We start from the raw sequence: 42474 nt of genomic DNA on the forward strand, positions 1-42474 counted from the left end.
GTCACACCCGTTCCCATACCGAACACGGAAGTTAAGCTCTTCAGCGCCGATGGTAATTGGGGGCTTCCCCCTGTGAGAGTAGGACGTTGCCAGGCTGTTACAAACTTTTTTGTGGATTACTAAATGATTATTCCACAGTAGCTCAGTGGTAGAGCTATCGGCTGTTAACCGATCGGTCGCAGGTTCGAGTCCTGCCTGTGGAGCCATGCTTCCATAGCTCAGCAGGTAGAGTGCTTCCATGGTAAGGAAGAGGTCACCGGTTCGAGCCCGGTTGGAAGCTCCATTACTGGCCCGTTGGTCAAGCGGTTAAGACACCGCCCTTTCACGGCGGTAACACGGGTTCGAATCCCGTACGGGTCACCAATTATTCGGAGGATTAGCTCAGCTGGGAGAGCACCTGCCTTACAAGCAGGGGGTCGGCGGTTCGATCCCGTCATCCTCCACCATTTTATATAGTGCCGGTTTAGCTCAATTGGTAGAGCAAGGAGCATTGCTTCTTCGATTGTGCTACGACTTGTCTCGACGCAGATGACTACGGAGCAAATGCTTGTAGAGGAAGAGACAACGGTATTGAATTAACTTCATTTTACTTCGCCGGTTTAGCTCAATTGGTAGAGCAACTGACTTGTAATCAGTAGGTTGGGGGTTCAAGTCCTCTAGCCGGCACCATTTTTTGCTTAACAAGGTTTCATTTGTTAAAAAATAAAATAAATCTTTCAAGTAAGAAACCTTTTTTTATGTGGAGGGGTAGCGAAGTGGCTAAACGCGGCGGACTGTAAATCCGCTCCCTCAGGGTTCGGCGGTTCGAATCCGTCCCCCTCCACCATTGATGCGGGTGTAGTTTAATGGTAAAACAAGAGCCTTCCAAGCTCTGGTCGTGAGTTCGATTCTCATCACCCGCTCCACTTACATACGGGGCCTTAGCTCAGCTGGGAGAGCGCCTGCTTTGCACGCAGGAGGTCAGCGGTTCGATCCCGCTAGGCTCCACCATACATAGTGATCGTAAGCTTAAGTCTATTAGTGACTTAAGCTTTTTTGTTTGTATCGATAAATGTCTATTCTCGGAGTTGTCTAATAATTATTCACAAAAGGCTTAGAAAGCGGTTACTTTTTAGCATAACCATACAAAACTTTGTCCAGTTGAACCATCTGAAAAAATAGGGATAAAATAAAGAAGAAGATTGGATGAAAGGGGTACCAAAATGAAAAAAGATGTAACATTAATCGGAGTACCAATGGACTTAGGACAAACACGACGTGGAGTAGATATGGGGCCAAGCGCCATTCGATATGCAGGTATAACAGAACGGCTTGAAAACTTAAATTATAACGTAGTTGATCATGGTGATATTGAAATTGGCCGTCCAGAAAAAATCGGTCAAACGAATGAAGAAAATTTAAAAAATCTAAAAGAAGTCGCCGAAGCAAGCGAAAAATTAGCGGTAACAGTTTCAGAAGTGATTAAAGAAAACCGCTTTCCTTTAATTTTAGGTGGCGACCATAGTATCGCTATTGGAACGTTAGCCGGGGTAGCGAAGCATTATGAAAATTTAGGGGTCATCTGGTATGACGCTCATGGTGATTTAAATACAGCTGAAACCTCTCCAAGCGGTAATATTCATGGGATGCCGTTAGCTGCAAGTCTTGGAATTGGACATGAGGCATTAACTCAAATCGGCGGATATGGGCCGAAAGTAAAGCCAGAAAATATCGTTATTATTGGAGCTCGTTCATTAGATGAAGGTGAACGTGTCCTCATTAAAGAAAAAGGAATAAAAGTTTTTACGATGCATGAAATTGACCGCATGGGAATGACAAAGGTAATGGAAGAGACGATAGAGTATCTTTCCAAAAAAACAGATGGCGTTCACCTTAGCCTTGATCTTGACGGTTTAGACCCTCATGATGCACCGGGCGTTGGCACACCGGTTCTTGGCGGCATTAGCTATAGAGAAAGCCATTTAGCAATGGAAATGTTAGCTGAAGCGAATCTGATCACAAGTGCAGAATTTGTTGAAATTAATCCGATTCTTGATGAACGGAATAAAACAGCAACCACTGCTGTTGCGCTGATTGGGTCTTTGTTTGGAGAGAAATTACTTTAGGAAATGTTCAAAAAGCCCGGGAAACATTGCCTGCGAATTTTTTCGGCGCGTTTAATGATAAAACAGTTACTCAGCCTTATGAGTAACTGTTTTTTAATTTTAATCGATCAAATTCATTTAGCAGTTCATCAATGTGCTGGCTTAATTCTAGCAACTCTTCTGAAATTAACGGCAAATATTGGGACATTTCATTCATTTTTTGCCTTGACATTTCAATTTCATTTAACAATCGATTCCGGTTCATAAACCTACACGCTCCTGGTATAGTATAATTTGATCTAAGTATTCCCGGCATTTTGTTCTATGAAACTTTTATTTGCAAAAATTGTATGAAATTTTTATTTGATGAACAAAAAATGGTAAAATAAAAATTGTTTTTCAGAATGAAACTTTTATGGAACAAAGACGTAATAAAAATGAACCGCAAGATGGTGGTGAACATATGGAAACATTTATTAAAAGTCTTGTATCCCGTGTAAAAGAAGGGGATCATGAGGCTTTTGAAGGGCTTGTCGAGCTGTTTAAAGATAAAATCTATCGGCTTTGTTACCGAATGGTTGGAAATCGCCATGAAGCGGAGGACTTAGCTCAAGAGACGTTCGTTCGAGCCTATACAAAAATCAATCAATACAACGGTGAATATAAATTCTCCACATGGCTATACAGAATTGCGACCAATCTCTGTATTGACCGTTTACGAAAAAAGAAACCCGATTTTTCCCTTGATGCAGAGGTGCCTGGAGCGGACGGGGCAACACTTTATTCTCAGGTGGCAACGGCTGAACCATTGCCGGAAGAGGCAGTGGTGGAAAAGGAAAAGCATGACCAATTGCAGCAGGAAATTATAAAGCTCCCGGAAAAATATAGAACCGCCATTCTTTTGAAATATGTCGAGGATTTGTCGCTCGAAGAAATCGGAAAGATTATGGATCTTCCTGTCCCTACGGTAAAGACCCGGATACACCGAGGCAGGGAAGCGCTGAAAAAGGTATTTAGAATGGTTACAAAATCGAGGTGAAGACGTGTGTCATGTGAAAAAGAAATCTATATGTCATTAATCGATAAAGTGTTGGATCACGAGGCATCCGAAGAAGAACAATATGAACTCAGGCAACATATGAGCCATTGTGATTTTTGCAGGGAACATTTTACGGCCATGACTGAATTGCTCGATGAATTAAGGGAGGCACGGCATGTAACGGCACCGGAAGGATTTACTGAATCTGTAATGAGCCGTTTGCCGCTAAGTGCAACAAAAATCAAAAGAAGACGATGGTTTCAGAAACATCCGGTCTTAACAGCAGCTTCCCTCTTTTTCGTTCTAATGTCTGCCTCTGTTTTGGCGACCTGGAATGAAGGGAACGAATTATCGGTCGAAACAAATTCAAAACATGTAAAAGTGATCCCTTCCTCACACTTAGTGGTTGTTCCAAAAGGCGAGACGGTAAAAGGAGATTTAATTGTTGAAAATGGGGATGTCCGCATTGAAGGAAAAGTGGAAGGCGATGTGGTCGTAATAAAAGGAGAGCGTTACATGGCTTCCGCCGGAGAAGTGACCGGAGATAGCAAAGAAATTCATCAAGTCGTCGATTGGGCCTGGTATAAACTAAAACACCTTTTTATAAGTGAAGATCGGTAAATGCGCCATACCTGATGCGGGATGGCCTTTTTTTGTGTCCAACATTAAATATGCTATAATAAAGCAGTTGCATTTTTATTTCACGTTGAAGTGTAAATGGGCTGCTAGAAGATCACCCGACGTCGCGGCCACTTTTACGCCATAAGTATAAGAAATGTACGGCTTTCGCTAGTAAGGATTTGGCGGGAAGCCAGAATCTAATAATTTCACCCATCGTTTCAAGAATGGGAGGGACGATATGCTATCAATTGGAGATTTTGAATTATTTAATTATATAGGCCCGGTTATTGATATTTTACTTGTGACCTATGTGATTTATAAAATTATCATGTTGATCCGTGGCACGAAAGCAGTTCAATTATTAAAAGGGATTACCGTCATTATTCTTGTATATTTAGTGAGTCAATATTTCGGTCTTAGAACGATCAGCTGGCTCATGGAAAAAGTCATCAACTGGGCGCCGTTAGCGATCATTGTTGTTTTCCAACCGGAAGTAAGACGGGCTTTAGAACAGCTTGGACGGGGCAAATTTTTCTCCAGAACCGGACAGATGGAGGAAAAAGTAGAACAATCCATTACGGCGATTGTGAAGTCGACAAGCTATATGGCGAAACGGCGAATCGGAGCAATCATGTCTATCGAACGGGAAACGGGATTGACGGACTATGTTGAAACCGGAATTCCGATTAACGCCGTTTTAACATCGGAACTACTAAATAATATTTTTGTCCCGAACACGCCGCTTCATGACGGCGCCGTCATTATAAAAAATGACCAGATTCTTGCGGCCAGCTGCTATTTGCCGCTTTCAGAAAGCCCATTTATTTCGAAAGAGCTTGGAACGAGGCATCGGGCCGCCATTGGCATAAGCGAAGTGACCGATTCGATTACTGTCATCGTCTCAGAGGAAACGGGCGGGATATCAGTGACGAAAAACGGAGAGATCTACCGTAACTTAGACGAGGAGTCTTTACGAAACTTATTATCAGCGGAGTTGTTACACGCCAATCGATCAACTTCCTCATCACGCTGGAATTGGAGGGGGAAGAAAAATGGAAAAGCTTCTAAACAATAACTGGTTTGTGAAGATTGTTGCCTTTTTAATTGCTTTACTTATGTATACGATGGTCTCATTCCAATCCCATCAGGAAGAAAACCGATCTCCCTGGTATAAATCATCAGCTGTTCATGAAAAGGTAACAGGGGTTGAAATTAACCCTTACTTTGATCAGAAAAAATATATTTTAACCGATTTACCGCGCTCGGTCGATATCGAGTTAAGCGGGCCATCCAGTTTAATGACAAAGGTGACAAAGATCAATCGCTCATTTGAAGTATATATTGATTTGCGCAAATTAGGTCCGGGCGTGCACAAAGTACCGGTAAAGGTTCGGAATCTGCCTGATGGCCTGTCGGCGAAAGTTAGCCCAAAACAAGTAACAATCACCCTTCATAATAAAGAAACAAAAAGCATGCCAATTAATGTTGACCTGAAAAATTTGAAAAAACTCGGAGAAGGCTATGCAACGGGTGATGTAGAATTCTCGCCAAAGGTGGTTCAAGTCACAGGAATTAAGGAATACGTCGATGATATTTCCTTTATAACGGGCTATGTGGATGTTAGTTCGGCGAAAGATACAATTGAAAAGCAAGTTCCGCTTAGAGCTTACAATTCGCAAGGGGAGTTTTTGGATGTAAATATAGAACCAGGTACTGTTCATGTGAAAGTCCCGATTCACAGGCCTGAAAAAACAGTACCGGTTTCTATTGACGAGACCGGAGAACTTCCTGAAGGGCTTTCCCTTGTCGATATTACGACAAAACCGAAAGAAGTAAAATTGGCAGGGCCGTCAAGCGTACTCGATTCCATTGGCACGTTAAAAGGACTAGCGGTTGACTTAAGCAAAGTAACCAAAGATACAACGCTTTTTATGGATGTTCCGATTCCAGACGGCGTGAAAGAGGTTTCACCAAAAAAAATCGAAATTCATATTGATGTTAAAGAAAATAAAACGGATAAAACAAAAACCATTCATGACATTCCAATCGACATGAATGGTTTGGCAAAAGGTCAGGAGGCAACCATTCTTGATCCGAATAATGCCACAGTAGATATTACGGTCACGGGCAATAAACAAACCGTTGATCAATTAAAGAAATCGGATTTTGGCGCTTTTGTTAATTTAAGCGGACTTGACGCTGGCAAACATAATGTAACCATTCAGCTCGAGAGTCCCGGGGATGTCACGGTCGATCCCGTTGAAACAAAAGCAACAGTCAATATTGAAGAAAAAGCAACAGAAAGCAGTGCGGAAAAAAGCAGTGCAGATGATACGAAGGAGAGAGACTAATGGGAAAATACTTTGGAACCGACGGTGTAAGAGGCATAGCAAATTCCGAACTCACACCCGAGCTAGCATTTAAACTTGGCCGTTTTGGCGGCTACGTTTTAACAAAAGAAACAAAGAAGCCAAAAGTCTTGATTGGCAGGGACACCCGCATTTCCGGCCATATGCTCGAAGGTGCACTGATTGCCGGTTTATTATCCATTGGTGCAGAAGTAATGCGGCTTGGCGTTATCTCAACTCCTGGTGTCGCTTTTTTGACAAAGGCTGTCGGAGCACAGGCAGGGGTAATGATTTCAGCATCTCATAATCCGGTAGCTGATAACGGTATTAAGTTTTTTGGGCATGATGGATTCAAGCTGCTTGATGAGCAAGAAGCAGAAATCGAAGCATTAATAGACAAAGAAACGGATGACCTGCCTCGTCCAATTGGCGCAGAACTTGGTTTTGTCAGCGACTATTTCGAGGGTGGCCAAAAGTACATTCAATATTTAAAGCAAACGGTTCATGGCGATTTTTCGGGCCTTCATATTGCGCTTGATTGTGCAAATGGCGCTACATCTTCACTTGCTCCGCATTTGTTTGCCGATTTAGAAGCCGATCTTTCAACGATGGGGTCAAACCCTAATGGATTAAACATTAATGAAGGGGTAGGATCAACCCATCCTGAAAAGCTTGCAGCATTCGTCCTTGAAAAGGAAGCTGACTTAGGTCTTGCCTTTGATGGTGACGGAGACCGTTTAATTGCCATTGACGAAAAAGGGAACATTGTTGATGGGGATCAAATTATGTTTATCTGCGCAAAATATTTAAAAGAACAGGGCAGATTACATGAAAATACAGTTGTTTCTACGGTGATGAGCAATTTAGGATTTTATAAGGGGTTAGAGGAAAACGGCATTTCCTCTTTACAAACTGCCGTAGGAGACCGCTATGTGATGGAAGAGATGCGAAAAGGAAATTATTCATTAGGCGGCGAGCAATCAGGGCATCTTATTTTTCTTGATTATGCAACGACCGGTGATGGAATGCTTTCAGCCATCCAGCTTGCAAGCATCGTCAAGCAATCGAAGAAGCCATTATCCGAACTTGCTGCAGAAATGAAGAAGTTCCCTCAGCTTTTAGTCAATGTAAAAGTTGAAGATAAATCGAAGCTTGAAGGAAATGAAACCATCAAAGCCGAAATTGAAAAGGTAGAAAATGAAATGCAAGGAAACGGCCGGGTTCTTGTTCGGCCATCAGGCACTGAACCGCTTGTCCGCGTAATGGTTGAAGCGCCGACAAGAGAGCTTTGCCAAAAGTACACCGATCAAATTGCAGAAGTGGTCAAAGCGGAATTAGTATAACTCAAGTGGAATTATGCATAAACGGCTCACAACTGATGTCGTTTATGCATATTTTTTAATAATTGACGATTTGCGAAATTCAGTGTATGATAAAATTCTTGATTTTACTCAAAAATAGAAAGGAGCATAGAGGTTTAACTTACTTTTGACAAGCGCCAGAACTATTTCGAAAGATGAAAGGAAATAGTTGACGAGGAAGAGGTTTATCGAATGTTCGGCGGATGCCTCTCGGTTTGGGTCCAATCGTAAGCTTTTGCGGAAAGCAGGCAAGGCGACTTCCTGTACAAAGGCAAGAGCAGTGACCACACAAATAAAAAAACATAGGTGGGGCAGAGAGCCCCGCTCCTGCCCCCTTTTATGGGAGGATCTTTATTATGTGTGGAATTGTCGGTTATATTGGAAATGAAGATGTAAAGGAAATTTTGCTTCATGGTTTAGAGAAGCTGGAGTATCGCGGCTACGATTCAGCAGGGATCGCTGTTTTAAACGAGAATGGTGTGCATGTTTTTAAAGAAAAAGGGAGAATTGCAGCCCTTCGTGAAAGCGTAGATGCATCCGTGTGTGCGAAAATGGGGATCGGGCATACACGCTGGGCGACGCACGGTGTGCCAAGCAAAGAAAATGCGCACCCGCATCAAAGCGCTTCCGGCCGGTTTACGCTTGTCCATAATGGTGTAATCGAAAACTATGAACAAGTACGAAAACAGTATATTCCTGACGTAACACTTAAAAGTGATACCGATACAGAAGTAGTCGTTCAAATCGTAGAACGCTTTGTCGAAGGCGGAATGGAAGTGGAAGAAGCTTTCCGGCAAACACTTTCTGTTTTAAAAGGTTCATATGCTATAGCATTAATTGATAACCAAAATTCAACAACCATCTATGTTGGGAAAAATAAAAGCCCGCTTCTAGTCGGACTTGGTGAAGGGTTTAACGTCGTTGCCAGTGACGCGATGGCCATGATTCAGTTAACCGACCAATACGTTGAGTTAATGGATAAAGAAGTGGTCATTGTCACTTCAAGCACTTATACGATCAAAAAGCTTGATGGAACAACGGTTTCTCGCGCTCCTTATCAAGCACAGATCGATGCAAGCGACATTGAAAAAGGTACTTATCCGCATTTTATGTTAAAAGAAATTGATGAACAACCGTTTGTCATTCGCAATATTATTAACAAATACAAAAACGAAAATGACGAGCTCGAGCTTGAAGGCAGCATCCGAGAAGCGATGCAGGAGACCGACCGCATTTATATCGTTGCCTGCGGCACTAGCTACCATGCCGGCCTGGTTGGGAAGCAGTTGATCGAAGGAATGGCAAAGATTCCAGTCGAAGTCCATATTGCCAGTGAATTTGGCTATAATATGCCGCTTCTATCAGAAAAACCATTGTTTATCTTTATCTCACAAAGCGGGGAAACTGCCGATAGCCGCGCCGTTCTCGTAAAGGTGAAAGAACTAGGGCATAAGGCGCTTACGATCACGAATGTTGCCGGCTCTACGCTTTCCAGGGAAGCGGATTATACATTATTATTGCATGCAGGGCCAGAGATCGCGGTTGCTTCGACAAAAGCGTATACGGCACAAATCGCCGTTCTTGCCTTGCTGGCTGTCGATACGGCAAAAGCGAAAGGAATCAAGCTTGACTTTAATCCGATTCAAGAGCTGGCTATTGTTGCAAACGCGATGGAAGTGCTTTGCGAGCAAAAAGAACAAATGGAGAAGATTGCACGCGAGTATTTGGCGGTTACCCGCAACTGCTTCTTCATTGGCCGCGCCACCGACTATTTTGTCTGCATGGAAGGTGCATTGAAGCTGAAAGAGATTTCTTACATCCAGGCTGAAGGCTTTGCAGGCGGAGAATTGAAGCACGGAACGATTGCTTTAATTGAGGAAGGCACGCCGATTATCGCACTTGCGACACAAGAACATGTAAATTTAAGCATTCGCGGAAATGTGAAAGAAGTCGTCGCACGCGGCGCCTACCCATGCATCATCAGCATGGACGGATTGCAGGAAGAAGGAGACCGCGTTGTCCTGCCGAAAGTGCACGAATTCCTCACACCGCTCGTATCCGTCATTCCGCTGCAGCTTATCGCCTACTACGCAGCGCTGCACCGCGACTGCGACGTCGACAAGCCACGCAACCTCGCCAAAAGCGTGACAGTCGAATAAGAGTGGGAAGTTGGAAAAAAATAATTGTAAAAACCAATTAAAGTTTACCTAAGAGCCGAGCGAAACGCAGGTATCCACTCCTGTTTTTCCTCGGCTTTTTTCTCTGCTGCCAAAGGGCTGCATGCCCCTAAACCCTTTGATCAATCAAGCTTCCGCCAGTTTTCTCCTGTTTTTATACAAACTTTAATAGCTTCGGAATTGAGGCGAAAAGGACGTAGAAAAGCCGGGTAGTCTTGTGGCTATGGGATTGGAGAAGGAAAGAGGGGAGCGGCATGAGCAGGCTTTTTTGCCGTTTACAGTAAAGAAGAAACAAAAGGGCCTCTTCGCTCTTAGGGCGGGAGGCCATCTGCTTTTATTTGCGATCCAGACTGGAGGTGTCTCTGGCCTTCTCTTGCCTGGGGAAGAAGGTATAAGACAGAGAGATGACACCATCAATAATCAGAATCAGTGACCAAATTCTGCTGATGTTATTGACAGTCGTACTATTGGATGGGAAAATTGGTTGCTTTTCTGAGAACCAACGGCTCAGCACATCCGTCAGGTCCTGTGGACTGCTGATTTGGTCGGAGAGGCCGAACAGAAGAACAAAGACGATATGGGCAATCACATAGACAAGCAAATGTTTAAAGAATTGCTTTCTTTCGTGCTGTGCATGTGCTTTTCCATACAGCTTCTTGACGCCTTCCACATCAGGAACAGGCTGTCCTTTCCAGCTCGCCACTTTTCTCTGGATAAACGAATCGAGCCGTTTGAAATCGCTCTTTCCATATGTGAGTGCATACACAATAAACACAACAATCACAGTTTGGTAACTGGAGAACTTTCCTGTTTTCATATAGTCATAGAGGCCCATGATTGCAATCCATAAATCATTTACAATGAACAGGATGAAAAATGCAATGCTTAAACGCTTTAAGCCGAACCAGTAACGCAGCAGCAAAAAGGTTAAAATGGAAACCCAAAAGATGGATTCGGCAATAATAAGAAATAACCACTTATTTTCTAAGATAAAATCCATTTTTATCATCCCCCTTAATCGCCGGGCAGCATATCCAGCCACTTTAAACCAGCTTCCAAATGAAGAAGCTTTTCCTCAATTTAAATAAAGCATTCCTTTTATTCTCTTTTGTTGGTCGATGTTGAAACGCAGCCCCTGAAGCTGCAAAATTGTCCGAATAATAGATTACTTTTGTCATTTTACTATTTTTTCCATAGCGGAGTACTTGAGCTTTTTGGAGAGCACCTTAAATAAAAGTGTTGAGGCTAACCATCTTCTTTATTTTATTAGAAACCATCAGACAGGGCTGAAGTTATAATTATTATACCATTTAATTTCCAAAAAATATAGGGAATATTGGAAAGGGGGCCCATTTTACCGAGAAAAGCTGATGAATATTCAGACGAAAATCAAAATGGATATAAACCACAAACTTTACTAAACTACTTTAAAATTATAGAAGTTCTGGGATTTATCAATCACATCCTACGATTGTTCTCGAACTTAATATATAAAGAGACCTTTAATTGAAAAAGGATAATGTTTAAAAATAAAGGAATTGTTCTAGCAATCGAAAATAAGTCTATAGCTAAAAATATATACGGGATTGCAAAATAACAGGAACATAGGAGGAATGGGAAATGAAAATCAATAGAATAGACATGTGGGTCTCATCGTAAAGGATCTTCCTGCCGCTAAAGCCTTTTTTCTTGACCTTGGACTTGAAGTGTTAGGGGAAGCAGAAGTGAAAGGAGAGTGGGTGGAACGGATACTCGGACTGAATGATGTTAGAGGGACGGTTGTAATGTTCGGGATGCCAGACGGCCAGGCAACTTTGGAGCTGGTCAAATTCCATACGCATGAAGAAGACATTCAGCAATCTTTTGCAAATACCTTGAGTATCCAGCATATTGCCTTTGCTGTTGAAGATATTGAAGCCATTGTTGCCAAATTGAAAAAGAAAGGCGCAGAACTTTTTGGTGAGATACAAAACTACGAAAATACTTATAAATTATGCTACGTTCGTGGTCCAGAAGGAATTATTTTAGAGCTGGCGGAGAAAATCAAATAACGATTGAAGCGAACTTTGTAAACAAACGGGACGCTATGATGGAGCAAGACAAGCAGGAAATGATCCAACTTTTAAAAAAGCTGAAACTTTGCTCTGTTTGATAAGAATCCATTTTGATCAATCTTTTTTCAAAATGGATTCTTTTTGTTCTGTAGAAGCATACAAGCTATATGAGTGGACCTATACATGAATCTATAAAAAATACCCATTACTATATTTAAATTAAGAATAATGTACGTAGGCTTCTCTTTATTCAACTAACGGCGGCAGATAAGCTCAAGAAGGTATGTTTTAGTAAATAAATGGTTTATAATCAGGTTATCTAAGTTATGAATAAGGATGATTTTTATGATGACCGTAAAGGACTTATTTCAATTGTCCGTTACAAAGAACTTTTCGGTTGTTGCAGGCGAAAATGGACTAAATAAAATCATTTCAAGTGTTGGAATTTTAGACTTTGAATATAGTAACGGTATTGAGCCAGTGAGAGAAACTGCTTTTAGTCCTCATAGTCTTGTACTCAGCAGCTTATTATTTGCTTTCCAAAAACCGGAACTTTTAATCGAGACAATAAGAGAGCTCATTAAGTTAAAGGTGAGTGCCTTAGCCTATAAGCCGGTTATTTTTCGAGAATTGCCGGACGAGGTTCTGCATTTCGCAAATGAGCAAGATTTTCCGATATTACGTTTCGGTGGAGACGAATATTTTGAGGAAATTATTTTTGAAGTGATGAATTCAATTAAAAGCAGGGAAAATGACCTCTTTTTGCAAAATATGATGCGATGCTTGATCGAAGACGAAGTATCAGAGCTACAACTACAGTCCTTTTTACAACAGATGAATAAACCATTTGAGAAATACGTGTTTGCCGCCAATATTCGAATGATGCAATCAGAGAACCCTCAATGGATAGACCCCTTTCTTCAATTCCAGTCATTTTTGAAGTCAGGCATCGTCTGCACTTATAAAAACAGTATTCTGATCATATTGACTGACAAATCTGAGCGGCTCCAATTTGCCAAACTACTAAACGAATGGATGAACCTATATGGAATTCCAACCGATGAACTGACAATTGGCTATGGTCAAGTCCACCAGACACATACGGAACTTCATCTAGCTGTCAGAGAAGCGTATTATGCCCGGATAATGGCCAACATTGAAACAAAGCCTGTTTGTCACTACGCGGATCTGGCATCAGAACGTCTGCTTATAGAGCTCTACCGAAAGGATGCACAATTCGCGAGCAGGTATGTGAAAGAATACTTGGGACCTCTTCTAACTGAAAAAATAGATAAGGATTTGCTACAAACCGCAGTTACATTTGTGTTAAAGAAAGGCAATGTGAAGGAAGTAGCGGACGCACATTATTGTCATCCCAATACTATCCGCTATCGCATGGCGAAAATACGTCAATTAATAGAGCCTTTTGGTAACGAGTTTGTTTTTTATGAGAATCTATCCACGGCGGTAAAATTGTACTTACTTTATAAATTGATCGAGCAAACCTCTTTGGAATGAATACAAAAATAAGCTGAAAATTTTAGAATCACTATCAAATTATTGTTTTTTCTCTTGTGGTATTCTTGGTTTTAGTCAAGGAGGGAAAGAGATGAAACAATATATAGGTGATGGAATGTTGTTGGTGACAGCGATTATTTGGGGAAGCGGATTTGTTGTAACTGATATTGCATTGCAATATTTAACCCCCTATCAGGTAATGGCGGGAAGGTTTGTACTGGCTACACTTTTACTTACAATGCTATTTGGATTCAAACTCAAAACCCTTACCAAATCCGTTGTGTGGAAAGGAGCCATACTTGGCACGTTTTTATTTCTGGGTTTCGTTTTACAAACGGTTGGCTTGCAATATACCACACCTTCTAAGAATGCATTTTTAACTGCCGTCAATGTGGTGATTGTACCGATTATTGCTTACCTGCTGTATAAGCGAAGAATTGATCGATTTGAAATGGCCGGTTCCGTCATTGCCCTGGCAGGAATTGGCTTGTTATCCATTGAGAGTTCCATGACTGTAAACATAGGTGATCTATTATCGCTTGCGTGTGCAGTAGCTTTTGCCTTCGATATTTTTTATACAAATCGTTTTGCAAAAAAGGAAGACCCTATATCACTGACTATCGTACAATTCATAACGGCTTCTCTTTTAAGTGTAGTGGCTGTCCTGATTAAAGGAGATATACCAACATCATTGGCAAGTGAAGGAGTTTATTCGATTTTGTATTTAGCCGTCTTTTCAACGACGATTGCCTATCTTTTTCAAAATAAAGCTCATCAATATACTACAGCTACAAAAGCAGCCATTATTTTATCTACGGAATCTTTTTTCGGGATGCTGTTATCTGTTTTATTTTTACACGAAGTATTGACCGGACGTATGGTTACGGGGGCGGTATTCATTATGATCGCTATCTTGATTGCTGAACTGAAGCCATCCTTCAAGAAAAACCAACCTGTTAAAAATGTACGTGAGAGCAGTTAATTATAGCAATCGGCTCGTAAGTAACCCTTCATTTTGATCCTTACCTGTGCACATAGTGAAGGGTTACTCAAACAAACAGGTGCATTAGTTTAAGAAAAAAGTAATAATAAAAGATAAGGGATGACACGAATTACACATTTTGTATTCTCACAATTTGGCATTTGATTGAACTGCTTTAAGCAATCGAAATAATTGTGTTGTAGTAGACCTTAAATTGTTATATGTTACCATTGGATCCATCGCTTCTTCCAGTGCCATGGGACGATTGGCAATCGAAAAAAAGGAAGTAATGCCGAGTTCATTTAGTCTATCAGCTTCTTCAGTTATACAGCCCGCCAGTCCAATGACTGGAATTTTATGCTTATGGGCAAGTTTGGCTACGCCAAGAGGGGCTTTTCCCATGGATGTTTGGCCGTCCAGCTTTCCTTCCCCCGTAATTACTAAATCGGCCCCGTGCATCCTTCTTTCCATCCCGATTATTTCTAATACTAATTCAATCCCTGACTGGAGCCTGGCATCTAACAATCCAGCAAACGCAGCTCCAAGCCCGCCGGCAGCTCCTGCACCATCGATGTTATGAATATCTTTCCCCAGCTCCTTGCGAACAATCCGGGAAAAGGTTTCAAGCCCTTTATCTAGCTCTTTTATCATCTCTGGGGTCGCTCCTTTTTGCGGGGCGAAAATATAAGCCGCGCCGTTTGGGCCATAAAGGGGGTTGTTAACATCACAAGCTACTTTAAATGTGCAAGCTTCCAACTCAGGGATTACGTGGCTTGTATCAATTTTTCGAATATTTCGCAGACCTTGTCCTCCCGGGGAGACTTCTTCATTGAGCTGAGTTAAGAAGCTAAAGCCCAGCGCTTGTAGCATCCCCACACCTGCATCATTTGTCGCGCTACCGCCGAGTCCGATGACAAATTCCCGGCAACCTTTATTTATCGCATCCCTAATCAGTTCACCTACACCATATGTAGTTGTAATCAATGGATTGCGCTTGTTCAAAGGAACAAGAGGTAAACCACATGCAGCTGCTGCTTCAATAACCGCCGTTTTTTTATCTCCTAGAATACCGTATACAGCATCCACTTTTTCATTTAATGGTCCAGTTACTTCTTTATGGATAAACTGCCCTTCAGTCGCCTGGACGAGCGCTTCCACAGTACCTTCCCCGCCATCCGCTAAAGGGAGAGCCACAATCTCGGCTTCATGATCAACATCCCTTATTCCTGAAGAAATAGCTTCACTAGCATCTATAGAAGAAATACTTCCTTTAAATGAATCTATTGCTATTAAAACCTTCATAAGTATCCCTCCTTTAATCCCCACATTTCTGCACTCCATTAACAAATATTTAAGATTCCACAGGGCTTTTTAATTTCCACCCGTCGATTTCAAAGCCGCCCATTTTTTCTAAAACGTATTGTGTCAATTGTGTAAAGCTGTCCATCATCTCTATTTTTTCATCTGCTCCTAATAGCCTAATAAACATGTTGCTAAATGCGGCGTCCGGGAAACTTCCTTTAAGATATTTTTTCTTAAACATCGGATCCGTTAAATAGGAATAGATTTGATGATGGGGAATGCGCTCTAATCCTAAATAAGAGCAATATTGATCAAATAGATGGGCAAGGGAATTATAGTATACGAAATGAAAATCCGCCCTTTGTTGGTCATAACAATCTTTTAGATTATCCCAATTGTCCCAGATTCCATATTTTATCACTTCTAGAGCCGATCGATTAAGGGTGCCATATTGTTTGTCCATCCATTCTTGCGCTTCTATTTTAAGCTGCTTGACAACATCAGACTTATCAAATACTACTTTCCCACTAATAAACTGAACCATAGACATCGTCCTGCGGTTGGTATAATCATCCTGAAAATAGTTTCGGATTTGCCGTGGCGGATTTGCAAAATATTCAATAAGGAGACCATCAATGATCTTATTTCCTCTTTCTCTCCAGTCTACATCGTCTGATAAAATGATATGTACGTCTAAGTCTGATTGTTTAGAGGGATTGCCTGTCACGTAACTTCCGCATACGAGCGCAGCCGTTACATCGCTTCTATTTCGCCACTCATTGATAAATTTAAGAAGAACCATTTCCCATTTTTCCAACTTAAACACCTTCCTGCATCCGATTAGTTATAAAAAGAATATCATATAAACGGATCCATATTCCGAATTTTTGCAAAAAGTGCTCCTGGTTATTTAACGGCTGGTAGTTGCCGAATAACGGTGTATGTTAAAATAAGCTCATTAAACATCCAGAAAAATAAATGAATAGGAGGGAATGATTTGTTCACGATGTCTACTTTGAGTACATTTGTGCTTATCGTATTAGGGCTATTTTTAATCCCGGGCCCGGCTGTGCTTCTAACCGTCACTCGTACTGTTCAGAGCGGGCGCAAAGCGGGCGTCATGGCAAGCCTTGGAATCGCGACCGGAGATTTCATTCATACCTTATTTGCAGCAGTGGGGCTTTCTGCCATTTTGATGACTTCCGCGCTCGCTTTCAATGTTGTCAAGTTTGCAGGGGCAGCCTACTTGCTTTATTTAGGAATTCGCGCTCTTTTGGAAAAGCCGAAAACCCCCGAGCTGCCAGAGGTTGCTTCGGTGACAAATGTAAGCTCTTATGGCCAGGCGATTTTAGTTGAAGTTTTAAACCCGAAAACTGCTCTTTTCTTTCTATCGTTTTTGCCGCAGTTCGTACATCCGGAAGAAGGGTCATCCTTTTTTCAATTTCTGGTCCTTGGCTTAATTTTTGCGGTGCTTGGCGCGTTCTACACAACGATGATTGCAATGAGCGTACGCTTGCTCGGGCGGCTTATCAAGCGGATTTCCTGGCTTGGCAAGTGGGGCGGCAAGATTGTAGGGGCGATCTATATTGGATTAGGATTGAAAGTGGCCATTCAGAGCCGATGAAGGGTTTGTACAAAAGTAACGAGCGATGAAAAGGGGATTAACTTTAAAGAAAATTTGCAAAAGATTATAAAACCCTGCTATTAATTAACAGGGTTTTGCCGCTTAGTTAATAAATCTTCAATGGCTTCATCCAGGAGCTTTGATATTGGTACTTTAGTTTGTTCTGATAGTTCCTTTAAAGCCATATATAATTCCGTTTTTATTGCATTTGAAAGAGGGGTTCTTGTTTTCAATCCTCTTGATGGCTTCATTGTAATCACCTCGTTTTAATTATATCTTTAATACAAACTACTTGCAACTACAAGTAGTTTAGGCGTAATTAAAAATAGGGAGGTGAATTTTTTGATACTTGCCAAAAAGGTTAGATTGAAGCCAACTTTCGAACAAGAAAAACAGTTATGGAAATCAGTTGGAACAGCCAGATGGGTATATAACTGGGCTCTTTTTAAACAAGAAGAAAATTATAAGCATGGCGGTACATTTATTTCTGACGGAGATTTAAGAAAAGAGTTGACACGATTAAAGAAACAGCAAGATTTTTCTTGGCTGAACGATGTTTCCAATAATGTTGCAAAGCAAGCGGTTAAAGATGCTTGTAATGCGTATAAGAAGTTCTTTAAGGGATTGGCTGATCAACCACGCTTTAAAAACAAAAAGAAATCAAAACCATCTTTTTACAATGATAACGTAAAGCTTAAAGTAAAGAAAGATTCAGTTTTGATTGAAAAAGTGGGTTGGATTCAAACATCTGAACAAGTACCTATAGGCGTAAAATACAAAAATCCTCGAATCAGTTTTGACGGGAAGTATTGGTACTTATCAGTAGGGATTGAACAAAAAAATCCAAAACAAGAACTAACAAACAAAACTATAGGAATAGATGTTGGAGTAAAAGAACTAGCGATATGTTCAAATGGAAGAAGATTTAAAAACATTAACAAAACAAAAACAGTCAAAAAGGCAGAGAAACACCTTCGTCGGTTGCAGCCTAGGGTTTCTCGTAAATATGAAATGAATAAGGAAGGAAACCGTTTCGTCAAAACAAGCAACATTATAAAACTCGAAAAGAAAATTCGTTTAGTGCAACGAAAGCTTACAAACATCCGTAATAATCACATTCACCAGGTGACATGCGCTATCGTGAAAACCAAACCAGGCGCACTAGTCGTGGAAACATTGAATGTGAAAGGGTTGATGAAAAATAAGCATTTAGCAAAAGCGATCGGGAAACAAAAGTTATATGACTTCAAAGTTAAACTACAGTACAAGTGCGAGAAGTATGGAATAACGTTTGTCGAAGTGGATAAATGGTATCCATCATCAAAAATGTGTTCTAGTTGTGGGTCGATTAAGAAAGACTTAAAACTTTCTGATCGAGTTTACACGTGCACTTGTGGTTTAGAAATGGATCGGGATATAAATGCTGCCATCAATCTTGCAAACTATGGAAAATTAGTAGTCTAGTCATCTGCAAGACACTACTAATATGTACGATTCGTTGTATCCGAATTTACGCCCTCGGAGTATCATACCAAATGAGAGTAGCTTCGGCAAAATCAGACACGATGAACAGGGAAGCAAACAAAGCTTTATAGAGTTTTATAAGGTTTTGGCAACGGAAAGTGGCTATGAAGACAATGGTAGATTTTTTTACTCGAAAGAAAATAGAATCGGGCATTTCTTTAAACGAAATTCAATTACAAGCAGTGAGACATACGGAAGGGCCGCTGCTTTTACTGGCGTCGCCAGGATCGGGAAAAACGACGACCATCATGATGAGGATCGGTTATTTGATCGAAGAAACGGGCATCGATCCTGCAAAAATCAAGGCGGTGACTTTTAGCCGGGCATCAGCCAATGATATGAAGGAACGCTTCAAACGTTTATTTCCGGACCTTCCTCCGGTTGATTTTTCAACGATTCATAGTTTTGCATTTGAAGTTGTACGGGATTTTTTTCGGAAGAGGGGAACGCCTTATCAGATTATTGAGGGGAACATCGGCTTCGAAGGGAAAGAAGCATTTGATCCGAATCATCCGCCGCTCCATAAAAAGATCATCTTGAGAAATATGTTCCAATCGATGGTCGGGGAAAACATAACCGAAGATCAAATGGAGGAGCTCTTAACCTATATTAGTTTTATTAAAAACAAGATGATCCCGAAAGGCGAATGGCCATCAGTTAAAGTGAATGTTCCGAAAGCCGAGCAGATCTTAAGAGAGTATGAGGCATTCAAGAAATCCGGTACGAACAAGTTGCTGCTTGATTATGATGATATGCTGGAGGTTGCTGAACAGGCATTAAAACAGGACAAGGAGCTTCTTCGAAAGTATCAGGACCGTTACGATTATGTGCTCACGGACGAAAGCCAGGATACGTCATTGGTGCAACATGCCATCATCGAAAAGCTTGTTCAAAACCACGGGAATCTTTGCGTAGTCGGAGACGATGACCAATCCATTTATAGCTGGCGGGGAGCGGAGCCGACCTATTTATTAAACTTTAAAAACGTATACCCAAAAGCGGACATATTGTTCATGGAGCAAAACTATCGGTCGTCAAGGGATATCGTGGATGTCGCCAATCAATTCATCAAACGAAATAAAAATCGGTACGACAAGAACATGTTTACAAAAAATTCCCCGTATCAGCCGATCGAAACTAAAAGATTTGCCGAGTATAACGATCAGACAACATATCTTGTCCAAGAAATAAAAAAGGTCGAAAATCTCTCTGAAGTGGCCGTTTTGTATCGGAATAACTCCTCTTCCATTGCTTTAATTAATGCGTTTGATCGTGCAGGAATTCCGTTCTATATAAAGGATAGTGACAATCGCTTCTTTTCGCACTGGGTCGTTGAAGATGTTTTGAACTTCATGCGAATGAGTTATACAGATAGGCGGCCAGGTATTCTGGAGAAAATCCATTTGAAGTTCAATGGGTACATTAGTAAAAAACAGATGGCGCAAGTAATGGGAATAAATAATAACGAATCTGTTTTCGATAATTTGCTTAACTATGTCCAGTTGCAAGACTATCAAGTAAAGCAGTTGAAAGAGAGCAAGGAAACGTTTCGGAAAATGAGAGGGAAAGAGCCGCAAGATGCAATCCGCATTATTCGAAAGCGGTTAGGCTATGAAAAGGCGCTTCAGAAAATGTGTGACCGCCTCGGGTTCCGCAAAGAATACGTATTTGGCATCTTGAACACATTAGAAGAGATTGCGGTCGGACTAAAGACGATGGAGGAGTTTGCAGGGCGGCTTAAACATCTCGAGTCCGTTTTAAAGACATCTAAATTCAAAAAAGGGCAAAATGCCGTGACGCTCTCTACTTTTCATAGTGCAAAGGGGCTGGAGTTTGAACGGGTATATATGATTGATCTAATCGATGGCGTTATTCCTTCAGCTGATGACTGCCTCTCCGCGGATGACAATGCCCTTGAAGAAGCCGCCCGCTTATTTTACGTGGGAATGACACGGGCGAAAAGGCATCTGGAACTTCTCCATTATAAGAAAAAAGATGGCGAGAGAGTTAAGCCATCTCCGTTTGTTTCACATGTTCAACGGATAATGAATCCGAAGGCGGACAGCAATGATCGAAACAGGAAAGTAGTGAAAGCGGGAAGCACATTCATTCCGTACAACCCGAATGCGCTCAAGGATCCGGGGCAATTGGCGGCTGGAAAGATCATTCAACACCGGGTCTTTGGGCATGGAGAAATTATACGATTGGATGAGGAATTTATTGAAATACATTTTCAGAAAGAAGTTAAAAAGCTCGCAATAAAAACGTGCATTGAAATGGGACTGCTAGAGCTAAGTGAAAGTAGGGAAAAAGATGAATTGGATCGAACAGATTAAAAATTATTCAGCCTTTAATGAACAAGAACAAAAAGATAAAGAAATTATGCTGAAATGTCTGGACCAGTTTGATGATGTTCTCACGAGAAATAACGACATCGTGCATATCACAAGTTCGGCGTTTGTCGTCAATAAAAATAGAGATAAAGTGTTGATGGTTCATCACAATATTTATAACTCGTGGTCCTGGACAGGCGGTCATGCAGACGGGGATGGAGATTTATTGCATGTCGCCATAAAAGAAGTAAAAGAAGAGACAGGAGTAGAAACAATTCGTCCAGTGACTGATGACATCTTTTCTTTAGATATTTTGCCTGTCGTAGGGCATGAAAAAAGAGGGAAGTATGTAGCGCCACATTTGCATCTTTCCGTTGCCTACTTACTAGAGGGCGACGAGAATGAACAGCTTGCCATCAAGCCCGATGAGAACAGCGGCGTCCAATGGATTCCGTTTGAAGAAATCGACGCGTATTCAAATGAACCTCATATGAAGGCGGTTTATAAAAAAATCATAGCTAAAATTAATGCGTTATCGATATAGTCTGCCTGTGAATATTCGATAAGGAGTGCCGCCACATGAGGATCGAGCTGGCATGTGGCGGTACTCCTTTTCAGAGTTTACAATATCTCTTCAAGTTCGTAGATCATGCTTTGAACTCCCGGACTTAAATTTTCGAGATTAACTACATCTTCAGCGGCTGCCCGGCCTTCAGATGACTGGAATGCTTTTTTGCAATCATTATTAGAGCCATTACGCGATAACTTAAATTCCTCTCACGCTTTGTATGGGGCGGTCTCTTTAAAAAATCGCCCGGGTAAGCTTTTCTAATCATTGGCTTTGCCCCTTATTTTGCAATAAAAAATAAGGAGCTGGCTGAAATGGGACACTACGGATTGCTTTTCGGTCTCATGCAAAGTCCTTGATCGCTCCATTGAGAAATTGGCATTTTTTAGTTGATCGGCTGATAAATTGATAAAAGTAGCTGATAAGTAAGCGAAAGCGGCTGATAAATTGTCAAAAGTGGCTGATATCGACATAAAGCGGCTGATATCTGGTAAATGGCTATCAGTGCTTTTTATAATGACGAGTTTGTTTCTTAATTGTTCGCTGCATAACGATCATTCATTAACTATGTATAAAATAGTTTTTATTTTCCGTATTGACAATTATTCAAACGTATTATAATATTCTGAATAAATATCGTAAAGGCGATGATGAGGGAAAGTAGGATCGGGTATTTTTTTAAAGAGAGCTTCGGGAGCTGAAAAGAAGCAAAAAATCCGGATTTGAACAATGGCCTCTGAGCTTCGTGCTGAACGTGCCTGAAGCAAGGCATAAGTAGGTTCCGACGAGATTTGGTACTCGTTAACCATACCATCGTATAAGAGCCAGGTATACCATGGCTATACAGCGCTTTGCTCCGTACGAATTAAGGCTGCTTATGTGAATAAGCAGTGAATGAAGGTGGTACCACGGGATTCATACCTCGTCCTTTTCGTAATGATTAGGGCGGGGTTTTTAATTTACTCTTAAAACTATGCTAAGCGAGAAGAGGAAAACGAAGGCTTCGGCAATTAAGTTTGGCGGCAAGCCCATTTTCCTAACGTAAAGGAAGTAAAGGAGGAAAGGGATATGAGTCAAGCATTAGTATTGCAATCGGATTTTGGTATTAGCGATGGGGCGGTCAGTGCCATGTACGGGGTTGCCCATTTAGTCAATCCTGATATTCGCGTTTTTGACTTAACGCATGACATTCCCCCATATAATATTTGGGAAGGATCGTACCGTCTGTTGCAGACGATGAACTATTGGCCGAAGGGAACCGTCTTCGTTTCCGTCGTTGATCCTGGAGTGGGTTCATCACGCCGAAGCATTGGTGTGAGAACAGCTTCAGGCCATTTTGTTATAACGCCGGATAACGGCACGCTTACCCACATTTCACATGCCATTGGAATTGAGGAAGTGCGGATCATCGATGAAACGATCAATCGCCTTCCGTACTCGAATGAATCGTACACATTCCACGGGCGCGACATTTATGCGTATACCGGGGCGAGGCTTGCGTCAAACGTTATCTCATTTGAAGAGGTCGGGACGGGTGTGCCTGTCTCATCGATTGTGGCATTGCCGCTTTTTGAAGCTTTTGTTAAAGAGGATGAGATAACAGGAGCGATCGATATTTTGGATGTACGCTTCGGAAATCTCTGGACGAACATTCATCGTTCGCTCATCGAACAATTAGGCATCAACTATGGCGATAAAATAGAAGTGGTTATCACAAACGATGCGCACAAGCGCAAAGTTTACAATAACATCATGTTGTTTGGGCGGTCATTTGCCGATACGAGAGAGGGCGAACCGCTCGTGTTCATCAATTCATTGGATAACGTTGGAGTCGCCATCAATCAAGGATCATTTGCAAGAGCGTACAACATTGGCACAGGCACGGATTGGCGCCTTTCCATCCGTAAGGCACCGCGATGATGAAAAATGGGGGTTAAGTAAATGGGTAAAAACCAACTTTCAACGAAAACGATAGTAGCGATTGGAATCGGAGCAGCTGTATTCGTCATTTTAGGGCGGTTTGTCTCCATTCCAACAGGGATTCCAAACACGACGGTGGAAACAGCGTATGCGTTTTTGGCGCTTATGGCGCTGTTATTTGGGCCAATTGTAGGAGGTTTGATTGGCCTTATCGGACACGCATTGAAGGATGCTATCTTCTATGGCACACCGTGGTGGAGCTGGGTGATCGTTTCGGCATTGGTCGGATTCTTGTTCGGCCTTGCGTCCAGGAAAATCAACCTTGATGAAGGACAGTTCGGTGCGAAGCAAATGGTTTCTTTTAATATCATTCAGGTGATTGCGCAGGCGATTGGCTGGTTTTTCATCGCTCCGATGCTCGATATTCTCATTTATGCGGAGCCGGCGAATAAAGTGTTTGTACAGGGGATCGTTGCCGGAGTGTCAAATATGGTCACGGTCGGAGTGCTGGGTACGCTTCTTGTGGCAGCTTATGCAAAAACGCGCACTAAAAGCGGCAGTTTGCGAGTTGAAAAATAAACCGGAGGCCAATGCCTTCGGTTTTTAAAGTCGATTCAAGGCTGTAAACAGTAAAAGATTAGTTACGTTCAAGACAGGAGATGAATATGAAAAAGCCCATTATTGCGTTTAACGATTTTAGCTTCAAATATCGGAGTCAACAAGAGCCAACGCTTTACAATATTGATTTAACGATCTATGAAGGCGAGAAAGTGTTGATTGTCGGGCCGTCGGGGTCCGGGAAAAGCACCCTTGCCCATTGCATGAATGGACTCATTCCTTTTTCGTACAAAGGAGAGATCACGGGTAGCCTGCAAATGATGGGGAAAGAAACGAAGGACCAGTCGATTTTTCAATTGTCTAAAATGGTCGGCACGGTGTTGCAAGATCCGGATGGGCAATTTATCGGGCTTACAGTCGGGGAAGACATTGCATTTGCATTAGAAAACGACTGCATTCCGCAGGATGAAATGACGGGCCGGGTTACCGCCGTTTCGAACATGGTTGGCATGAATGATTACCTTCATTCGTCGCTTCACCAATTATCAGGCGGGCAAAAGCAACGTGTTGCACTTGCAGGTGTTATGGTCGATAACGTAAACATTCTTCTTTTTGATGAGCCGTTAGCGAATCTCGATCCGGCAACCGGAAAAGAAGCAATCGCTCTTATCGATCGGATACAAAAAGAAACGAATACGACGGTAGTCATCGTCGAGCATCGACTGGAAGATGTGCTCTATCGTGATGTCGACCGCATTATTGTCATGAACAAGGGACGGATTGTGAGCGATTTGCATCCGGATGAGCTTCTTGCCACAAACGTATTAGAAGAGTGCGGTATCCGTGAACCGCTCTATTTAAAGGCGATTAAATATTCAGGTTCAGCCATCACGCCGGACATGCTTCCCAGCCATATCGAAAGCGTGAACCTGGACAACTGCAAGGATAACTTGCTCCACTGGCTTGAAAAAAAGGATGGCCTATCAGAGCCGAAATATAAAGCCGAACCCGTTCTCCAGCTTGAATCGATTTCGTTCCACTATGACTCTGGCAAAGAAATCTTAAAGGACATTTCGTTTACGATCCACAAAGGCGAGATGGTCAGCATCGTCGGGGCAAACGGCGCCGGCAAGTCGACGTTGACGAAAGTGATTTGCGGGTTTGAAGCGCCAACGCGGGGGAAGCTTTACTATAACGGCAAGGACATGACAAATGACACGATTAAGGAACGCTCGCTAAAAATTGGCCTCGTTATGCAAAATCCGAACCAAATGATATCGAAAACGTTTGTTTATGATGAAGTCGCATTTGGCCTTGTCATTCGTGGCGTGCCTGAGGCGGAAATTCGTGAGCGAGTCGAAGAAACATTGAAAATTTGCGGCCTGTATCCTTTTCGCAATTGGCCGATATCAGCGCTAAGCTTCGGGCAGAAAAAGCGGGTCACGATTGCGTCTATCTTAGTGCTGCAGCCGGAAGTGATTATCCTTGATGAGCCGACGGCCGGTCAGGATTTCCGCCATTACAAAGAGATTATGGAGTTTTTAGTCGAGTTAAATGAAAGAGGGGTCACAATACTGATGATCACGCATGATATGCATCTCATGCTGGAATACACCCCGCGTGCGATTGTTATCGCCAATGGAAGAAAGCTAGCGGACAAATCGGCAGCTGACGTATTGACGGATCGCAACATTATTAGGGAAGCCAATTTAAAAGAAACGTCCCTTTTAGATCTTGCCGAACGGTTGCAGCTCCCCGAACCAGGTGAATTTGTCCGTCATTTTATTCACGTTGATAAAGGGGGAAACGGAATTGGCAGTAAATATGTTAGCGTTCGTTGACCGGTCATCGCCGATTCACCGGCTGAGCGGGGCAACGAAATTCCTTTGTTTTATCATGTGGTCGCTTGCAGGAATGTTAACATATGATACGCGTGTCTTGTTGTTTATGCTCGTCGCAAGCCTTATCATCTTTACCGTTTCAAAAATAAAAGTGAAGGAAGTGTCATTTGTTTTACTCTTTATCTTCCTTTTTTTGCTTCTGAACGACATCGCGATCTTTATTTTTTCCCCTTTAGAAGGGGTGAAGATTTACGGAACGAAACATGTGTTGTTTCACATTGCGGGGCAATATGATGTAACTGTTGAACAATTGTTTTATGAGCTGAATATTACATTGAAATATTTTTCTATTATTCCTGCCGCACTTCTATTCATTAAAACGACGAACCCGAGTGAATTCGCATCGTCCTTGAACCGGATCGGCGTCAGTTATCGGGTGGCGTTTGCGGTCGCTATTGCCCTCAGGTATATTCCGGATATCCAGCGCGACTTTCAGACGATTGCCCACGCCCAGCAAGCGCGGGGAATAGACATGTCCCGGAAAGAAACGATTTTCAAACGGGCAAAAAACGCGCTGGCGATTGTCTTACCATTGATTTTCTCCAGCCTTGAACGGATTGAAACGATCAGCAATGTGATGGACCTTCGCGGCTTCGGAAAGCACAAAAAACGCACATGGTATAGCGCCCGTCCGTTTAAAAAAAGCGATTATATTGCGCTTATTACTGTAGTTGCCTTATTTACTGTCTCCATGCTTGTGACCTTTTACGATGGTAGCCGGTTTTACAATCCCTTTGTTTAGCCCGCGGTGTCCGAGTGAAGCCTTCGAACATACTTCTTCATCAAGCGTTTGATTGAAGCCCTGAAATAGGGTTTCTTTTTTTTGCAAAATAAAAAAGGAAATAACTTCGTAAAAGAGAATCATAGATATTGAATTGGGGGAAGGAATCTTTTTCTAGATCCCCATAATCATCAGTTTATGATAAGGGAGTGTTAACCATGCAGCAAAACGAATATGAATGGGTGAAACAGACCCGGAAAACGCTTCTCGACTTCTGCAGCGAGCTTAAACTGGATGACTTTACACGCCAAATGGGCTTTGGATGGCAAAGCGTCAGGGACACTCTGGTTCACATTGCAGATTGTTATAACGCATGGCTTGGCTCATTCGTGTTATTAAAGACGAAGAAGCCGCTCACTCCAAAGAAGGACCTGCCGCAACTTGGTTTGGCTGAAATAAAAGCATACTTTGTGCATATTGATTCTATAGTAAATGAATTATTTGAAACACTTATCCATCAAATGGATGAACCAATTGAGCGGACGATTCCCTGGAGGGACGGAGGGGAAGTCATAGCGATAACGCCTGGAAAATTGCTGATGCATACGGTCACTCACGAATTTCATCATAAAGGCCAGATTACGGCGATGTTGCGCATGATGGGTCATGAACCTCCAAATACCGATGTGTTAGGGACTAAAGATTAGAAAATAAAAGATGGAAAGGGTGGAAGAATGAAACTCAATCATCTAAATTTAACCGTGACAGATGTCCAGGCTACCCGGGAGTTTCTAGAAAAATATTTTGGTTTAACGTGCAAGGCAAGCCAGGGAAATGGCTTTGCAGTAATGCTGGACGATGATGGTTTCGTGTTAACGTTAATGAAAGGGGAGGCTAATTATCCGAAAACCTTCCACATAGGTTTCCCCCAGAAAAGCGAAGAGCAGGTGGATAAGATCAACCAACAGTTAAAAGAAGCAGGCTTTGATGTGAAGCCTCCGATGCGGTCTCATGCATACACGTTCTACGTCAAGGCGCCAGGGGGATTTATGATTGAGGTACCCTGTTAATTAAGGCACAATTTCTCATATTGCCTATATTTTTAAAAAATTCTGTTGACAATTCAGTTTGATCCATGTATTATTGCATATAATCAAATGACCAAAAAGCAAAGATTGGAAATAGTAGAAGGAAGGATAAGCTTCTTTAGAGAGCCGATGGTTGGTGGGAATCGGCAGTTATCGCCTTTGAACTCATCCAAGAGCTGCTCCCTGAACCGTTGAAGTAGGGGACGCCGGATTCTCCCGTTATGAAGATAGGCAGTGATGGCTGCCGAAAATGAGTGGGTTAATCTTATTTTGATTGATCAATTAGAGTGGTACCGCGAGCAATGCCTCGTCTCTATTGTTATATAGAGACGGGGCTTTTTTTATCCGGCAAAACAGTTAACGCAAGAGGTTTTCCACGTATGCAATACTAACCGCGGGAAAACAAAACATTAACGAACAAAGGAGTGTTTCTGAAATGACGAGAAAAATTTGGATGTTTGATACGACGTTGAGAGATGGAGAGCAAGTTCCGGGGGCTAAACTCAATTTGCATGAAAAATTGGAAGTGGCGCACCAGCTGAAGAAGCTGCAAGTCGACATTATCGAAGCCGGTTTTTCTGCGTCTTCTGCCGGTGATTTCAATGCGGTCAAAGAAATCGCCAGGAAAGTAGGAAACACGGATGACGTGATGATTACAGCGCTTGCAAGGGCGGTGAAAGCCGATATTGATGCGGTATATCATAGTGTGAAATACGCAAAGAAACCGTTAATCCATATTGTTCTGGGAACATCGGACATTCATGTGGAAAAGAAGTTTGGAAAATCAAAAGATCAGATTTTAAATATCGGTGTAGACGCCGTCAAATATGCAAAAACATTGCTGCCGGAAGTCCAATATTCAACGGAAGACGCATCTCGCTCCGATTTTGAATACTTATGGGCAACGATTGAAGCAGTAGTGAAAGCGGGGGCGACAATGATTAATGTCCCTGATACGGTTGGCTATGCGGAACCAGAAGAGTTTGGTGAACTGATTTTTAAAATCAATGACCGTTTGAAAAATTTGAATGACAGTGTGCTTTTGAGCGTCCATTGCCATAATGATTTAGGCATGGCGACGGCCAATACGCTGGCAGCTATCAAAAACGGGGCGGATAAAGTTGAATGTACCATGAATGGAATTGGCGAACGTGCGGGCAATGCAGCTCTTGAAGAAGTGGTAATGGCGATGAATACGCGCTCATCTGTCTATAACGCATACACCAACATCAACACGAAAGAAATTATGAATACATCGAGGCTTGTGAGCCGTTTGATGGGGCTTGAAGTGCAAGTTAATAAAGCGATTACGGGGGAGAACGCCTTTGCCCATTCCTCAGGCATCCACCAGGATGGTTTGCTGAAGTCAAGAGATGCGTATGAAATCATTAGTCCAATAGACGTCGGGCTTGAAGATATGGAGCTTGTTTTAACAGCTCGTTCTGGCCGCCATGCGGTAAAAAATGCGCTACAAAAATTAGGCTTCAATCAGTTCACCGATTCACAATTTGAAGAGATCTTTGAAGCGTTTCTTGAGTTGGCGGATGTGAAAAAGGAAGTGTACAATCATGATCTTTATGTTATTGTAGAAAACTATTATGCAAAACATGATGTTCAGGATATAAAGCACTATAGTGATTCCTTCTTTGAACTAGTAGACTTGCAGGCGATCAGCAATGCCCATTTCCCATCTGCAAGCGTGAAAGTGAAAAAGGGCGATCAAATCATAGAAAGAAGCAGCGTCGGTTCCGGACCGATTGATGCTCTATATTCAGCAATTACTGAGATCAGCGAGTTAGATATTAGATTGATCGAGTACAATATTAGCAGTGTTTCAAGGGGAAAAGAGGCATTGGGGAAAGTGAAAATCCAGGTCGAATACCGGGGGGAAAGATATGTGGCAAAGGCAACCGATACCGATATTATGAAAGCAAGCGCCATTGCCTATATCAATGCCGTAAATAGCATTGTCGTGGACCAGTTGCTTCCGGTTGAATAAGTGAATGCTTTTGTCGGATGAACCGATACTCCACTTTTTATTCACTGACATCCGCTGTCAGTGAACTTGCGTTAAACTGGGATTATCAACTACCAGGGAGGAAAATAAAATGGCTCATCCCGTTTTAGACATGTACGATTACCATGTTTGGGCAAATGGTGTAATCATTGATCATATGAAAGAACTCCCTCAAGACCTCTACCATAAAGATACTCAGAGCGGTTTTTCTTCGGTAGCAAAGGTGCTGGCCCATATTTATGCCGCAGATTGCACGTGGCTTGACATCCTCTCGGGCAAAAGCATGACCGAAGCATTGGCGTCCGAGCATCAATTGCGGGAGCAAACGGAAACAAAAAGCATTGGGGAAATGGAAAATATGTGTTCCGATTTATCCGAACGGTACAAGCATTTTTAAACAGTCAGGGTGATCTTAACAAAGTGATTAGTGTTGACAACCCCTATGCCGGGTCTCTTAAAACTTCCATTGCTGAAATATTAATCCATGTTGTCACACATGGCTCCTATCATCGCGGGAATATCGCTACTATGCTGCGGCAAATGGGCCAAGCCTCTGCCATGCAAGATTATGGGCTTTATCTCTATTCGAAAAGCATCAACTTTAATAATGTTTAGAGAACCATGTAAAAGTTAATCAAACGTTTGTTTAAAACGAAAATGCTATAATGCTACATGTCTATAAAACAAGGAATGGCATAGTTCCAGCCGTCCTTGCTTTTTTTGGATAAGTTCAAGAATCACGTGGAAAATAAACCCACGGTGCTTTTTTAACGAAAACTGTCCGAACAGAGCATAAAATGACAGGATGGAATTAATGCCTTTTTTTACAATAGAGGTAAGGAGTGAGCGAAATGGCATGGGTTGAATCATTGCAAAAGGCGATTAACTATATGGAAGAGCATTTGCTGGAGGATCTAACAATCGAGGACATAGCGAAGCAAGCGAATGCATCGTCCTTTCATTTTCAGCGGACATTTTTGATTTTGACCGATATATCCGTAGGCGAGTACCTGCGCCGTCGCCGACTGACGCTGGCCGCTCAAGAATTGTCCAGAACAGATAGCAAAATTATTGACCTTGCCTATAAATATGGCTATGACACTCCTGAGGCTTTTTCAAAGGCTTTTCGAAAACAGCATGGCGTAACTCCGCGTGAAGCTCGAAAAGGAATGGGAAAGCTGCAATCTTATAACCGCCTGGTCATTCAGGTGAGTCTGAAAGGAGCAGAACCGATGAAGTACAGGATTGTGGAAAAAGAAGCGTTTCAAGTGGTAGGTGTTAAACGAGAGTATTCATGTGCAAATGGAGAGAATCTTAAAGGAATACCGAAATTTTGGGAGGACGTTCATCAAAATGGAACGAATGAATGGCTTGCTCAATTAAACAACGGACCCATTAAAGGGGTGCTTGGCGTTTGTGTGGATCAAAGCGGGAGGCAATCGAACGAAATCGATTATTGGATAGCTGCAGCATACGATGGTAATGTGCCAGAAGGGTTAGAAAGCTTGGAAATTCCAGCATCCAAATGGGCGGTATTTGAGGTGCATGGAGCCATGCCAGACGCTATGCAAAAAGTGTGGAAACAAATTTTTTCAGAATGGTTCCCATCAAGCGGCTTTAAGCCTGCGGGGACTCCTGAATTAGAAGTATATTCGGACGGCAATCCTAACGACCCCAATTATTATTCGGAAATCTGGATCCCGGTCAAATAAAGGGTAATTAAAAACACGAATGAAGCGGTTTAATGCCGGACTTCATTCGTGTTTTTCTTTTTGTAAATAAAGCATTTGGAAATACTACTAATAGAACAGTTGTTTAATTTCATTCCGGTAATGAGGGGAGGAAACAATCAAATGAAAATAGGGGCCCGGCAGTTTACCATACTTGTGATTCTCGTTACAATTGGGGATTCGCTCTTAGTGTTGCCGGCTATTCCCGCCTTTGAGGCCAAACAGGACGCCTGGATTGCCGCCATCGTAGGATTGATCATCGGACTCGTCGTTATTTATTTAATATGTACCGTGGGTAAGCTTTACCCTCAGTTAACGCTCATTCAATATTCGGAGAAAATACTTGGCAAGTGGCCGGGGAAAATGGTAGGATTTTTATTTTTATGTTATCTATTCGTATCCATTTCTACACATACACGAGAAATAGATGATTTTTTCACTACCGAAATTCTGCCGAATACGCCAATGATGGCGATCAGTTTTCTTTTTATTGGTATCGTTGTTATGGCAGCAATACTGGGATTAGAAGTTATTGCACGTTCTGCTGAACTATTTTTCCCAATCTTTCTTACCCTTTTTTTCGTTTTAATTGTATGTCTTACACCACAAATTGAGTTGCAGAACTTACAGCCGATCTTTGAAGGGGGAATGAAACCGATACTGCGGGGATCATTTGCAACGACTGCTTTTCCTTTTATGGAAGATGTTGTGTTTTTAATGATTTTTCCTAATATTATTCAGGCTGAAAAAATTAAAAAGAGATTTATCATAGGAGCGATGTTAGGTGGAATCGTTTTAATTCTATTTATCACTGTTTCCATTCTTGTTCTAGGACCTTATGATGTCGCAAATAGTATTTACCCCGGGTATGCCCTTAGTAAAAAAATAAATATTGGCAATTTCATTCAGCGAATCGAAATTATATTAGCCGTCATGTGGCTTCTGACGACTTATATCAAAGTCGCATTCTATTTTTACATCATGAACCTTGGACTAGTCCAAATAATGGAGATAAAAAACGGGAAAAACCTTCCTTTTGCACTCCCATTGGGTCTAATCGTTATCGTATTTTCATTGCTGGTATCGCCCCATATCGCCTATATCATTCATGTCATCAGCGCCTATTGGCCTTTTTTAGACGGGGTATACAGTGTGCTGTTGCCGCTTTTGTTGTTATTCGTTTATTGGCTTCGGAAAATTTTCAAAAAGCAAGATAAATGGTCTTCTTAAAAAAGACAACTGCTTTGATAAAAAAAACAGTTGTCTTTTATTCTACGTTCTAGATGATTGTTTCTAAACAATCCTGCTTATGACCCATTAAAAAAGCAGATTGATTTTTTTAACAAAAAACATAGTTGACACATCGGTATTATATGAATTATTATAAAATAAATTTTAAATCCATTGCCGGTTTTCCAATAGCTGATCGGATCAACCGAAGGCTCTTAATCTCAACTAAGATTAAGGGCTTTTTGTTTTTTTAGAATAACCGAAACTTATCAAGAGAGAGGGAGGGACTGGCCCAATGAACTCTCGGCAACAGACTGCATTTGAAGAACTGTGCCAATTCCTGCAAGCGAGAGCTTGATAGATAAGGAGAAGACTTTGCGACAGCCCTTTCCTTTTTATCAAGCGAAGGGGCTTTTTGCTATTTAAGGAGGTGAGTAATAGTTCCATTCAAAGTCCAAAGAAGAGAGGGGAGAAAAAATGACCGTTTCTATTTCTGTAAAAGAGAAGATTTTTTTGAAAGGCCAACGTGAAGTAAAGGTTCTTGAACATGTCGATGTCACGATTGATCAAGGGGAGTTTGTTACCATTATTGGTCCAAGCGGCTGCGGAAAAAGCACATTATTGAAAATCGTCGCAGGCATTGATAGTGACTATGAAGGATTTGTCAAAATCGGCAACAGAGAAGTGAAGGGACCAGGGACCAAACAAGGATTTGTCTTTCAAGAGCATCGCTTATTTCCGTGGTTAACGGTGGAGGAAAACATCGCAGCGAATCTTTCCCTCAGGAATTCCGAAGTGCGAAGGCAAGTCCACGAACTTATAGAAATCGTTCGCTTGAGTGGATTTGAAAAGTCTTATCCACGTGAGCTGTCAGGCGGTATGTCACAGAGGGTGGCGATAGCAAGAGCGCTTCTCCGGGATCCGGAAGTTCTGCTTCTTGATGAACCATTTGGGGCGCTGGACGCTTTCACGCGCAAACACCTTCAAGACGTTTTACTGGATATTTGGAAAGAAAGGCAAACGACGATGATTTTAGTGACGCATGACATTGATGAATCGGTCTATCTTGCCAATCGCGTCGCAATTATGAGCCCAAGGCCAGGCACTGTAGGCAAGTTGATCCCAATTCAGCTGCCATATCCTCGCAATCGTACGAATGAAGCGTTTCAAGCGGCCAGGCAACAAGTATTGGCGGAATTTGAGAAGACAGAAGAAGTGCATTTGCTTGATGGATCCGGGATTTAATAAAGGGGGAAGAAGAGATGGGAAGAAAAAAGATATACATACTGGCTGTTCTAGGGTTTTTGTTAGTTTTAGCGGGCTGCGATTTAAAAGCGGGAGGAGCGGAACAGGACGGAAAAGGTTTAAAAACAATCAATATCGGCATTCAGCAAAGCATTGGCCCGTTGCTGCTTGCAAAAGAGAAAGGCTGGTTTGAAAAGGAATTTAAAAAAGAAGGTATTGAAGTGAAATGGACGGAATTTCAAAGTGGGCCTCCCCATTTTGAGGCAATTGCTTCAGACCGATTAGACTGTGGCCAGGTCGGGAATTCACCTGTCATTGCCGCGCAGTCGGCTGGCATTCCGTTTAAGGAAATCGCAAATACAAGCAACGGACTGAAAGGAAACGCCATTTTAGTTCAGAAAGAGAGTGGAATAAAAGATTTAAAGGACTTAAAAGGAAGAAAGATCGCTGTGGCAAAGGGAAGCAGCGGGTTTAATTTGCTTTATCGCGCTCTTAGTAAGGCCGGGCTCAAACCGGATGATGTAAAAATCATCCAGTTACAGCCTGATGAGGCGCAGCCAGCTTTTGAAACAGGGGCTGTGGATGCATGGTCGATTTGGGAACCGTTCATATCGTTAGAAACTATTGGAAAAGGCGCGCGGATTTTAACTGATGGACAATTGCTGAACGTGTACTCTCCCGGGTTTACCGTTGTTCGCACGAAATTTGCTGAACAGCATCCGGAACAAGTCATTCGGTTCTTGAAAGTTTACGAGAAAGCCCGCCTTTGGGAGGAGAAACACCAGAGCGAAGCGGTATCCCTCTATGCGAAAGTGAAAAAAGTAGATCAAAAGATCATCAAGCAGGTCATCAAAAACAACAAGGCATTGAATATTCCTATTAGTGATGGCATTGTGAAGGCGCAGCAAAAAACAGCTGACTTTCAATATTCGCTTGATGCCATAAAGAAAAAAATTAATACGAACGAAGTGGTCGATAATTCTTATATTAAAAAGGCATTAAAAGAAGTGAAAAAAGAAGGGGGAGATAAAAATTGAGCCAGCCAAGAGGAGCTGCTGGAACAACCGGCATTTTTTCAAAAAACATTTTAGTCAAACGGTTGCCTAAAGTAAATGTGAGGGACCGGGCAAAGGTTTTTATAAGGGGATTGGCCGTTCCCATTTTCATCCTTTCCATTTGGCAATTGGCAGGGTCTTACGAGTGGATTTCAAAAACCGTTTTGCCGACACCGCTCGATATTTTGGTAGCATTCAGGGACCTGGCTGTTTCCGGAGACCTTGCCTCCCATTTGAAAATAAGCGTTTGGCGTGCGGCTGCCGGCTTTGTGATAGGGGCTGGTTTAGGATTGGTATTAGGGATGTTGGTCGGTTTTTCAAACAAGGCGGAACACTATGTCGACCCTTCTTTCCAAATGCTGCGTACCGTCCCTCATTTAGCGGTAGCGCCTTTGTTTATTCTCTGGTTCGGATTTGGGGAAGTATCGAAAATATTGTTGATCGCCAAGGGCGCATTTTTCCCGGTTTACATTAACACCTTTCTTGGAATAAGAGGGGTCGATGCGAAGCTCTTTGATGTGGCGCGCATTCTTTCATTCAGCCGTTATAAGCAATTGACAAAGCTTGTTTTGCCGGCTGCTTTGCCCAACATCCTTCTAGGCATCCGTCTATCGCTTGGCATCGCATGGCTCGGGCTAGTCGTCGCTGAGCTGATGGGTTCGAGCGAAGGGGTCGGGTATATGATTATGGACGCGAGGCAGTTTTCCCATACGGATGTCGTTTTTGTCGGCATTATTATTTTCGCTCTCGTTGGCAAAATTACGGATTCATTGGTACGGGCCATTGAAAATAGGCTGTTGAAATGGCGTGATAGCTTCAAAGGGCAGAATTCTTTCCACACATAAAAGGCATCAGGTCATGAATTCATTGCAATCTAAAACCGAGTAAATTCATGTGTTTAATATAGTTTAGGACGAGATGATTCAAAATTAGGAGGTGGTTCATTTGCCTAGAAACCAAAATAGAGATCAATTACAAGAAACGGGATCGGAGGGACTTGACAGGAGCTTGACAAACCGGCAAATCCAAATGATGGCGATTGGGGGAGTCATCGGGGTCGGGCTGTTCTATGGCGCCTCTGTATCGGTAAAGTTAGCAGGGCCGGCCGTATTGATCGATTTCGTGATTTGTGGGGTTCTTGTCGCCATCGTCATGAGATCGTTAGGGGAAATGACCGTGGAATATCCGGTTGCCGGATCGTTCAGCCATTACGCCAGCGCCCTTCTTGGAAGGCGGATAGGGTTTTTGACCGCGGGAATGTGGTGGTTTTATTGGGTGGCCACCGTGATGTCGGAGCTAGCGGCTATCGGCAAATTGGTCCAATACTGGTACCCTTCATTTCCTGCATGGATTCCCGGACTCGTTGCATTAATTTTTTTTACAGTGTCGAATTTGCTTGCCGTCAGGGTTTTTGGGGAGATTGAGTACTGGTTTGCGGTACTGAAGGTTTTGGCTGTACTTGTATTTATGGCGTTTGGGTCATTGATCATTTTAACAGGCATTTTTAACAACGGGGAAGCTGTCGGCATAAACAACCTCTGGATAAATGATGGGTTCATGCCGAATGGGTGGCCGGGTATTTTCGCAGCAATATCTCTTGTTGTACAGGCATTCAGCGGAATCGAAACCCTTGCTGTTGAGGCGGGTGAATCACATGACCCAAATGCGGCGATGCAGAAAGCCTTTAAATCAGTGACGTTCCGCATTCTCTTTTTTTACATCGGCTCAATGCTCGTCATGCTTTGCGCTTTTCCGTGGAATAAATGGATTGTTCATGATGGAAGCCCTTATGTGCTAATGTTTTCAAAAATCGGGATTCCGCTGGCAGCGGGAATTGTCAATTTGATCATCATCTTGTCCGCGCTGTCTTCCTGCAACACAGGCTTATATGGAGGAAGCCGAATGCTTTTCAGCATGTCAAAAAAGGGGATATATTCACAGCGATTCGCCAAATTAAATCGAAATAAAATTCCGCATGTCGCTGTTTGGGCGACAGCGGCAATGATATTCATCGGGGTGGCCATTACTTATTTGGCGCCCGACAAAGTGTATGTTTGGATTACAAGTGCTTCCGCATTTGCTTCGCTCTGGACCTGGGGGATCATATTGGTTTGTGAATTGGCGTTCAGGCGGCGCATGATAGAGCAGCAAACAGAGATTAAATATCCGATGCCGTTATGGCCAGTATTGCCAATGATAGGCTTGCTGCTAGTTCTCATCTCGTTTATTGCGATCGCTACTTCCCCTTTGACGAAAATCTCTATGTTTTCAGGAGTCGCCTGGTTAATCGTACTTTTAGTATACGATCAAATCCGCACGAAAAAGCAGCCTGCCTTCATTCTTCTTGATGGGCAAAATGCAGGCCGGTAAAAATTGAAATAAATTGATTAAAAGGGAGAGATGACAAATGGAGATATTATGGTTTATTCCGACTCATGGAGACGGACGGTATTTGGGGACTGTGAAAGGCGGAAGGCCTGCAGAGTATTCTTATTTTAAGCAAATCGCGCAAGCAGCGGATCGCCTCGGTTATTCGGGCGTGCTTATACCGACGGGAAAAGCGTGTGAAGACCCGTGGGTTATAGCTTCTTCTTTAGCTGCTGAAACGGAAAGGCTAAAGTTTTTAATCGCGGTTCGTCCGGGATTGATGGTCCCGTCGGTGGCAGCTAGAATGACATCGACTCTTGATAGGCTATCTAACGGACGTCTTTTAATCAACGTTGTAACCGGTGGCGATCCTGTGGAGCTGGCCGGTGATGGGGTCTTCCTTGACCATGATGCTCGCTATGAAGCGACAGATGAGTTTTTGACCATCTGGCGTTCGTTAGTAAAAGGTGAAAATGTAAACTTTACCGGAAAACATTTAAAGGTGGAAGATGGCAGTCTGTTGTTTTCTCCGGTTCAGAAACCATATCCTCCGATTTACTTCGGTGGTTCTTCCAGAGCCGGGCAGGAAGTTGCCGCAAAGCATTCCGATGTTTATTTAACATGGGGCGAGACACCGGCTCAAGTCGAACAAAAAATAAATCATGTAAGGAGATTGGCAGAGCAACAAGGAAGGAACATCAAATTTGGGATCCGATTGCATGTCATTGTGAGGGAAACGGAACGAGAAGCGTGGGAAGCGGCTGATCGCTTAATCCGTTATGTAGATGATGAAACGATAGAATCAGCCCAGCGTGTCTTCGCCAGATACGATTCGACGGGACAAAAAAGAATGGCTGAGCTGCATAAAGGGGGAAGAGAAGCATTAGAAATCAGTCCGAATCTATGGGCAGGGGTTGGTTTAGTGAGAGGAGGCGCTGGAACCGCGTTGGTTGGCAATCCTGAAACAATAGCAGAGCGAATAAAAGAATATGCCGATCTTGGCATCGAATCGTTCATTTTTTCAGGGTACCCTCATTTAGAAGAAGCTTATCGGGTGGCTGAATTGCTGTTTCCGCTGTTGACGATTGAAAATCATCAAATACATGAATCAGTTAACCAGAGAATCGGGGAAATTGTCGGCAATGCCTTTTTTCCGAAAGAAAAAGGCGTTGCGGTAAAAAACTGATCGATTAAATGGAAAGAGGAGCCGGCTAGAGCCGGCTCCTCTTCCGTCTTTTTTCATTCGTGTAAAATGCCTGTCCTGGCCCCTTTATGGCTGCAACCTCAATGGAGTTAGCTGAAAATTTTCCCCACCTCCCCCGGGGCAGCCTATCCCTTTACCTATGGAAAAACCTTCCTTATTATCGGATTTAATCTATTCTATACGTTAGATGAAATCAAGGCCATACGATCGATTAAAGTAAGAGTAGTATATCTGCGTAGAGAAATAGACAGTCGATAATAGGCAGGAAAAGGCAAGTTTTTATCGAAATAAATCTAGGAGAAGATAAAAGGATGGTGCTTTATGTCGTACGCGGAAAAGCTTATACAGAAAATAAAGGAACGATATGTAATGGATCATAATGCACGGGTACATATTGATAAAACGCAACATTCAATTAATGTTTTCTTAAGTGATATGAAATTTAAATTAAGAACGGTGGAAGAGAAAACCGATGAAATTAGCATTATTGTCAATCAACCATCTCCAGGTGTATTTGCCTATATAACGATAATGGGAAACACGTTAAGCTTTGAAAGAACGGAGGAGGGGATTATCCGGGTCCACCTGAAAAAGCAAAGCTATAGCAGGGAGCTCGACCGGGTTTATTGGGATGGCAATCAAGTAGTTTCGAGCAAATATCGAAGCGAATTTTTAATTCCTAGATTAAATGATTACCTGAGAGAGGCGTTTGACGATTCATTAGATTAACATTCAGACAGGAAGGAAAAATGTTCAGAGAATTATAAGCCGTCGTTTATTTTCTGAAAAAGTTGGGCAATAAATGAGTTGACGTTTCTTGACAGCTCCTATAGAATAAAATTAACAAAAAACGGAAGGGTGAAGCAAGTACATGATTTTATAATCCTATTTTTAGAAAAAACATTCGTTACAAGTCCTAAAATGGTGATCTAAATCGGGAATCCATCTTTTTAAATATGGATCCATCATTCTAGATCAACCATAAAGATTAACGATGCTTTTCTGGATAGGATTAGTTGTGTACTTCAATAGCTAAAGAGTGTTTAATACTGCTTTTTTAGTATGCCTTTTTCGCTATCGCCCAAAAGTCACCTCCTATTCGGAAACGGATCAGGAGGTTTTTTGCATTGGTGTAAATGGTGGAAGATTAGAGTCGATAGCTGTTTCAGCGAGTTCGGTTGATACTGCATGATGAAAAGGAGGGATTTCATGATTATTCTAGAAGCCAATCATCTCGAAAAATCAATTAAAGACCGGAAACTCTTTGCCGCCAGAAAACTGAGAATCCAAGAAGGGGATCGGATCGGATTAGTTGGCCGTAACGGAAGCGGGAAAACGACGCTGTTATCTATCTTAGCCGGGGAGCAAAAGGCAGATACAGGGACGATTACTACAACGGCTACTCGTTATTTATTGCCTCAGTTAAAGAAAAACGATTCATGCAAAAGTGGTGGCGAAATAACAAAACGCTATATTGACAAAGCACTAGCAGCAAAGCCGGATATTTTATTTGCGGATGAACCGACAACCAACCTGGATACTGAGCGGGTTGAGGCGCTCGAAACCCATTTGAAGCGCTTTCGCGGGGCGATTCTGTTAGTTTCCCATGATCGTTACTTTTTAGACCAGCTCTGCACAAAAATATGGGAAATTGAAGAAGGGGAAGTGACGGAATTTAGCGGGAACTACACCCGGTACCTTGAGCAAAAAGAGCGAATCAGGCATGAGCAACAGGAGAGCTATGAAAAGTATGTGGCGAAGAAAAAACAGTTAGAACGAGCGACACAATTAAAAGAGCAAAAGGCAAACAAAATGGTTAAACCCCCTTCAAAGCGGATGGGCACATCTGAATCTCGATTATGGAAAATGCAGCATGCGACGAAACAGAAAAAAATGCACCAAAATATAAAGGCATTGGAAACGCGCGTGGAAAAACTGGAAAAAGTCGAGAAGCCAAAAGATTGGCCACCGATTAAGATGGATTTGCCCAATGGAGAGGAAATACTGGGACGCCATGTCATTCAAGTTAACCATTTGTCGATGAATTTTGCCGAACGAGTGCTATGGAAAGATGCTACTTTTACGATTAAAGGTGGAGATAAAGTGGCCATCATTGGCAACAATGGAGTGGGCAAAACGACGTTATTGAAACAAATTTTAGCGGATGTAGAAGAAGTAACGATTTCCCCTGCGGTTAAAGTCGGTTATTTTAGCCAGAGCCTCGATATTTTAAATGGGGAACAAACCATTTTGGAAAATGTTGAAGCTTCCTCCATTTATCCGGAATCGACCAATCGAACGGTGCTTGCCCGCCTGCATTTTTTTGGCGACGATGTTTATAAACCGGTTAAAGTGCTTAGTGGCGGCGAGCGGGTAAAGGTCGCTTTTGCAAAAGTGTTTTTGAGCGATATGAATGTGCTTGTGATGGATGAGCCGACGAACTTTTTGGATATTGAAGCGATGGAAGCATTGGAACAGCTGCTAAAGAACTACGAAGGAACGGTGATCTTCGTTTCCCATGACCGCCGTTTTATTGAAAACGTTGCTACCTGTATTATTGAAATAAAGCAGCAAGCGATTACTGCATTTTCCGGGAACTTCAAAGAGTATAAGGGCAGGAACGAGCAAACCGTACGGAACGTTGCAGAAGATGAGCTATTGCAAATTGAGACTAAGCTTACGGAAGTGATCGGCAAACTCAGTCTACTTCCTTCCAACGAATTAGAACAAGAGTTTCATTCGTTAGTCGCAAAGCGGAATCACTTGAGAAAGCAGTTGAAAGGATAGATTTTTTAACAGGATAAGGAACAGTGAATCTATCCTCACTGTTCTTTTTCCCCTGTTATTTGCAAACGGAATACACGAGCACATCTTTCTTCCATTTATGTATTTTCTTTTCCACGGTCATACCGATTCGCTCTGCCACTTTTATGGAAGGGGAGTTATCAGGATCAATTAATGAAACTAGTTTAGGAAGTTTTAATGTCTCAAACCCATATTTCTTACAGGCTAAAGCAGCCTCTGTTGCAAAGCCTTTTCCCCAGGCACGTCTGGCAAACAAATAGCCGATCTCCATCTCAACGGCCCCATCTATTTTTTGCAGGACCATTCCGCACTGTCCCAGAAATTCTCCGGTCTGTTTGTCTTCAACGATCCAGAGGCCGACACCGTAATTCCTGTAATTGTCCAGCGTCCAGTTTACCCATTCTAACGCTTCCTTTTCGCTTTTAGTAGAAGGATAATACTTCATTGCTTCAGGATCTGAGAAAATTTCCATTAAGTGATTCACATCATCGTTTCTCATTTTTCGCAATTGTAAACGTTCCGTAGTCAGAATAATAGCGTCCACTTTTCCCTCCTGAGTTTCGTATATAATACAAGATTAACAGGTTTAAAGCGTTTTCACAAAAAGGTTTGCTGTGGGTTGGAAGTTTAGCAAAAACTAGTGCCCCTTCTAGAAAAAAAGTTTGGTTTTCAGTAATAGGAGGACATTCTTTTTTTAAGAACATCTCGTTAGATCTGTGAAATGAGGAAAAACGATCACGAATCGTTACATGATGTAAAATGATTGATGATGTAAAATATCTTGTGTAAGTCAAAGAAGGCCTTCTCAAAATAAAAAAAGTAGGGTACTCTCGGAATTGTCGAAGATTCCAGAACGAGAGGAGACCCTACTATGAATTTTAGTATAACCGATATTCTGTCACAAAATCAATTGGATCAAATGGTAAAGGATTTTTTGAAAGAGAAGATTGAATTCCTGCTTCAGGAGGAGATCAAGAATTTCATCAAAGTAGAAAACCCGGATCAAAAGCTGCAGCGTAACGGCTATTACCCACGGGGCTTAGACACGAAGTACGGACGAATAGAAGAACTCAGTATCCCCAGGGATCGGCAGGGGCA

The 42474-nt window shown here is 42.2% G+C and carries 37 protein-coding genes, 8 tRNA genes, 1 rRNA gene, 1 pseudogene, 1 riboswitch and 2 other annotated features; of the genes and pseudogenes, 41 read left to right on the forward strand and 6 right to left on the reverse strand.

The annotated features are described in order from the left end of the window. From rrf to rocF, 10 genes are all read left to right on the forward strand, one after another. Positions 1-95 (forward strand): 5S ribosomal RNA (gene rrf / locus H538_RS25140); the annotation flags it as partial. 36 nt (positions 96-131) lie between these two features. Next, positions 132-206: transfer RNA gene (locus H538_RS0114535), tRNA-Asn, on the forward strand. Between the two features lies 1 nt (position 207). After that, positions 208-283: transfer RNA gene (locus H538_RS0114540), tRNA-Thr, on the forward strand. A gap of 5 nt (positions 284-288) precedes the next feature. After that, positions 289-363 (forward strand) — tRNA-Glu (locus H538_RS0114545). A 7-nt stretch (positions 364-370) separates the two neighbouring features. Next, positions 371-446 (forward strand) — tRNA-Val (locus tag H538_RS0114550). A gap of 147 nt (positions 447-593) precedes the next feature. After that, positions 594-669, forward strand: a tRNA-Thr gene (locus tag H538_RS0114555). Positions 670-741: 72 nt separating this feature from the next. Further along, positions 742-826: transfer RNA gene (locus tag H538_RS0114560), tRNA-Tyr, on the forward strand. Positions 827-831: 5 nt separating this feature from the next. Next, a tRNA-Gly gene (locus tag H538_RS0114565) sits at positions 832-905 on the forward strand. A gap of 9 nt (positions 906-914) precedes the next feature. Next, positions 915-990 (forward strand) — tRNA-Ala (locus H538_RS0114570). Between the two features lie 212 nt (positions 991-1202). Next, a complete protein-coding gene (gene rocF / locus H538_RS0114575; protein WP_026678231.1) occupies positions 1203-2105 on the forward strand; it encodes an arginase in 903 nt (300 codons plus the stop codon). A gap of 76 nt (positions 2106-2181) precedes the next feature. On the opposite strand, the gene H538_RS25620 is transcribed toward rocF, so the two are convergent. Further along, positions 2182-2349: an aspartyl-phosphate phosphatase Spo0E family protein gene (locus H538_RS25620; RefSeq protein WP_161627205.1), complete on the reverse strand. Its 168-nt coding sequence runs from the start codon at positions 2347-2349 to the stop codon at positions 2182-2184. Positions 2350-2547: 198 nt separating this feature from the next. Between H538_RS25620 and sigW the strand changes: the two genes are divergently transcribed. From sigW to glmS, 6 genes are all read left to right on the forward strand, one after another. Continuing rightward, a complete protein-coding gene (sigW, locus tag H538_RS0114585) occupies positions 2548-3123 on the forward strand; it encodes an RNA polymerase sigma factor SigW (protein ID WP_026678232.1) in 576 nt (191 codons plus the stop codon). A gap of 6 nt (positions 3124-3129) precedes the next feature. Next, on the forward strand, positions 3130-3744 hold the full coding sequence (locus H538_RS0114590) for an anti-sigma factor (RefSeq protein ID WP_026678233.1): 615 nt from the start codon (positions 3130-3132) through the stop codon (positions 3742-3744). A gap of 238 nt (positions 3745-3982) precedes the next feature. Beyond that, positions 3983-4819, forward strand: a complete 837-nt coding sequence (cdaA, locus tag H538_RS0114595; protein ID WP_026678234.1) for a diadenylate cyclase CdaA — start codon at positions 3983-3985, stop codon at positions 4817-4819. Beyond that, on the forward strand, positions 4797-6095 hold the full coding sequence (locus tag H538_RS0114600) for a CdaR family protein (RefSeq protein WP_026678235.1): 1299 nt from the start codon (positions 4797-4799) through the stop codon (positions 6093-6095). The genes cdaA and H538_RS0114600 overlap by 23 nt, the downstream gene beginning before the upstream one ends. Beyond that, the gene (gene glmM / locus H538_RS0114605; protein WP_026678236.1) at positions 6095-7435 is read left to right on the forward strand and encodes a phosphoglucosamine mutase; all 1341 of its coding nucleotides are present in this window, start codon (positions 6095-6097) and stop codon (positions 7433-7435) included. Before H538_RS0114600 ends, glmM begins: the two co-directional genes overlap by 1 nt. 374 nt (positions 7436-7809) lie before the next feature. Beyond that, the gene (glmS, locus tag H538_RS0114610; protein ID WP_026678237.1) at positions 7810-9612 is read left to right on the forward strand and encodes a glutamine--fructose-6-phosphate transaminase (isomerizing); all 1803 of its coding nucleotides are present in this window, start codon (positions 7810-7812) and stop codon (positions 9610-9612) included. A 352-nt stretch (positions 9613-9964) separates the two neighbouring features. Here the strand turns inward: glmS and H538_RS0114615 are convergent, their stop codons facing one another. After that, the gene (locus H538_RS0114615; RefSeq protein WP_026678238.1) at positions 9965-10630 is read right to left on the reverse strand and encodes a hypothetical protein; all 666 of its coding nucleotides are present in this window, start codon (positions 10628-10630) and stop codon (positions 9965-9967) included. Positions 10631-11273: 643 nt separating this feature from the next. On the opposite strand from H538_RS0114615, the gene H538_RS0114620 reads away from it, so the two are divergent. The 3 genes from H538_RS0114620 to H538_RS0114630 all read left to right on the forward strand — a co-directional run bounded on the left by H538_RS0114620 (position 11274) and on the right by H538_RS0114630 (position 14184). Further along, positions 11274-11681, forward strand: a complete 408-nt coding sequence (locus H538_RS0114620) for a VOC family protein (RefSeq protein ID WP_026678239.1) — start codon at positions 11274-11276, stop codon at positions 11679-11681. 348 nt (positions 11682-12029) lie between these two features. Continuing rightward, positions 12030-13202, forward strand: coding sequence for a PucR family transcriptional regulator (locus H538_RS0114625; RefSeq protein ID WP_245595246.1), 1173 nt, complete (start codon positions 12030-12032; stop codon positions 13200-13202). A 91-nt stretch (positions 13203-13293) separates the two neighbouring features. Further along, positions 13294-14184, forward strand: a complete 891-nt coding sequence (locus H538_RS0114630; RefSeq protein WP_026678241.1) for a DMT family transporter — start codon at positions 13294-13296, stop codon at positions 14182-14184. A gap of 147 nt (positions 14185-14331) precedes the next feature. Here the strand turns inward: H538_RS0114630 and H538_RS0114635 are convergent, their stop codons facing one another. Both H538_RS0114635 and H538_RS0114640 read right to left on the reverse strand, forming a co-directional pair. Then, positions 14332-15486, reverse strand: coding sequence for a glycerate kinase (locus H538_RS0114635; protein WP_026678242.1), 1155 nt, complete (start codon positions 15484-15486; stop codon positions 14332-14334). A gap of 49 nt (positions 15487-15535) precedes the next feature. Then, on the reverse strand, positions 15536-16312 hold the full coding sequence (locus tag H538_RS0114640) for a nucleotidyltransferase domain-containing protein (RefSeq protein WP_407636398.1): 777 nt from the start codon (positions 16310-16312) through the stop codon (positions 15536-15538). A gap of 180 nt (positions 16313-16492) precedes the next feature. Between H538_RS0114640 and H538_RS0114645 the strand changes: the two genes are divergently transcribed. Then, positions 16493-17110: a LysE family translocator gene (locus tag H538_RS0114645; RefSeq protein WP_407636399.1), complete on the forward strand. Its 618-nt coding sequence runs from the start codon at positions 16493-16495 to the stop codon at positions 17108-17110. 80 nt (positions 17111-17190) lie between these two features. Here the strand turns inward: H538_RS0114645 and H538_RS25630 are convergent, their stop codons facing one another. Continuing rightward, entirely contained in the window at positions 17191-17361 is a 171-nt protein-coding gene (locus H538_RS25630) for a ribbon-helix-helix domain-containing protein (RefSeq protein ID WP_081412676.1), read from the reverse strand. 91 nt (positions 17362-17452) lie between these two features. Here H538_RS25630 and H538_RS0114655 point away from each other — a divergent pair, with 91 nt between their 5' ends. From H538_RS0114655 to H538_RS0114755, 20 genes and pseudogenes are all read left to right on the forward strand, one after another. After that, positions 17453-18574 (forward strand): RNA-guided endonuclease InsQ/TnpB family protein, encoded by a 1122-nt coding sequence (locus H538_RS0114655; protein ID WP_026678245.1) that lies wholly within the window; start codon positions 17453-17455, stop codon positions 18572-18574. 164 nt (positions 18575-18738) lie between these two features. Beyond that, positions 18739-20970, forward strand: a complete 2232-nt coding sequence (locus H538_RS0114660) for an ATP-dependent helicase (protein WP_026678246.1) — start codon at positions 18739-18741, stop codon at positions 20968-20970. Continuing rightward, entirely contained in the window at positions 20948-21511 is a 564-nt protein-coding gene (locus tag H538_RS0114665) for an NUDIX hydrolase (RefSeq protein ID WP_026678247.1), read from the forward strand. Before H538_RS0114660 ends, H538_RS0114665 begins: the two co-directional genes overlap by 23 nt. A 662-nt stretch (positions 21512-22173) precedes the next feature. Further along, positions 22174-22468 (forward strand) — a binding site (T-box leader). A gap of 135 nt (positions 22469-22603) precedes the next feature. Then, a complete protein-coding gene (locus H538_RS0114675) occupies positions 22604-23455 on the forward strand; it encodes an SAM hydrolase/SAM-dependent halogenase family protein (RefSeq protein WP_026678248.1) in 852 nt (283 codons plus the stop codon). 21 nt (positions 23456-23476) lie between these two features. After that, complete coding sequence (locus H538_RS0114680) at positions 23477-24034, forward strand: ECF-type riboflavin transporter substrate-binding protein (RefSeq protein ID WP_026678249.1); 558 nt, start codon at positions 23477-23479, stop codon at positions 24032-24034. 86 nt (positions 24035-24120) lie between these two features. After that, a complete protein-coding gene (locus H538_RS0114685) occupies positions 24121-25854 on the forward strand; it encodes an ABC transporter ATP-binding protein (RefSeq protein WP_026678250.1) in 1734 nt (577 codons plus the stop codon). Next, complete coding sequence (locus tag H538_RS0114690; RefSeq protein WP_026678251.1) at positions 25826-26656, forward strand: energy-coupling factor transporter transmembrane component T family protein; 831 nt, start codon at positions 25826-25828, stop codon at positions 26654-26656. The genes H538_RS0114685 and H538_RS0114690 overlap by 29 nt, the downstream gene beginning before the upstream one ends. A 197-nt stretch (positions 26657-26853) precedes the next feature. Continuing rightward, entirely contained in the window at positions 26854-27342 is a 489-nt protein-coding gene (locus H538_RS0114695) for a DinB family protein (protein WP_026678252.1), read from the forward strand. 27 nt (positions 27343-27369) lie between these two features. Next, entirely contained in the window at positions 27370-27705 is a 336-nt protein-coding gene (locus tag H538_RS0114700) for a VOC family protein (RefSeq protein WP_026678253.1), read from the forward strand. Between the two features lie 92 nt (positions 27706-27797). Then, positions 27798-28041: a binding site (T-box leader), on the forward strand. A gap of 118 nt (positions 28042-28159) precedes the next feature. Further along, complete coding sequence (locus tag H538_RS0114705; protein WP_026678254.1) at positions 28160-29722, forward strand: 2-isopropylmalate synthase; 1563 nt, start codon at positions 28160-28162, stop codon at positions 29720-29722. 109 nt (positions 29723-29831) lie between these two features. Next, positions 29832-30355, forward strand: a pseudogene (locus tag H538_RS23990) (DinB family protein). A gap of 236 nt (positions 30356-30591) precedes the next feature. Continuing rightward, positions 30592-31452 (forward strand): AraC family transcriptional regulator, encoded by an 861-nt coding sequence (locus tag H538_RS0114715; RefSeq protein ID WP_026678255.1) that lies wholly within the window; start codon positions 30592-30594, stop codon positions 31450-31452. Between the two features lie 141 nt (positions 31453-31593). Beyond that, positions 31594-32700, forward strand: coding sequence for a GerAB/ArcD/ProY family transporter (locus tag H538_RS0114720; protein WP_026678256.1), 1107 nt, complete (start codon positions 31594-31596; stop codon positions 32698-32700). 263 nt (positions 32701-32963) lie between these two features. Beyond that, a riboswitch (SAM riboswitch) is annotated at positions 32964-33068 on the forward strand. Between the two features lie 109 nt (positions 33069-33177). Then, positions 33178-33945 carry an ABC transporter ATP-binding protein gene (locus H538_RS0114725; protein ID WP_026678257.1) on the forward strand — a complete coding sequence of 256 codons (768 nt, stop codon included), beginning with the start codon at positions 33178-33180 and terminating at the stop codon, positions 33943-33945. A gap of 17 nt (positions 33946-33962) precedes the next feature. Next, positions 33963-34982: an aliphatic sulfonate ABC transporter substrate-binding protein gene (locus tag H538_RS0114730; protein ID WP_026678258.1), complete on the forward strand. Its 1020-nt coding sequence runs from the start codon at positions 33963-33965 to the stop codon at positions 34980-34982. Next, complete coding sequence (locus H538_RS0114735) at positions 34979-35845, forward strand: ABC transporter permease (RefSeq protein ID WP_026678259.1); 867 nt, start codon at positions 34979-34981, stop codon at positions 35843-35845. The genes H538_RS0114730 and H538_RS0114735 overlap by 4 nt, the downstream gene beginning before the upstream one ends. Before the next feature lie 100 nt (positions 35846-35945). Further along, positions 35946-37370 (forward strand): amino acid permease, encoded by a 1425-nt coding sequence (locus H538_RS23995; protein WP_051291499.1) that lies wholly within the window; start codon positions 35946-35948, stop codon positions 37368-37370. Positions 37371-37407: 37 nt separating this feature from the next. Further along, positions 37408-38553 (forward strand): FMNH2-dependent alkanesulfonate monooxygenase, encoded by a 1146-nt coding sequence (gene ssuD / locus H538_RS0114745; protein ID WP_026678260.1) that lies wholly within the window; start codon positions 37408-37410, stop codon positions 38551-38553. A 339-nt stretch (positions 38554-38892) separates the two neighbouring features. After that, positions 38893-39300, forward strand: coding sequence for a hypothetical protein (locus H538_RS0114750; RefSeq protein WP_026678261.1), 408 nt, complete (start codon positions 38893-38895; stop codon positions 39298-39300). Between the two features lie 480 nt (positions 39301-39780). After that, positions 39781-41358 (forward strand): Vga family ABC-F type ribosomal protection protein, encoded by a 1578-nt coding sequence (locus H538_RS0114755; protein ID WP_026678262.1) that lies wholly within the window; start codon positions 39781-39783, stop codon positions 41356-41358. Between the two features lie 55 nt (positions 41359-41413). Here the strand turns inward: H538_RS0114755 and H538_RS0114760 are convergent, their stop codons facing one another. Then, positions 41414-41920, reverse strand: a complete 507-nt coding sequence (locus tag H538_RS0114760; RefSeq protein ID WP_026678263.1) for a GNAT family N-acetyltransferase — start codon at positions 41918-41920, stop codon at positions 41414-41416. Positions 41921-42247: 327 nt separating this feature from the next. On the opposite strand from H538_RS0114760, the gene H538_RS0114765 reads away from it, so the two are divergent. Beyond that, the coding region (locus tag H538_RS0114765; protein WP_026677951.1) for a transposase at positions 42248-42474 on the forward strand (227 nt) is incomplete at its 3' end.

Source organism: Fictibacillus gelatini DSM 15865 (assembly GCF_000430745.1).
Classification (GTDB): Bacteria; Bacillota; Bacilli; order Bacillales; family Fictibacillaceae; genus Fictibacillus_A; species Fictibacillus_A gelatini.

Excerpts from the sequence above, each read along its gene's own strand:
- H538_RS0114705 (WP_026678254.1), top strand. The coding sequence starts at position 28,160 with ATGACGAGAAAAATTTGGATGTTTGATACGACGTTGAGAGATGGAGAG.
- H538_RS25630 (WP_081412676.1), bottom strand. The coding sequence starts at position 17,361 with ATGAAGCCATCAAGAGGATTGAAAACAAGAACCCCTCTTTCAAATGCA.
- H538_RS0114730 (WP_026678258.1), top strand. The coding sequence starts at position 33,963 with ATGGGAAGAAAAAAGATATACATACTGGCTGTTCTAGGGTTTTTGTTA.
- H538_RS0114700 (WP_026678253.1), top strand. The coding sequence starts at position 27,370 with ATGAAACTCAATCATCTAAATTTAACCGTGACAGATGTCCAGGCTACC.
- H538_RS0114635 (WP_026678242.1), bottom strand. The coding sequence starts at position 15,486 with ATGAAGGTTTTAATAGCAATAGATTCATTTAAAGGAAGTATTTCTTCT.
- cdaA (WP_026678234.1), top strand. The coding sequence starts at position 3,983 with ATGCTATCAATTGGAGATTTTGAATTATTTAATTATATAGGCCCGGTT.
- H538_RS0114725 (WP_026678257.1), top strand. The coding sequence starts at position 33,178 with ATGACCGTTTCTATTTCTGTAAAAGAGAAGATTTTTTTGAAAGGCCAA.
- glmM (WP_026678236.1), top strand. The coding sequence starts at position 6,095 with ATGGGAAAATACTTTGGAACCGACGGTGTAAGAGGCATAGCAAATTCC.
- H538_RS0114660 (WP_026678246.1), top strand. The coding sequence starts at position 18,739 with ATGAAGACAATGGTAGATTTTTTTACTCGAAAGAAAATAGAATCGGGC.
- H538_RS0114645 (WP_407636399.1), top strand. The coding sequence starts at position 16,493 with ATGTCTACTTTGAGTACATTTGTGCTTATCGTATTAGGGCTATTTTTA.
- H538_RS0114615 (WP_026678238.1), bottom strand. The coding sequence starts at position 10,630 with ATGGATTTTATCTTAGAAAATAAGTGGTTATTTCTTATTATTGCCGAA.
- H538_RS25620 (WP_161627205.1), bottom strand. The coding sequence starts at position 2,349 with ATGAACCGGAATCGATTGTTAAATGAAATTGAAATGTCAAGGCAAAAA.
- H538_RS0114665 (WP_026678247.1), top strand. The coding sequence starts at position 20,948 with ATGAATTGGATCGAACAGATTAAAAATTATTCAGCCTTTAATGAACAA.
- H538_RS0114630 (WP_026678241.1), top strand. The coding sequence starts at position 13,294 with ATGAAACAATATATAGGTGATGGAATGTTGTTGGTGACAGCGATTATT.
- H538_RS0114625 (WP_245595246.1), top strand. The coding sequence starts at position 12,030 with ATGATGACCGTAAAGGACTTATTTCAATTGTCCGTTACAAAGAACTTT.
- H538_RS0114750 (WP_026678261.1), top strand. The coding sequence starts at position 38,893 with ATGTCGTACGCGGAAAAGCTTATACAGAAAATAAAGGAACGATATGTA.
- sigW (WP_026678232.1), top strand. The coding sequence starts at position 2,548 with ATGGAAACATTTATTAAAAGTCTTGTATCCCGTGTAAAAGAAGGGGAT.
- glmS (WP_026678237.1), top strand. The coding sequence starts at position 7,810 with ATGTGTGGAATTGTCGGTTATATTGGAAATGAAGATGTAAAGGAAATT.
- rocF (WP_026678231.1), top strand. The coding sequence starts at position 1,203 with ATGAAAAAAGATGTAACATTAATCGGAGTACCAATGGACTTAGGACAA.
- H538_RS0114600 (WP_026678235.1), top strand. The coding sequence starts at position 4,797 with ATGGAAAAGCTTCTAAACAATAACTGGTTTGTGAAGATTGTTGCCTTT.
- H538_RS0114720 (WP_026678256.1), top strand. The coding sequence starts at position 31,594 with ATGAAAATAGGGGCCCGGCAGTTTACCATACTTGTGATTCTCGTTACA.
- ssuD (WP_026678260.1), top strand. The coding sequence starts at position 37,408 with ATGGAGATATTATGGTTTATTCCGACTCATGGAGACGGACGGTATTTG.
- H538_RS0114715 (WP_026678255.1), top strand. The coding sequence starts at position 30,592 with ATGGCATGGGTTGAATCATTGCAAAAGGCGATTAACTATATGGAAGAG.
- H538_RS0114680 (WP_026678249.1), top strand. The coding sequence starts at position 23,477 with ATGGGTAAAAACCAACTTTCAACGAAAACGATAGTAGCGATTGGAATC.
- H538_RS0114755 (WP_026678262.1), top strand. The coding sequence starts at position 39,781 with ATGATTATTCTAGAAGCCAATCATCTCGAAAAATCAATTAAAGACCGG.
- H538_RS0114675 (WP_026678248.1), top strand. The coding sequence starts at position 22,604 with ATGAGTCAAGCATTAGTATTGCAATCGGATTTTGGTATTAGCGATGGG.
- H538_RS0114685 (WP_026678250.1), top strand. The coding sequence starts at position 24,121 with ATGAAAAAGCCCATTATTGCGTTTAACGATTTTAGCTTCAAATATCGG.
- H538_RS0114695 (WP_026678252.1), top strand. The coding sequence starts at position 26,854 with ATGCAGCAAAACGAATATGAATGGGTGAAACAGACCCGGAAAACGCTT.